General features: G+C 39.3%; 51 protein-coding genes and 1 riboswitch (1 of these 52 running past the window's edge). Of the genes, 18 read left to right on the forward strand and 33 right to left on the reverse strand.

All coding sequences use genetic code 11. The features are described from left to right. Nucleotides 1-413 precede the first annotated feature (413 nt). On the reverse strand, nt 414-1,289 hold the full coding sequence (locus tag AC3WR0_RS17390; protein WP_492553494.1) for a nucleotidyltransferase-like protein: 876 nt from the start codon (nt 1,287-1,289) through the stop codon (nt 414-416). A 196-nt stretch (nt 1,290-1,485) separates the two neighbouring features. Between AC3WR0_RS17390 and AC3WR0_RS17395 the strand changes: the two genes are divergently transcribed. After that, the gene (locus AC3WR0_RS17395) at nt 1,486-1,842 is read left to right on the forward strand and encodes a YgzB family protein (RefSeq protein ID WP_492553495.1); all 357 of its coding nucleotides are present in this window, start codon (nt 1,486-1,488) and stop codon (nt 1,840-1,842) included. Between the two features lie 126 nt (nt 1,843-1,968). Here the strand turns inward: AC3WR0_RS17395 and perR are convergent, their stop codons facing one another. The 8 genes from perR to AC3WR0_RS17435 form a co-directional block, all read right to left on the reverse strand. Continuing rightward, the gene (perR, locus tag AC3WR0_RS17400) at nt 1,969-2,406 is read right to left on the reverse strand and encodes a peroxide-responsive transcriptional repressor PerR (RefSeq protein ID WP_027321024.1); all 438 of its coding nucleotides are present in this window, start codon (nt 2,404-2,406) and stop codon (nt 1,969-1,971) included. 114 nt (nt 2,407-2,520) lie between these two features. Beyond that, complete coding sequence (locus tag AC3WR0_RS17405) at nt 2,521-3,072, reverse strand: cob(I)yrinic acid a,c-diamide adenosyltransferase (protein ID WP_492553496.1); 552 nt, start codon at nt 3,070-3,072, stop codon at nt 2,521-2,523. 3 nt (nt 3,073-3,075) lie between these two features. Next, the gene (locus AC3WR0_RS17410; protein WP_492553497.1) at nt 3,076-4,026 is read right to left on the reverse strand and encodes a D-2-hydroxyacid dehydrogenase; all 951 of its coding nucleotides are present in this window, start codon (nt 4,024-4,026) and stop codon (nt 3,076-3,078) included. 230 nt (nt 4,027-4,256) lie between these two features. Further along, the gene (bcp, locus tag AC3WR0_RS17415) at nt 4,257-4,724 is read right to left on the reverse strand and encodes a thioredoxin-dependent thiol peroxidase (RefSeq protein WP_492553498.1); all 468 of its coding nucleotides are present in this window, start codon (nt 4,722-4,724) and stop codon (nt 4,257-4,259) included. A gap of 79 nt (nt 4,725-4,803) precedes the next feature. Next, nucleotides 4,804-5,208, reverse strand: coding sequence for an ion channel (locus AC3WR0_RS17420; protein ID WP_492553499.1), 405 nt, complete (start codon nt 5,206-5,208; stop codon nt 4,804-4,806). A gap of 274 nt (nt 5,209-5,482) precedes the next feature. After that, on the reverse strand, nt 5,483-6,268 hold the full coding sequence (locus AC3WR0_RS17425; protein WP_027321018.1) for an ABC-2 family transporter protein: 786 nt from the start codon (nt 6,266-6,268) through the stop codon (nt 5,483-5,485). Nucleotides 6,269-6,271: 3 nt separating this feature from the next. Beyond that, nucleotides 6,272-7,063, reverse strand: a complete 792-nt coding sequence (locus AC3WR0_RS17430) for an ABC transporter permease (protein WP_492553500.1) — start codon at nt 7,061-7,063, stop codon at nt 6,272-6,274. A gap of 15 nt (nt 7,064-7,078) precedes the next feature. Beyond that, complete coding sequence (locus AC3WR0_RS17435) at nt 7,079-8,086, reverse strand: ABC transporter ATP-binding protein (RefSeq protein ID WP_492553558.1); 1,008 nt, start codon at nt 8,084-8,086, stop codon at nt 7,079-7,081. Between the two features lie 213 nt (nt 8,087-8,299). On the opposite strand from AC3WR0_RS17435, the gene AC3WR0_RS17440 reads away from it, so the two are divergent. The 3 genes from AC3WR0_RS17440 (at nt 8,300) to AC3WR0_RS17450 (ending at nt 15,783) form a co-directional block, all read left to right on the forward strand. Further along, entirely contained in the window at nt 8,300-9,595 is a 1,296-nt protein-coding gene (locus AC3WR0_RS17440) for a glutamate-1-semialdehyde 2,1-aminomutase (protein ID WP_492553501.1), read from the forward strand. Nucleotides 9,596-9,986: 391 nt separating this feature from the next. Beyond that, the gene (locus tag AC3WR0_RS17445) at nt 9,987-14,456 is read left to right on the forward strand and encodes a glutamate synthase-related protein (protein ID WP_492553502.1); all 4,470 of its coding nucleotides are present in this window, start codon (nt 9,987-9,989) and stop codon (nt 14,454-14,456) included. Between the two features lie 244 nt (nt 14,457-14,700). Beyond that, entirely contained in the window at nt 14,701-15,783 is a 1,083-nt protein-coding gene (locus AC3WR0_RS17450; protein ID WP_492553503.1) for an FUSC family protein, read from the forward strand. A gap of 284 nt (nt 15,784-16,067) precedes the next feature. On the opposite strand, the gene AC3WR0_RS17455 is transcribed toward AC3WR0_RS17450, so the two are convergent. The 5 genes from AC3WR0_RS17455 to fabL all read right to left on the reverse strand — a co-directional run bounded on the left by AC3WR0_RS17455 (nt 16,068) and on the right by fabL (nt 20,448). Beyond that, nucleotides 16,068-17,837 carry an ABC transporter ATP-binding protein gene (locus AC3WR0_RS17455; RefSeq protein ID WP_492553504.1) on the reverse strand — a complete coding sequence of 590 codons (1,770 nt, stop codon included), beginning with the start codon at nt 17,835-17,837 and terminating at the stop codon, nt 16,068-16,070. Between the two features lie 188 nt (nt 17,838-18,025). Then, nucleotides 18,026-18,556, reverse strand: a complete 531-nt coding sequence (ntdP, locus tag AC3WR0_RS17460; RefSeq protein ID WP_027321011.1) for a nucleoside tri-diphosphate phosphatase — start codon at nt 18,554-18,556, stop codon at nt 18,026-18,028. A gap of 188 nt (nt 18,557-18,744) precedes the next feature. Continuing rightward, complete coding sequence (locus tag AC3WR0_RS17465; RefSeq protein ID WP_027321010.1) at nt 18,745-19,002, reverse strand: YgaB family protein; 258 nt, start codon at nt 19,000-19,002, stop codon at nt 18,745-18,747. 216 nt (nt 19,003-19,218) lie between these two features. Then, a complete protein-coding gene (locus AC3WR0_RS17470) occupies nt 19,219-19,614 on the reverse strand; it encodes a gamma-type small acid-soluble spore protein (RefSeq protein WP_492553559.1) in 396 nt (131 codons plus the stop codon). An 84-nt stretch (nt 19,615-19,698) separates the two neighbouring features. Further along, nucleotides 19,699-20,448, reverse strand: a complete 750-nt coding sequence (gene fabL / locus AC3WR0_RS17475) for an enoyl-[acyl-carrier-protein] reductase FabL (protein WP_492553505.1) — start codon at nt 20,446-20,448, stop codon at nt 19,699-19,701. 146 nt (nt 20,449-20,594) lie between these two features. Here fabL and yfhS point away from each other — a divergent pair, with 146 nt between their 5' ends. Next, nucleotides 20,595-20,819, forward strand: a complete 225-nt coding sequence (gene yfhS / locus AC3WR0_RS17480) for a mother cell protein YfhS (protein ID WP_492553506.1) — start codon at nt 20,595-20,597, stop codon at nt 20,817-20,819. A 222-nt stretch (nt 20,820-21,041) separates the two neighbouring features. Here yfhS and mutY read toward each other — a convergent pair whose 3' ends face one another. Next, on the reverse strand, nt 21,042-22,151 hold the full coding sequence (mutY, locus tag AC3WR0_RS17485) for an A/G-specific adenine glycosylase (RefSeq protein WP_492553507.1): 1,110 nt from the start codon (nt 22,149-22,151) through the stop codon (nt 21,042-21,044). Between the two features lie 194 nt (nt 22,152-22,345). Here mutY and AC3WR0_RS17490 point away from each other — a divergent pair, with 194 nt between their 5' ends. Then, nucleotides 22,346-23,329, forward strand: coding sequence for a metal-dependent hydrolase (locus AC3WR0_RS17490; protein ID WP_492553508.1), 984 nt, complete (start codon nt 22,346-22,348; stop codon nt 23,327-23,329). A 35-nt stretch (nt 23,330-23,364) separates the two neighbouring features. Here AC3WR0_RS17490 and AC3WR0_RS17495 read toward each other — a convergent pair whose 3' ends face one another. Beyond that, entirely contained in the window at nt 23,365-23,634 is a 270-nt protein-coding gene (locus AC3WR0_RS17495; protein WP_492553509.1) for a YfhJ family protein, read from the reverse strand. Nucleotides 23,635-23,768: 134 nt separating this feature from the next. Here AC3WR0_RS17495 and AC3WR0_RS17500 point away from each other — a divergent pair, with 134 nt between their 5' ends. Further along, the gene (locus AC3WR0_RS17500) at nt 23,769-23,948 is read left to right on the forward strand and encodes a small, acid-soluble spore protein K (protein ID WP_027321003.1); all 180 of its coding nucleotides are present in this window, start codon (nt 23,769-23,771) and stop codon (nt 23,946-23,948) included. A 39-nt stretch (nt 23,949-23,987) separates the two neighbouring features. On the opposite strand, the gene AC3WR0_RS17505 is transcribed toward AC3WR0_RS17500, so the two are convergent. Beyond that, the gene (locus tag AC3WR0_RS17505; protein WP_492553510.1) at nt 23,988-24,311 is read right to left on the reverse strand and encodes a YfhH family protein; all 324 of its coding nucleotides are present in this window, start codon (nt 24,309-24,311) and stop codon (nt 23,988-23,990) included. 97 nt (nt 24,312-24,408) lie between these two features. Between AC3WR0_RS17505 and AC3WR0_RS17510 the strand changes: the two genes are divergently transcribed. Continuing rightward, a complete protein-coding gene (locus tag AC3WR0_RS17510; protein ID WP_492553511.1) occupies nt 24,409-25,077 on the forward strand; it encodes an SDR family NAD(P)-dependent oxidoreductase in 669 nt (222 codons plus the stop codon). A 19-nt stretch (nt 25,078-25,096) separates the two neighbouring features. Here AC3WR0_RS17510 and recX read toward each other — a convergent pair whose 3' ends face one another. Then, nucleotides 25,097-25,909, reverse strand: a complete 813-nt coding sequence (gene recX / locus AC3WR0_RS17515) for a recombination regulator RecX (RefSeq protein ID WP_492553512.1) — start codon at nt 25,907-25,909, stop codon at nt 25,097-25,099. A gap of 94 nt (nt 25,910-26,003) precedes the next feature. Here recX and AC3WR0_RS17520 point away from each other — a divergent pair, with 94 nt between their 5' ends. The 4 genes from AC3WR0_RS17520 (at nt 26,004) to AC3WR0_RS17535 (ending at nt 29,183) form a co-directional block, all read left to right on the forward strand. Then, complete coding sequence (locus tag AC3WR0_RS17520; protein WP_492553513.1) at nt 26,004-26,909, forward strand: TIGR01777 family oxidoreductase; 906 nt, start codon at nt 26,004-26,006, stop codon at nt 26,907-26,909. 73 nt (nt 26,910-26,982) lie between these two features. Then, nucleotides 26,983-27,108: a YfhE family protein gene (locus AC3WR0_RS17525; protein WP_081680014.1), complete on the forward strand. Its 126-nt coding sequence runs from the start codon at nt 26,983-26,985 to the stop codon at nt 27,106-27,108. Nucleotides 27,109-27,245: 137 nt separating this feature from the next. Next, nucleotides 27,246-27,407, forward strand: coding sequence for a YfhD family protein (locus AC3WR0_RS17530; RefSeq protein ID WP_492553514.1), 162 nt, complete (start codon nt 27,246-27,248; stop codon nt 27,405-27,407). Nucleotides 27,408-28,085: 678 nt separating this feature from the next. After that, nucleotides 28,086-29,183, forward strand: a complete 1,098-nt coding sequence (locus AC3WR0_RS17535) for a M20 family metallopeptidase (RefSeq protein ID WP_492553560.1) — start codon at nt 28,086-28,088, stop codon at nt 29,181-29,183. A gap of 21 nt (nt 29,184-29,204) precedes the next feature. On the opposite strand, the gene AC3WR0_RS17540 is transcribed toward AC3WR0_RS17535, so the two are convergent. The 3 genes from AC3WR0_RS17540 to AC3WR0_RS17550 form a co-directional block, all read right to left on the reverse strand. Next, complete coding sequence (locus tag AC3WR0_RS17540; protein WP_492553515.1) at nt 29,205-30,434, reverse strand: homoserine dehydrogenase; 1,230 nt, start codon at nt 30,432-30,434, stop codon at nt 29,205-29,207. 90 nt (nt 30,435-30,524) lie between these two features. Continuing rightward, a riboswitch (SAM riboswitch) is annotated at nt 30,525-30,633 on the reverse strand. 215 nt (nt 30,634-30,848) lie between these two features. Next, entirely contained in the window at nt 30,849-31,706 is an 858-nt protein-coding gene (locus AC3WR0_RS17545) for a carbon-nitrogen hydrolase family protein (RefSeq protein WP_492553516.1), read from the reverse strand. 328 nt (nt 31,707-32,034) lie between these two features. Then, entirely contained in the window at nt 32,035-37,581 is a 5,547-nt protein-coding gene (locus AC3WR0_RS17550; protein ID WP_492553517.1) for an OmpL47-type beta-barrel domain-containing protein, read from the reverse strand. A gap of 205 nt (nt 37,582-37,786) precedes the next feature. Here AC3WR0_RS17550 and AC3WR0_RS17555 point away from each other — a divergent pair, with 205 nt between their 5' ends. Further along, nucleotides 37,787-38,929 carry a HupE/UreJ family protein gene (locus tag AC3WR0_RS17555; protein ID WP_492553561.1) on the forward strand — a complete coding sequence of 381 codons (1,143 nt, stop codon included), beginning with the start codon at nt 37,787-37,789 and terminating at the stop codon, nt 38,927-38,929. Nucleotides 38,930-38,962: 33 nt separating this feature from the next. On the opposite strand, the gene AC3WR0_RS17560 is transcribed toward AC3WR0_RS17555, so the two are convergent. From AC3WR0_RS17560 to AC3WR0_RS17585, 6 genes are all read right to left on the reverse strand, one after another. Continuing rightward, nucleotides 38,963-40,099, reverse strand: coding sequence for an acyltransferase family protein (locus AC3WR0_RS17560; RefSeq protein ID WP_492553518.1), 1,137 nt, complete (start codon nt 40,097-40,099; stop codon nt 38,963-38,965). A 61-nt stretch (nt 40,100-40,160) separates the two neighbouring features. Continuing rightward, nucleotides 40,161-41,060, reverse strand: a complete 900-nt coding sequence (locus AC3WR0_RS17565; protein WP_492553519.1) for an ABC transporter permease — start codon at nt 41,058-41,060, stop codon at nt 40,161-40,163. Between the two features lie 19 nt (nt 41,061-41,079). Continuing rightward, a complete protein-coding gene (locus AC3WR0_RS17570; protein WP_492553520.1) occupies nt 41,080-42,087 on the reverse strand; it encodes an ABC transporter permease in 1,008 nt (335 codons plus the stop codon). A 121-nt stretch (nt 42,088-42,208) separates the two neighbouring features. After that, nucleotides 42,209-43,825, reverse strand: a complete 1,617-nt coding sequence (locus AC3WR0_RS17575) for an ABC transporter substrate-binding protein (RefSeq protein WP_492553521.1) — start codon at nt 43,823-43,825, stop codon at nt 42,209-42,211. Between the two features lie 54 nt (nt 43,826-43,879). Further along, on the reverse strand, nt 43,880-44,848 hold the full coding sequence (locus tag AC3WR0_RS17580; RefSeq protein ID WP_492553522.1) for an ABC transporter ATP-binding protein: 969 nt from the start codon (nt 44,846-44,848) through the stop codon (nt 43,880-43,882). After that, nucleotides 44,829-45,839, reverse strand: coding sequence for an ABC transporter ATP-binding protein (locus AC3WR0_RS17585; RefSeq protein WP_492553523.1), 1,011 nt, complete (start codon nt 45,837-45,839; stop codon nt 44,829-44,831). The genes AC3WR0_RS17580 and AC3WR0_RS17585 overlap by 20 nt, the downstream gene beginning before the upstream one ends. Before the next feature lie 233 nt (nt 45,840-46,072). On the opposite strand from AC3WR0_RS17585, the gene AC3WR0_RS17590 reads away from it, so the two are divergent. Then, the gene (locus AC3WR0_RS17590) at nt 46,073-47,251 is read left to right on the forward strand and encodes a trans-sulfuration enzyme family protein (RefSeq protein WP_492553524.1); all 1,179 of its coding nucleotides are present in this window, start codon (nt 46,073-46,075) and stop codon (nt 47,249-47,251) included. Between the two features lie 50 nt (nt 47,252-47,301). Here AC3WR0_RS17590 and AC3WR0_RS17595 read toward each other — a convergent pair whose 3' ends face one another. Together AC3WR0_RS17595 and AC3WR0_RS17600 are read right to left on the reverse strand one after the other, a co-directional pair. After that, nucleotides 47,302-47,871, reverse strand: a complete 570-nt coding sequence (locus tag AC3WR0_RS17595; protein WP_492553525.1) for a 3D domain-containing protein — start codon at nt 47,869-47,871, stop codon at nt 47,302-47,304. Between the two features lie 381 nt (nt 47,872-48,252). After that, nucleotides 48,253-48,852, reverse strand: a complete 600-nt coding sequence (locus AC3WR0_RS17600; RefSeq protein WP_492553526.1) for a histidine phosphatase family protein — start codon at nt 48,850-48,852, stop codon at nt 48,253-48,255. Between the two features lie 418 nt (nt 48,853-49,270). Between AC3WR0_RS17600 and AC3WR0_RS17605 the strand changes: the two genes are divergently transcribed. Then, nucleotides 49,271-49,483 (forward strand): hypothetical protein, encoded by a 213-nt coding sequence (locus tag AC3WR0_RS17605; RefSeq protein ID WP_492553527.1) that lies wholly within the window; start codon nt 49,271-49,273, stop codon nt 49,481-49,483. Nucleotides 49,484-49,531: 48 nt separating this feature from the next. Here AC3WR0_RS17605 and AC3WR0_RS17610 read toward each other — a convergent pair whose 3' ends face one another. Continuing rightward, the gene (locus AC3WR0_RS17610; RefSeq protein WP_492553528.1) at nt 49,532-50,371 is read right to left on the reverse strand and encodes an STAS domain-containing protein; all 840 of its coding nucleotides are present in this window, start codon (nt 50,369-50,371) and stop codon (nt 49,532-49,534) included. 385 nt (nt 50,372-50,756) lie between these two features. Between AC3WR0_RS17610 and AC3WR0_RS17615 the strand changes: the two genes are divergently transcribed. Next, complete coding sequence (locus AC3WR0_RS17615) at nt 50,757-52,250, forward strand: peptide MFS transporter (RefSeq protein WP_492553529.1); 1,494 nt, start codon at nt 50,757-50,759, stop codon at nt 52,248-52,250. A gap of 33 nt (nt 52,251-52,283) precedes the next feature. On the opposite strand, the gene AC3WR0_RS17620 is transcribed toward AC3WR0_RS17615, so the two are convergent. Beyond that, the gene (locus tag AC3WR0_RS17620) at nt 52,284-53,267 is read right to left on the reverse strand and encodes a glycosyltransferase family 4 protein (RefSeq protein WP_492553530.1); all 984 of its coding nucleotides are present in this window, start codon (nt 53,265-53,267) and stop codon (nt 52,284-52,286) included. Between the two features lie 418 nt (nt 53,268-53,685). Continuing rightward, on the reverse strand, nt 53,686-54,483 hold the full coding sequence (locus AC3WR0_RS17625; protein WP_492553531.1) for a LysM peptidoglycan-binding domain-containing protein: 798 nt from the start codon (nt 54,481-54,483) through the stop codon (nt 53,686-53,688). 298 nt (nt 54,484-54,781) lie between these two features. On the opposite strand from AC3WR0_RS17625, the gene AC3WR0_RS17630 reads away from it, so the two are divergent. Both AC3WR0_RS17630 and AC3WR0_RS17635 read left to right on the forward strand, forming a co-directional pair. Continuing rightward, on the forward strand, nt 54,782-55,771 hold the full coding sequence (locus tag AC3WR0_RS17630; protein WP_492553532.1) for a hypothetical protein: 990 nt from the start codon (nt 54,782-54,784) through the stop codon (nt 55,769-55,771). A 21-nt stretch (nt 55,772-55,792) separates the two neighbouring features. After that, nucleotides 55,793-56,353 carry a hypothetical protein gene (locus tag AC3WR0_RS17635; protein ID WP_492553533.1) on the forward strand — a complete coding sequence of 187 codons (561 nt, stop codon included), beginning with the start codon at nt 55,793-55,795 and terminating at the stop codon, nt 56,351-56,353. Nucleotides 56,354-56,755: 402 nt separating this feature from the next. Here AC3WR0_RS17635 and rlmD read toward each other — a convergent pair whose 3' ends face one another. Continuing rightward, a protein-coding gene (gene rlmD, locus AC3WR0_RS17640; RefSeq protein WP_492553534.1) for a 23S rRNA (uracil(1939)-C(5))-methyltransferase RlmD crosses the window boundary here: on the reverse strand, nt 56,756-57,671 show its 3' portion. It continues 467 nt past the right edge of the window; 916 of the gene's 1,383 nt are visible here — the last part of the coding sequence; its start codon lies beyond the right edge, outside the window; the stop codon is at nt 56,756-56,758.

Below are 57,671 nucleotides of genomic sequence, written 5' to 3' on the forward strand. Positions count from 1 at the left end.
CGTTCGTCCTGAGCCAGGATCAAACTCTCCGATAAAGAGAATGAGTTTTAGCTCATAAAGTTACGTTGGCTGATGAATTAAATTCATCATGTTATTGTTTGTTTGTTCACGCTTTGTTTGTTTAGTTTTCAAAGAGCAAGTCAACTTCTTCGAATCAGCCTCTTCGCAGCCTCGCCATGAGCTGAACTTATTCTTCTTGAATAAGCTCTGGTGCAGGAGCAATTATAAGGTTGCATCGTGAAGTCTATTAAGTTCATCGCTCAGAAGCGACTTTATTAATATAGCATGTTAACCACTTTCGTGTCAACACTTTTTTAACCCGCCGCTCAGAAAAGTTTTTTAAGAACTTATCGTGGCGACGGATATTAATATACCAAGTAATTTAGCATAGGTCAATAGGTTTTATTGTTTTTTTACAATAATTTTTCTCCGACACGGTAATATCTATGATATATCCCTTGTCCTTTAGTTTCCATGTTTACTACTTCGATAAAATGCTTCTCTACTAAATACTCTACAAGCACTTCCAGATCGATTGAATAGGGTAAAACATCAGATTCACTCATCATTTGATCAAACGACCAATATTCCCTGGCCTCAAGAATTTCAAGCAGATGAGCAGCACCCATATGAGTTCTCGAATGAATCAAAAATTCGCTGGCAAGAAATAAAAGCTCCAGCCTTTTCTCCAAAGATTCCTCACTATTTACCAGTTCTTCATATAACTTAAAGATTTCGGGCTCTATTTGTTTAACCTGCTGCCAAACCGTAAGTTCCGAGTGAAACCCATTTTCTATTACAGATAACCTAGCAAGATGATGAAGGGAATGGACAACGTGATTATAAGCATCAAGATATTGGCGATTTTCAAATAAAGCTCTGCCATCAACATAGCGGCGAATTAACTTCGCAAACTCAATCCCCATTTTTAATTTTCGTCCATAAAAAGGAAATTCCCGGAGTTCTGTTTTTAACCTTGATACATACTCATTTCGATCAAATAAAACCTTCGAATCATTAAGCCATTCAAATATTTTTCGATTGGAACCTAACATAAGCCATTCATTTAATTGGGCTTCAGATACAATATGCATTGCTGCCTTTTTATCATTATAAGCATAGTGTTTGATAAATAACGGCTGGTCTGCTTCCTTTACAATAAGAAGCAAAACCGCATCAAACGAATCTGTCGTATAGTAATATTTCTGCTTTTTTTCTATCAGTAATACTCCCAAGGTATTTAACTGACTGGCTCTTTCCTGATATATAGGACGAAGGATATCCTCCATTGCTCATTCCTCCATTTATTTTCCGATGGGGTGACGGATTATTTTAAAAAACAAATTATAAACTTTTTTTCATTTAATTCACAGGCTAATACTTTCGACAGTAATAAAAAAATTCCTTCAAAAATCTCTGCGAAGTTAAGCACCATCCATTTTTCAAATCGGTTAATTATGTTATAGTCTTTTTCAGGAGGGACGTTTGATGGCTAAATACTCTAATAAAATAAATAAAATCCGGACATTTGCCTTAAGCCTTATCTTTATAGGATTTATTGTTATGTATGGCGGTATCTTTTTCCGGACATCTCCCGTAATTATGACTACTTTTATGATTTTAGGTCTTCTTTTCATTATTGCGAGCACTGTAGTTTACTTTTGGATCGGCATGCTCTCCACTAAAACAATCCAGGTTGTTTGTCCGAGCTGTGGGAAGCCAACAAAAATGCTTGGCAGGGTTGATATGTGTATGCATTGCAACGAGCCTCTAACTCTTGATCCTCAACTAGAAGGAAAAGAGTTTGATGAAACTTATAACCGAAAAAGAAATCAAAAATAGCTAGCCCGGATCACGGGCTAGCTATTTTTAAATTGAAGTTTCTGATTAGAAAAAATTTTTGGCGGATGCGTTCAGAATTCAGATAAAAAGAAAAAGCCGAAATTCATCGGCTTTTATTTCTTCTTATTAATGCGCTTCTTTTGCTGCGCAATCAGGGCAGGTTCCGTAGATCTCCATTCTGTGATGACCTACTTTGAAACCAGTTACGTGAGAAGCGAGATGTTCTACTTCATCGAGTCCAGGATAACTAAAATCGACGATTTTTCCGCATTTCTCACAAATGACATGGTAGTGGTCTGTAGTAATAAAATCAAAACGGCTGGATGCGTCTCCGTATGTTAATTCCTTCACCAGGCCTACTTCGCGAAATACTCTCAAGTTATTATAAACAGTTGCCACACTCATATTAGGGAACTTACCTTCTAAGGCTTTATAAATATCGTCTGCAGTCGGGTGTGACATCGAGCTTATTAAATATTCAAGTATCGCATGACGTTGAGGAGTAATACGCACTCCAGTTTCTTTCAACGTATCCAAAGCTTCTTTTAATTGGGGTTGTGACATCGCCATGCACCTCTTTCCAAAAAGTATTCTTAAATTATAATTGTTATAATTAGTTTACTAAGAATTCGATCCTTTTGTCAATAAAATTACCACTATATACACGTTTCTTTGCTATTATTCCTCATGAAGCAGCTTATCTGTTACTCCAAGCTTTTCATTAACAAATCTTGAGGTTACAAAAAGTAAATCGGACAGTCTGTTTAAATAAGCAAGCACTAGTGGATTGACTTCATCTTCCAGTCCGACAGCACATCTCTCAGCCCTTCTCGCAATCGTCCTTGCTACATGAAAAGCTGCTCCAGCAGGGTGGCCACCAGGAAGAATAAAATTGGTCAGGGCAGGGAGTACACCATCCCATTCATCTATTTGCTTTTCCATGGTCTCTATATCCCCCTCAGAAAGATACCATTTAACTTCTTTCCCTTTTGGAGTTGCCAATTCTGCTCCCACATGAAAAAGAGTTGTCTGGATTCTGTGGAAAACCTGTTCAAGTTTTTCTTTTTCAGGAAAACTTTCTTTTTCTAAATAACTAAGAGCCAGCCCAATCATGGAATTTGCTTCATCACAGGTTCCATAGGCTTCAACCCTCGCATCATTTTTGGAAACTCTTTGTCCATAAATGAGTGAAGTAGATCCTTTATCCCCAGTCTTTGTATAGATCTTCATATCTTAGTACCCCCTTTCCAAATCAATCACATTGATAAAATCATTCCCGTTATTTATATATGTATGAAGATTATGTTTAAAAATTTCAAAACCTCTCGGCTGATATTTTTTTGTAATACTCGATAAGTGTGGAGTGACGGTTACATTTTTCATTTCCCAGAAAGGGTGTTCAGGTTTTAAAGGTTCATTTTCAAAAACATCGAGATATGCATGTGAGATAAACTCTTCCTCCAGGGCTTTTAACAGGATTTCTTCACTCACCAAATCTCCTCTGCCGATATTAATAAATACAGCAGATTTCTTCATCTGCCTGAAATGATCTTCATTTAATAAATATTTTGTCTCACTTGTGCTAGGCAATACAGATACTATAAAATCTGGTTTCGATAAATGTTCCTCCAATTTATCAAGTTTAACGGTAATATTCGCAAACTCATTTGCAGATCCGCTTCTGTTCACACCTATTACCTTCATACCGAAGGCCTGAGCCAGCCTGGCAATTTCTCCTCCAATAGCCCCAATTCCTAAAACCATAATCGTTTTTCCGGATAACTCAGCCATTGGCAATTTTCGGTCCCATTTTTTATTTAATTCATTTTCTCGCAGCTGCTGCCTTTGCTTTACATGCTCTAGCATCGTACCCAGGGTAAATTCCGCCATCGGAATTTTATGTATCCCTCTGGCATTCGTTACAAGAATTCCTTTCTCTGCACAAGCTGCAAATGGCATTCTTTCCAGACCTGCAGACAAAACCATAATCCATTTAAGATTTTTTGCCAGCTCTATATATTCTGGAGTTAAATCCTCGCCATATGTTAAAAAAACTTCAGCATCTATATAAGCTTTTTCGGCATTTTTAATTCCTTTATAATACTCAATCTCGATATTTGGAAATTCACCTTTAAAATCCTTTTGTAATTCTTCCGAAGGAACAAATGAGGCCACTATTTTCATGATATACTCTCCTCAAAAATGCTGTTTTTTCTATTATGATAACACCTGACGCAGGTTTTTTAAAAATTATAAAAACTAAATCGCTTAAGACATAAAAAAGTCGGGCCATTGCTGGCCCGCAAATTCTATCTGAGGAGGTATGCCCTAATAAAATGATATTCAAAACTTGTTTCTTTGCATGGACATCCGCCTTATTAAAGAAAAATAGGCTGGAAAATTTCAATTCTAAATTACAATTTTTCTTTAATAAAGTTCAATGCTTCTTCCACATGCCCTTTCACTTTAACCTTTCGCCATTCTTTTGCGACTTTGCCTTCCTTATCAATAACAAAGGTGCTCCGTTCAATCCCCATGTATTCTTTTCCAAAATTCTTTTTAAGCTTCCAGACATCATATTCTTCTGCCACACTGTGGTCTTCATCGGAAAGCAGCAGAAATGGCAGTCCGTATTTTTCCATAAACTTTTTATGAAGTTCAATAGGATCGGGGCTTATCCCCAAAATAACCGCTCCAATTTCCCCGAACTGCTCATGCTGGTCGCGGAAGTCACATGCCTCAGTGGTACAGCCTGGGGTCATATCTTTTGGATAAAAATAAAGAACCACATTCTTCCCTTTTAAATCTGATAATCTGATGGTTTCTCCATTCGTTGCTTTAAGAGAAAAATCAGGTGCCATCTTTCCAACTTCTATAGCCATAAATACCACTCCATTTTTTGATTTCTATATCTAGCGTATCCAATCTAACCGCCTAAGACAACTATTTTACTGCTTGCGGTTAATTCTCCATATCAGATACTGCTTTTGCCACAAATGCAGCAGGAATGGTATAACCAATTAAGGCTTCCAAAATGGCTATTGCTCTGCCAATTCCCAAAGGGACGATATCTCCATGTCCTACCGAGAATAAGGTCATCGCACTAAAATAAACACTTGATTCAAGTGTATCTATAAAATCAGAGGCAGGGCGAACCGTCCCTGTCTCACCTAACACAGGATGACCATTCAAGTGGAGAAGCGAATATAAAAGAGCAAAGCCTACCATGACCGTCATATAAATTGTTCCCAAAAATAAAAAGTTCTCGATAGAGACAACCTTCCCATTAATCTTATAAGGTTGAAAAAGAGTCCTTAAACTCATAAAAATACAGAAAATAATTAATCCAAGCAGTACATAGAACATCTAATCCCCTTCTTCCCTTTTCCCTCAGTTCATTGTATGTCCACACGATTTAATAAATACAAAAAAGCAACAGGCCAGTACCAAGAACAAAAGCTTTTCCTTCGTGCGATGCATAATGCTTTCCAAGCCGTTCCTAGTCCTGATTTCTGAAGTCCGAGGGGCCGGGCACTGGAGCTGGATTACAATAACCTAATTCAAGTTATCACAAGGTGAATATCTTCATTTCCTAAACGACAAAAAACCAGACTTACCAGCCTGGTTTCCTTTATCATTATTAATTTCCGGCGCCACGGTATTTTTTGACTCCCTGATTCCAAAGAAATATAGAAACAGTAAAAAAGACAACTCCCACAACTGGTGTCAGAAAGGAGTAGAAGGTCCATTCTCTTTTTCCAAGAAAGAAAGCAGCTGGATAAACGCCAACGAAAGCAAAAGGCAAAATCCACGTAAGAACAAAACGGATTGCCTTATTATAAATATCAACAGGATACCGTCCGTAGTTCCCGATATTATACATCATCGGCATAATAGATGTCCTTGCGTCTGCCCAGAAGCTGATGCATGCCAGCATGACAAACACCCCTCCATAAACCAGAGCCCCTCCTATTACAAAGAGAAGAAACACAAACGGATCATACCAGTGCATTTCAAGTCCAAGCTTGATGCCCGAATAAAACATAACCGCAATTCCTGTAACGGCTCCAAACAGTGATTCCAGTTCAATACGTTCCAAAATAATCTGGAACAAGCTATGAATCGGTCTCGTAAGGATACGGTCGAATTCACCCTTTACAATATATCGCTCGTTGAAATCCCATATATTAAAAAAGGACGAAAAAACAGCAAATGGAACGAGGAAAAACCCATAAATAAAAATAATTTCATTTCTGGACCAGCCCGCAAGTAAGCTGGTATGACCGAATACCACTAGAATAAAGATAAAATTGACAGCCTGTGAAAGTAAATCGGAAAAAATCTCAACGAATAAGTCCGCCCTATATTGAAGCCTCGTCTTCATATACTGGGCAAGATACTGGAAAAACATTGATCCATAAAACATCTATTACCCTCCCTGAATGACAAGCTGTTTTTTTGCTAAACTCCATAAAACCTGAATCGGCAAGACTAAAATAACCACCCAGATAACCTGCTCCAAAATGGCATGGAAAGCTGCCTGCCGGGTGAATCCATTTGAAAAAATCATACTTGGAATATAGCTGATACCCTGAAACGGCAGATACTTCATGACTCCCTGCGCCCAGCCGGGAAAAAAGCTGATAGGCAGAAGGAGACCTGAAAACAAGTCAATTACCACCCTTTTGGCCCGGATCAGGCCGGAATTATTAAATAGGAAGAACGTGGTAATACCTGTCAGCAAATTCAACTGTGTATTGATAAGAAAGCTAAGCACTATGGAAACAGCAAATAGTCCCCATACAGCCGGATTCCAGGTGAATTTTACCGGAAAGATTAACGAAACAATCAGCATGCCGGGAACTGAAAAGAACAAAAGTCTAAAAATACCCTCTCCCAGCCCCTGCATGGTTTTCATCATTAAATAGCTGTATGGCCGGATCAGTTCTACCGCAACCTTTCCTTCCATTATTTCAACTGCCATCTCTCGGTCGATATTGTTAAAATAAAAGGCCCTTGCCATCCAGGCAATGGCTACATAGGTAGTCATCTGAACAACTGACATTCCTTCAATTTGTGTCTTATGCCCGTAGATAGCTGTCCATAAAAAATAGTAAGCTCCAATGTTAATGGCGTAAATCAAAATCCCTGTATAATAGTTAGTCCTGTAAGCAAGCATCATTAAAAAGCGAATCCGGATCATCTCAATATATTTATCCATTCAGGCTCACCCCTTTCATGAGACAGAACCCTTTTCATAGATATTTCGAATAATCTCTTCTGTTGAGATTTCATTGATCTTCAAATCTCTTATTTGATAAGCTTCAGCAACCTTGGCGATAGTCTGTGAAACAAGCTCATTGTCCTCAATCATGGCAGAGAATACCATTTTCTTCTCATCCAATTCCCAGTAAACCGGCATCCCCCGGGTTAAATTTTGAACCGCATTCAATTCAGGGTCTTTTAAAAATTGAAACTGAAGTTCTTTCCCTTCACCCCATTTTTCCTTTAAGCTGTTCAATGCTCCATCATAAATGATATTTCCTTCGTCAAGCATGACAACCCTTTCGCATAACGCCTCAATATCCGAGAGGTCATGAGTTGTCAGCAAAATAGTTGTATTGTATTTCTCATTAATCTCCTTCAGGAATTCACGGATTTTCAATTTAACTAGAACATCAAGTCCTATCGTTGGTTCATCTAAAAATAATAGTGGAGGATTGTGAATTAATGCTGCAGCTAGTTCACAGCGCATCCTCTGACCTAGTGAAAGCTTTCGCACTGGCTTGTCCAAAAGCGGTTCAATATCGAGCGTTTTAATCACATGATTCATATGCTCGTTATAGTGAGCATCTGAAACCTTATATACTTTTTTCAACAGCCTGAAGGACTCCTGAACCGCTATATCCCACCACAGCTGGGAACGCTGCCCAAAAACCACTCCTATTGTCTGAACAAACCTTTCCCTTTCCTGGTGGGGATTCATTCCATTTACCATAATTTTTCCGGAAGTAGGTGTCAGGATTCCTGTCAGCATTTTAATGGTAGTGGATTTACCAGCTCCATTTTCACCGATATAGCCCACCATTTCCCCCTGCTTTACAGAAAAGCTGATGTCATTTACTGCCGGCACAATTTTATAATTTCGGGTAAAAAGATCCCGAAAGGCACCTTTCAATCCGCTCCTGCTAGAGTAACCTTTAAAATCTTTGCGTAGATTTTCAACTTCTATGGCATTTTTCATCTTCATTTGATTCCTCCTGATGATGGGTTGACCCCAAAAAATTAGTTTAGCCAATCCATTGGATTAACACAACTATCCTGTTTTTTAAAAGCTATATTCTTCAGGTGTAAGAATATAGGTAATTTTCGGATTAAAGAGACATAAGAATGGAACAGGCCAAATCGTTTTTAAAAGTGCTAGAATAGTGAAGTATCATTTATAAGGAGGAAAAACATGCAATTTATAAACTCTGAAAGAATACATAGCGAAGCATTGGAACATATTGTGGGAGGAGTAAACAGCCCTTCCCGCTCCTTTAAGGCAGTCGGCGGCGGTGCACCAGTAGTAATGGAACGTGCTCAGGGTGCATACTTCTGGGACGTCGATGGTAATCAATATATTGATTATCTTGCAGCTTATGGTCCTATTATTACCGGCCATGCACATCCTCATATCACAGAGGCAATTAAAAAAGCGGCTGAAACAGGTGTACTGTACGGAACGCCTACTCCCCACGAGGTAAAATTAGCTAAAATGCTGAAGGAAGCTATTCCCGGTATGGACAAGGTCCGTTTCGTCAATTCAGGAACAGAAGCTGTCATGACGACCATCCGGGTTGCCCGTGCCTATACAGGCAGGGATAAAATCATAAAATTTGCAGGCTGCTATCATGGTCACTCAGACCTAGTCCTTGTGGCTGCTGGTTCCGGTCCATCTACACTTGGAACACCGGATTCTGCAGGCGTGCCAAAAAGTATTGCAAAGGAAGTCATTACGGTACCCTTTAATGATATTGAGCCTTTTAAGGAAGCTCTTGAACATTGGGGGAATGAAGTTGCAGCAATATTAGTAGAACCAATCGTGGGTAACTTCGGAATCGTGGAACCGAATCCCGGATTTTTACAGCAGGTAAACGATCTAGCCCATGAGGCTGGTGCACTTGTCATTTATGATGAAGTAATTACAGCCTTCCGCTTTATGTATGGAGGTGCACAAGACCTGCTTGGTATAACACCTGACTTAACAGCTTTAGGAAAAATTATTGGAGGAGGTCTTCCAATAGGCGCTTATGGCGGTAAAAAAGAAGTCATGGAAAAAGTGGCTCCCCTCGGGCCAGCTTACCAGGCAGGAACGATGGCAGGAAATCCAGCCTCTATGCTTTCCGGAATTGCTTGTCTTGAGGTTTTAAAACAAAAAGGCGTTTATGAATACCTTGACCGCCTCGGAGCAATGCTAGAGGAAGGAATTTTAGCTGCAGCCAACGAAAACAGCATTCCAATCACCATTAACCGATTAAAAGGGGCTCTTACTGTATTTTTTACAAATGAAAAGATTGAAAACTATGAACAGGCCAAAAATACTAATGGTGAGATGTTTGCAAAGTTCTTTAAGCTGATGCTTCATCAGGGGATCAATCTTGCTCCTTCCAAATATGAAGCCTGGTTTATGACAATCGCACATACGGAGGAAGATATTGAGGCTACCCTCCACGCTGTGAACAATGCATTTTCCTCACTTAAGAACGAATAAATATTCATTTTTTATGCAAAAAGGGTGTGGCTAACATGCCCTTTTTATTTATATCATTTTTTTGAAAACGTTTACATTTATACGTTATTTTAAAGTTTTGCACCTTTTTTTAATTCTTGCATATCCAAATAAATGTATAATTATTTGATTTCTGAAAATTCATATGATAATATTAAACTATTATTGTTTAACCCTTTAAATATCAGCCTCGCTAAATAATAAGCCAATCCTTTTTTAGCTAAACAGAATTTATTCCTATAAATTCTGAACGCATAAGAAAAACTGCGGCATCCGCCAGTTTTTCTAATACCACAATATCCCATTAAGTAAACAACAAGATATCTTAGGAGGTGAAAGTGCTTTATAGGCGTCATTCCTGTAGAGCCATATCATGACAAAAAACTGGACCCCTTCTCTTTTTAAAGAATTTTACAAGCAGGAACACGATGCGTGTGGAATTGTTGCTTGCCTTGAAAAGGAAAACATCCCAACATCAAAAAATATTTTTGATTGTATAGATGCTTTGGTAACAATGAACCATCGTGCCGGCTTTATCAATGGTGAGGGTGATGGCGTAGGAATCCATATCGATATTCCGCGTGAACTCTGGCAAGCAAAGCTTGCAGATGCAGGACTTAACCCTGTTCTTGCTTTATCTGAAGGTTTTATTGTTGGGCATATCTTTATCAGCAGCAAAACTGACACAAATGTGGTTAAAGAAGAACTTAAACGTAAGCTTAAAGCATATGGCCTTCAGCTCCATTTTGAAACAGACAGGGTAACCGATCCCTCGGCGCTTGGCCCAATTGCCATACAGGAAAATCCTTTATTCTGGCAAATAGCCTGCCTTTCGCCTCTAACCGAAAAAGAACTATCAAAAGTTTTATTTGATGTATTAGTAGATTTAGAGCAAAATGAGGCTGTTCATGTTGCTTCCTTAAGCCAGCACCATGCTGTGTATAAGGTTATGGGAGCCGGAGATATTCTGCCGAAGTATTACAGTGATCTAGCCAATCCATTGGCAGCTTCTACTATGACTCTTGGTCATAACCGTTATTCAACAAACACGTTATCAAGCTTTTTCCGGGTACAGCCTTTCAGTGTGCTTGGCCACAATGGAGAAATTAATACTATTGCAAAGCTTAGGGATGAAGCAAAAATGATTGGAGTTCCTCTGGTGAATGGAGGAAGTGACTCTCAAGATCTTAGCCGTACAATAGAGACTTTAATTTGTCGGGATGGCTATACCCTGTTTGAAGCTTTGGATCTTATGTTCCCTCCTATTATTAATGAAATAAAATCTTATCCTAAGCATCTTCAGGATTTATATACTTATTTGCGTGAAGGCTGGGGGCACTTTGCCCAGGGTCCTGCAGGTATCATATCCAGATTTGGAGACGAGGCAGTATTCAGCGTTGATTCGCTTGGCTTACGTCCTTTATGGATGCTAGAAACAGAGACTTCTTTTCTGTTTTCTTCTGAACCTGGAATCATATCTTCCAGTGAGTATGTTAACGAACCAAAACCTCTTGCACCCGGCGAAAAGGTCGGTTTTAAATGGAATGGAAATAAACTTGCTGTATATGCCCATCCTTCCTATCAAGAGGAAGTTTACAAGAGGTATTCATTGCGTGTCGATCTGAACAATGCAGGTAAGAGGCTTACTCCTCCTGTCTTGGAGAAGAAAGTGACAATGACTTACCCGGATAAAATTCATAATGGACAATATAAGGCTTTCGGATGGGAAAGAGACCATATCCAGTTGATTGAGCAAATGGCCGAAAAGGGCGTTGAACCTATCCGTTCGCTTGGCCACGATGCTCCGCTAGCTGCCCTTAATCCTGAAAGAAAAAATATTCCGGATTACATTAAGGAAAGTGTTGCAGTAGTTACAAACCCTGCTATTGACCGTGACCGGGAAATGGAACACTTCTCCACGAGGGTAATTATCGGTAAACGCCCTAATCTTTTTGCCAGGGAAGCAGAGAGTGGCGTACTTGAATTGACCACTCCTCTTCTTCTTGAAGGCAGGGCAGGATTTGACTGTTCTGAAGTATTAGGACAGCCAAGTTTCGACCAGCTGGCAGAGCATTTTATGATTAAGAAGGCTTCCGCATATCTGTCGATAACTTTTGATGCCAATGAAGATATTCCGGCAGCACTCGAAAGACTTTCCCAGGAAGCTGTTACGGCTGTTAAAGCAGGAAAAAGCTTCTTGATCCTGGATGATGCTAAAGCACATCAGGACAATAATTTATGGATCGACCCGCATCTTGCAACAGCAGCCATTAGCCAGGCTTTGGTTAACGCTGAAGTAAGACGTGATTGTTCCTTGCTACTGCGCTCTGCATCCCTCCGTTCTCTACATGATATTGTTACTGCATACGGATTAGGTGCAGACTTAATTAACCCTTACTATATGTTCTTAACGATACTTGATGAGTCGTTAAAACCACTAACCAATCTGTATTCAGCCCTGACTAAGGGATTAGAAAAAGTCATCTCTACGATTGGTATTCATGAATTAAGAGGATATGGCCGTCTGTTTTCGGCGATCGGTTTAAATGAGGAGCTGGCAGAAGCCCTTGGAATCGTCAATTTCTTTGGCTCAAGCGAACTCGAGTCTAATTTCACCAGTATGAAAGAAGATGCTATTGCCAGAGCAGCAGATTTCCAAAATGAAAAGGAGCGGATCGGTAAGACCTTCCACCTGTTCCCACGAATCTGGAAAGCGATTAGCGAGGTTGCTTCAACTGGTGATTATACAGCTTATGGCGAAAAAATCACCGAACAGGAAACTGAGAATCCAACAACTATTCGCCATTTAACAGCTCTGAAAAGAAGCGGAGCCCCTGTTTCTCCTGAAGATGTAGAAATTGGCGTTGGAGAGCACAGCCTTCCGTTCCTTATTTCTTCCATGTCATTTGGCTCGCAGAATGAAACAGCATTCCGTGCCTATGCTGAAGGTGCTAACCGATTAAATATGGTCAGCCTGAACGGAGAAGGCGGAGAAATTAAGGATATGCTCGGAAAGTATCCAAGGACCAGAGGACAGCAGGTTGCTTCCGGACGTTTTGGAGTAAACGCCGAGTTATTAAATTCGTCTAACTTATTGGAAATCAAAATTGGCCAGGGAGCAAAGCCTGGTGAAGGCGGACACCTTCCAGGTTCAAAGGTAACAGCCAAAATTGCTGAAGCCCGTAATGCAACAATCGGCTCTGATTTGATTTCTCCTTCAAATAACCATGATATTTATTCAATTGAAGATTTAGCTCAAATGATTCTTGAATTGAAAACAGCCAATGACCAGGCTAAAGTAGCCGTTAAAGTACCTGTTGTTCCAAATATCGGTACAATTGCTGTTGGTATCGCCAAGGCTGGAGCTGATATTATTACCCTCAGTGGTTTTGATGGCGGTACTGGGGCTGCGAGAATCCATGCCCTTCAGCATGTAGGACTTCCAGTTGAAATTGGCGTTAAAGCTGCTCACAATGCCCTTCTAGAAAGCGGACTCCGCAATCAGGTTGAGCTTTGGGCAGACGGAGGAATCAAAAGTGCAAGTGATGTATTAAAAGTGATGCTCCTTGGAGCTAACCGTGTTGGTTTTGGCACCCTGTCCATGCTTGCTATCGGATGTACTACCTGCCGCGGCTGTCACTTGGATACATGCCATGTTGGTATTGCTACTCAAATTGAGTCTGAAGCACAGGCCAAAGATCATGGATTGCGCAGATTTGTTCCGCGCCAGCTAGATTTAGCCGTTCAGGGTATTATGAATCTATTTACTGCTTTTGGTAACGAGCTAAAGTCTCTTGCTGCCTCAGCAGGAATTAAGAATCTCCAGGATGCAGTCGGCCGGTCCGATTTGCTTGAGCAAGTTAGCGGAAGTGAAAAGCTTGATTTAACTTATTTGTTAAAGCCTCTTGAAATAACAGAGATCAGCAAATTTGAAGAAGCACTTTCTATGTCTGGTGTGACCGAACAAATTGCTGTTGGAGCAGAATACCTGGATTCAAGTGTAGAGCAATTAAATAACTCAAGGGAATTTTACAGCATCACATCTGAACAGCGTGTTCTCGGAAGCAGAGTTTCCTGTCACCGTGTAAGAGGCAGATTGGACGGTGCTTATCGTCAGCTTCCAGCCGTAAATCTTGCTTACCGTAAAGGTTCAATTCCTGGAAACGGACTTGGAGCTTATAACAGTGAGGGAATTAATATCCTCATTAATGGAGGCGCTCAGGATGGAATCGGAAAAACCTCTCTTGGCGGAAGTATTGTAGTCCTCAAATCCAAAGGCAAAAATGGCCGTTATTATAATGGTTCTGTTGGAAAAGGGTTTGGCTACGGAGCCCAAAAAGGACTTCTTATTGCACAGGGCAATGCAGATGCCAGAGCGGGGATTCGCCTTTCCGGTGCTGATATGGTTTTTGGTGGACGTATTCTCACCCCTCTATCTGAAACAGAAAACGGCAATATCGGTGCTAACGCCAATATTAAAGGGTTTGCTTTTGAATATATGACGAATGGCCGTGCTATCGTACTGGGTGACCCAGGACCATGGATGTGTGCCGGAATGACTGGCGGAGTCGTTTATGTCCGGATTCAGCCGGAGATGGGATTAACGAAAGAAGCACTTCAAAGAAGAATCGCTAAAGGCGCTAAGGTATCCCTTTCACCTTTAGGTGATAAAGGCAAAACTGACGTTCAGGAGCTCCTCCAAAAGTACACTCAATTACTTTCAGAGGATGGCCAAAACAACGAAGCAAATGAAATTCTGTCCCAGCTAGAGAGTCCGCAGGAACACTTCCTGCAGATTCTTCCAGTTAAGGAACAAGCAGATCCATCCGTATCAACAGAATGAAGCAATCAACTTAAACCCGGGCAAAATGGTGCCCGGGTTTTTCCTTTGAAAAAGTTCTATTAAACGGCCTGTTAATTAAACGGGATTCTGCGACACTTGAAAAAGTTAACTGAACACAAAAAATCACCAATATCGGTTATTGCTTGAAACTGATCTGCATTCAATGTATAGTACAATATTGTTTAATCTTTAGGAAAAGAGTTTATAGTAACAGTAAAAGTTTCAGGAAAGGAATTATTTTAGAATGAAATTAGGCGCCCGCATCCTTAAAACGGGAATAGCAATTGTATTATCATTGTACTTAGGGCAGCTGCTCCATTCCCCGTCACCAATTATGGCAGGGATTGCAGCCATCTTTGCCGTGCAGCCTACTATTTATCGTTCGTACCTGTCTATTATCGAGCAAATACAGGGGAATGTAATTGGAGCTTTACTGGCTATGTTTTTTGTACTTACCTTAAGCAATCATCTTATAGTTATCGGACTTGCAGTCATCATTGCGATTACACTCCATTTAAAATTGAAACTCGAAGGGACAATCGGTTTGTCTCTCGTAACACTTGTCGGTATTATGGAAACACCGGGCGATAACTTTATCCAGTTTGCCGTGATTCGTTTTTCAACTATTATGCTGGGAGTCATCGCAGCATTTGTTGTAAATCTCGTTTTTCTTCCTCCCAAGTATGAAAATAAGCTTTATTATAAAATATCCAATACAACGGAAGAAATATTGCGCTGGATTCGTTTAACCACGCGAAATGCTTCTGACCACAACCTTTTACGAAATGATATTGATAAATTAAAAGACAATATCATTAAAATTGGGCAGCTATATTTGATGTACAAGGAAGAAAAAAATTATTTTAAGCGAACTGATCCTGTAAAATCCCGAAAACTGGTTCTTTACAGACAAATGACCTATACAACAAAAAAAGCATTGGATGTCTTGAAACGGCTTCATCGCTTTGAAAATGAACTTCATGCGCTCCCTGAGGAATTTCAGCAGTCGATACAGACCCAGCTTGACTGTATAGTGAATCATCATGAACAGCTTATGCTGCGGTTTATCGGAAAAATCCGCCAGCAAACTGTATTCGAAGAAGGGGCTTTTTGCCTTAATAGGAAGGAACTTTTCGACCTATTTATTTCACGCCAGGAGGCTGCTGACGAAAGTGGAGAAATGCATTTTTACCACACTATGCAAATTGTTGCATCCATTATTGATTACGGAGAACAGGTAGAGCATCTGGAAAAACTCATTACAACTTTCCAATCCTACCACCAGGGTGTGAATGAAATTTCCATCGAGGAAGAATCATTACAATAAGAAAAATGCGATTCGCGTTGTAACTATTACTGCTTCTACGAATAGACGACATGCAGCTTAGCGAAGAGCTGAACATAAGCTTCTTTGAAAAAGGCTATGGCGCACGAGCAATTGAATTAGATATTCTCTTATCGCAGAGAGAAGCGGAATCTAGTTCAGCAAGTGTCGTCTACAATACACAGAAGCACCGTCAAGGCTGAAAACTCGCCGGGGCTGGAGCTAGACAATTATAAGGGTTAAAAATTATACTTTCTATCTTTTGAATGCAAAAACCGCAGCAGAAATTATTCTGCTGCGGTTTCTTCTTTTTGTTCGAGCTGTTGAACCTGGAATAGCCTATAATAGCTTCCCTGCTTTTTCATTAGCTCGTCATGTCTTCCTATTTCAACAATTTGACCATGTTCAATTAATACGATTCTGTCAGCATGTGTTATGGTCGACAAGCGGTGAGCGACGATAAATGTTGTCCGGTCCTTAGCAAGTTCCTCTAAAGATTCCTGTATAGAGTGCTCACTCTCTAAATCAAGTGCGGAAGTGGCTTCATCCAAAATGAGAATCGGAGGATTTTTAAGAAAAACCCTGGCTATTGCAATCCGCTGCTTTTGTCCTCCGGAAAGCTTAACCCCTCTTTCACCTACCCTGGTATCATACCCTTCTGTCAGACCAACAATAAATTCTTGGGCATTGGCCGCTCGGGCTGCTTCGAAAACTTCTTCTTCCGAAGCTTCGGGCTTTCCGAGGAGGATATTTTCTTTTACAGACTCACTGAAAAGTATATTATCCTGAAAAACAACACCAATCTTATCCCTCAAGGATTGAACCTGGAATTCTCGAATATCGATCCCATCCAGCAATATCCTTCCCTCTGTAACATCATAGAATCGCGGTATAAGGCTTACAAAGGTTGACTTTCCTCCGCCACTCATTCCCACAAGTGCAATTGTTTCTCCACTTTTGATATCAAGGGAAATGTTTTTAAGAACCATTTCATCATTTTCATTATAAGAAAAGCTTACATTATCGAATGTAATGTCCCCTCTTACATTTTTACATTCCAAAGCATTAGGGGGATCGACGATATCATATTTTTCATCCATCAATTCGAATACCCTGTCCATACTTGCAAACGACTGGGTCAAGGTTGTAGAGGAATTCACCAATCTACGCAGCGGACTATAAAGTTTGTCAATATAGGCAAAAAAGGCAACCATCGTTCCCAGAGTCAGGTGATGCATAATAACTAAGTAAGCAGAATAGCCAATGACCACCAATGGTGCAACATCCGTTATGGTGTTGACCACTGCAAAAGACTTCGCATTCCAGCTTGTGTGCTGAAGTGCTTTTGTGAGGAAATTCCGGTTTTGCTTGTCAAACTGCTTCTGCTCATATTTTTCAATAGCAAAGCTTTTGATAACCGACATACCCTGGACACGCTCATGCAAATAGCTTTGTACCTCAGCAAGAGCCTGAGAACGAATTCTGGTTAGACTCCGTAGGTTTCCAAAAAAGTAGTTGACGGTAAAACCATAAAGCGGGAAAAGAACAATTGAGATAACCGTTAATTTCGTATTCAAGGAAAACATGATTCCAATTGCAATAACAATTGTAGCTATATCGAGCCATAAATTCATCAAACCTGAAATGACAAATGTTTTGGTTTGCTCAACATCATTAATCATTCTTGAAATAATTTCCCCTGACCGTGTGTTTGAATAATATTTAAAGCTCAGCTTTTGAATATGTGTATAGAGCCGGTCTCTTATTTCATATAAAATTTTACTGGCAGTCCACTGGGCATAATACTGACGATAATACTCAATTGGCGGACGAAGAACAACGAAAATCACAATCATAACTACCATCAGGTACATTAATTTGGAGATTTTAACATCCTGGGACAAAGAATGATTGCCAATAATATCATCCACCACATATTTAATTAACATGGGTATAATCAGAGGAATAGCAAATTTAATCAGTCCAATAATAATTGTGCCTATTATCTGGAAACGGTAGGGCTTTACAAATTCAAGATACCTAAGAATATTCCTCAAGCTTATTTCTCCTTCCCTGAAAAAAAGCGCTTTAGCGCCGAAGGCAAATTTATTTAATAAAATTAAAAATTTTATACATTTTATACCCAAGATAGGCTGCTATATCCGCCTATAGAAGTATATTTTCATAAACATCATACAAAAGCCTGTTGATTACCGACATCAACAGGCTTAAAAACGAAAGATATTTAACCCCTATAGGTCAAATAACGTTCATACCAGGTATCAATAAAATCAGGGGCAAACGGACCTTTCCGCTGGCGGATCCAGCGAATTAATTTTTCAACATTCGCTTTTAGAATCTGGTCGATTACTTCGGGATAATTCATTTCACGGCGGTGGCGCTCATATTCGTCCTCATCAAGAAGATTAAAGGTCATATCCGGAAAAACTTTAATATCCAAATCATAATCAATATATTTAAGAGCTTCTCCATCAAAAATAAATGGAGAACTAATATTGCAGTAATAGTAAATTCCGTCTTCCCGAATCATTCCAATCACATTAAACCAATATTGGGAATGGAAATAACAAATAGCCGGTTCCCTTGTAACCCAGGTTCTTCCGTCAGATTCAGTCACAACAGTCCGGTCATTTCCGCCAATCACCAAATTCTGCGATCCTTTCAGAACAGTTGTTTCTTCCCACACCCTATGGATGTGCCCATTGTGTTTATAGCTATGTATTTGCATTGGCTCACCTTCGATGGGTACGCCCATGATTTCTCCCCTACCTTCATTTCTCGAACGCTTTGCAACCTATCCTATTCCGCTCAAACCGACAAAAGGCAACAAAGTCCAATTCCTTTTTTTATTATTATAACGGTTAGGCAGGGAATTTAAAACAAAAGAGCCATTGAAAATCAATGACTCTTTAAAAAACATGATATTTTCTTATTAAAAAGGACCTATCCAACGATCATTTCATCTGTCTGATGATAGGAGGAAATAACTTCTTCTGTTTGTTTTTCAAACGTTTTCTGTATTTCCTTTAATTCCTCTTTCATGCGTTTTACTTCTAATTGGACACTCTCCAGTTCAGTCCCGTTCTGGATTTGAAGGAGTTCCTCTTCGATTTCCTGGCAGCGTTCAAGTTCTGATTGAAGGAAAAGTAACTTTTCCATAGTCCTCATCTGTTCTGAAACCAAACGGTTAAAGTTTTCCATGCTCCACCCCGGCCATTTATTTGTTCCTTAAGTAATTCTCCGATAGGAACTTTTTTCCTTTGACTATTTATGGCGATAAGATGGAAGTTTTGTCGAAAAGAGATTTCATGTCCCTTATAATATGTAAAAAATCTTTTTAGAATGATTAAGGGGAAGTGAGGAAATTAAAAATTAAAGAAAGCACCCCCTGAGGAGTGCTTTCAAATCTAAAGATGATTATTGTTGGCCGAATTGGCTGCCGCTTTGGCTTTTACGAGACTCAGCTTGCTGATTTTGACGTCTAACTTCAGCAGCATTTGTTTCGCTGCCAAACTCAGTACCAAATTGGCCTTGGCTTGATTGGCTTTGGCTTGATTGGCCTTGAGAAGCTTGTTGGTTTTGGCGTCTAACTTCAGCAGCGTTTGTTTCGCTAGCGAACTCAGTACCAAATTGGCCTTGGCTTGATTGGCCTTGAGAAGCTTGTTGGTTTTGGCGTCTAACTTCAGCAGCATTTGTTTCGCTAGCGAACTCAGTTCCGAATTGGCCCTGACCAGCTTGAGCATTTTGCTGTCTTACCTCTTGAATGTTAGTACCTGATTGAGATTTGTTAGGCTGTTGGTTGAATTTAGCCATTGTAATCACCTCCACGCTCATTAATTTAACCAGGTGAGCGGAAGGTTATCCTCGAATTTATTGGTAAAAAACACCAGAGATTCCCTATACCAATAGAGAAATTCCGCCATCAACAATGATGGTTTGCCCTCTAATCATACTAGCCTGATCAGATAGGAGAAACATTACGCTATTAACAATATCAGGAATTTCCACCATTTTTCCTGCGGGTGTTTTTTTTCGCGCTTCCTCAAGAAGTTCCTCCCGATTTGGAAAATGCTTAAGAGCCTCTGTATCTACTGCTCCTCCAGAAACAGCATTTACCACTATATTTTTAGGTGAAAGCTCCACTGCGAGGTATCTCGTTAACGCTTCAAGTGCGGCTTTTGATACACCTACAGTTGTGTAGTTTTCAAGATAACGAATAGAACCGAGTGAACTTATGCTGACGATTTTACCGCCCTCGTTTCTTTCCATTAGTCTTGCTGCCTCTTGAGCACAGAACAATAATGCTTTACTGTTAATATTCATTGTCCAGTCCCAATGAGACTCTTCCAATTCCATTGCAGGCCGCAGAACCCCTGATGCTGCGTTATTTACAAAAATATCAAGACGCCCGAATTCCTGTTCAATTTGAGCAAACATATCTTTAATCTTGGCTACATCTCCAACATTGGCCTTTACAACTAAAACCTTGCGTCCAAGTGCTTCTATTTTTTCTGCTGTTTCCAGCGCCGATTTTTTGCTTCGGGCATAATTAATTACCATGTCATAACCGGCTTCAGCAAGCCTAATAGCAGTTGCCTGTCCAATCCCTCTGCTGCTTCCGGTAACTAGTGCTACTTTTTGTGTCATATGCTTACCCCTTTAGTATTTTTAGTTTGTTTACATTTTATCTTTTTGAGGTATAGAAGACAATTCAAACCTAATAATAAAAAGAAGTATGTGCCTTTCATAGGATAAAACTGAAAGGTGATTACTCTATGATAGGAGGAGCTAAAATGTACGTAGGCAGGGATATGACCGAATTATCAATGATGTCGATTAAGGATTGGAAAGACAGTGAACTCGCCTTTTTTCATCATTCACTTCAACAAATGACTCCCTATCTTAATAGCGAGGGGCAAACCATTCACCGTGAAATTATAGAAGAAATAGAAAATAGAGGCGGCATGAAACGAAACGAAGCGGATTGGGAGCACGGAACCGAAGTTACTTATGACTAAAATAAACCAACTTTAAAGCAAAGAAGAACGCTGAATTTAGTCAGCGTTCTTCTTTTTGTTTGGTGCTTTAAACTTTACTGTTGGTTTCGCTCCAAAAAGGAATGCTTCTAAGAAGAACCATCGCAGGGACAGCCTGCCTTTTTCCTGTCACGAAGCTACCCGCTTTCCTCGGGCTGCTTTCGGAAGTCTGTCAAAACTTCAGCGCTAGCCCTCAAGGTCGCTTCATATTTCATTTTCATTGTATTCCTTATACAGTTTTCTCATTTTCTGATGAGAAACCGGAAAGGCATATTGTTCCATTTCTTCAGAAGTGACGAAACGCCATTCCGGTGAGTTTTCAAAGCTTCCCGATAATTTTCCCGTATAAACCGTTATCTTCCAAATAAGATGAGAAAAAACATGTTCTATAAGTCCGATATTTTTACCGGGGGATACAATTAAATCAAACGTTTGATTAAAAAATTCCGTTAGCTGTTCCTTTCCACTTTCAAATGGATGATGGATTTCAAGATTGGGGAATTCCCATAAATTTGCAAGGAGGCCCTTATCCGGACGCTTATGAATAAGGAACCTGCCATTATCATCGGTCAATACCATTGCAGCAAGCCTTACTTCACGCTGTTTGCTTTTTTTTCTCTTAACCGGCAATTCATCCTGTACTCCCTCATGAAAAGCAATACAATGCTCGCGGACAGGACATAATAAGCAGGATGGTGATGTAGGTGTACAAATAAGCGCCCCTAATTCCATTAAAGCCTGATTAAAAAAAGATGGTTCCTTATGAGAAATTAGGGCTCTTACCGCTTCTTCAAAGATTTTTCTTGAAGAAGGCTTGGCTATATCCTCCCAAACCGAAAGGATTCTTGATAACACCCTCATTACATTTCCATCAACAGCCGGTTCAGGAACACCGTAGGCAATACTCAAAATTGCTCCGGCTGTATAGGGTCCAACTCCCTTAAGCTTGGAAATTTCCTGAGGAGTATTCGGAACTACACTTTCGTAATTCTCTTTTACTTCTTTTACAGCAGATTGAAGGTTTCTGGCCCGTGAGTAATAACCAAGCCCCTCCCATGCCTTTAAGACCTTCTCTTCATCCGCTTCTGCAAGATCATTTAAGGACGGGAAAAGCTCTATGAAGCGATTGAAATAGGGAATGACTGTATCAACTCTTGTTTGCTGAAGCATAATTTCCGAAACCCAAACTTTATATGGATCCTGGTCTTTTCTCCAAGGCAGGTTTCTCTGTTCTTGTTTAAACCAGGAAATTAAATCATCCTGAAATCCTTTAATATCAAATTGTTCCAAATTTTTCAAAGGCAGATCTTTCACTTTTGTTCCTCCAGAGTGTTAAACATTTCATAAATAGGGAATATAATAATATCGTTTTGGTACTAACTAATTTAAAAAACCATTTTTAATACACTATCTAAGTTAGACATACAATTAAAAATTCGCAAGAAAGAATTTTTGCCATTTAAAAAAGGGAATGTAATTTTTAGTTTTTTAGAAAGGAGGCAGTCCTTTTGGATACAGGAACTCACGTTGTTATGGGACTTGCTTTAGGAGGGCTTGCTACATTGGATCCGGCCGTTACAGCAAATCATGCAACTGCAAGCAGTGTACTGATTGGAACCATTGTCGGATCTCAGATTCCGGACATTGATACCATTCTTAAACTTAAGAATAATGCAGTATATATTCGAAACCACAGAGGAGTCACCCATTCTATTCCAGCTGTTCTACTATGGCCTCTTGCTATATTGGCGGTTGTATATCCTTTTTTTCCCGATGCAAATCTTCTCCACCTTTGGATGTGGACCTTTTTAGCCGTATTTATCCACGTTTTTGTTGATATTTTTAATGCTTATGGTACTCAAGCCTTAAGGCCCTTTAGCAGAAAATGGGTTGCTCTAGGGGTCATCAATACCTTTGACCCATTTATTTTTGGAATTCATGTTCTAGGTCTTTTTATTTGGGCCGGAGGAAACCACCCGGGACCTATCTTCCTGAGCATTTATGCCATCCTCCTCTTATATTATATTTCACGCTTTATTGCCAAGCGAAAAGTGATGGCAGAGTTAAAGAAAATAGTACCGGATGCTACAGAGGTAATCATTGCTCCTACAATGAAGTTTCATCAATGGCGAATTGCTGCGATGAATAATGATCAATTTTTTGTAGGAGTCGCTAAAAATAATCAGGTAACCATTCTTGATCGCTTTAAGAGAATCCCAGTACCTGAAACTCCTGTTATCGCAGCAGCTAAGAAAGATAAAAACCTTTCTGCCTTTTTATCTTTTTCTCCTGTTTATCGTTGGGAAGTTGATGAATTTGATGATTCATCTTATGAAGTAAGATTTATCGATTTGCGATACCGCAGTAATGGTTACTATCCTTTTGTAGCTGTTGTCCAGTTAGATAAGAATTTAAACATTATTACGTCTTACACCGGATGGATATTTAGTGAAGAAAAGCTCCGAAAAAAACTCGATATTCTTCCTGGTTAATAAAACAAGCGATGGCAGCGTCATCGCTTGTTTTATTAATTTATTGTATTTTTATTCTGGTCCAAATATTTTTTGTATTTAGGATTCTGACCTGCAAATTCATGAAGCTTACTGCCGTATTGTTCTATCCACTGACGGACAATTTTTTCAGTCATTTCGCTGCCCTTGTACTCTCTGCCTGCCCGGGCGTATGTTGTTTCAAAATCATCCCAAAGGAGTTCAACCCAGGTTCTTGCCTGTCCATAAGATAAAGATTCATTCTTCTCGAGGAGAATAGTTGTCAGTCTTTCCTGATAGTCATTCATAACAGCACACCACTCCTTTACCAATTATTTTTAACATAACCCTGCTTTAACGGACAAATACTAAACACACGTGGTCAGCATTGGAACTCCTTTGCTCTTCACGGTTTCCCATTTCTTTTGCTGGAGGTAATCTGATGAGAAATAAAGCATCCAATTTTCCAAATCAGAGTCATAATAAGTTTGAGGGCGAACCCAGAGCCAAGGCTGAATATGCATCAAAGCGGGCTGATGGTACCATTAATACACACCCTCAGGAACGTATGCGTGCTTCCAATCAGCGGGAAAATGATACAAGTAACGAATTATTTTCGTAAGAAGGTTTACCCATCAGTGGAGCCTGGCTCCACTGATATTTATTTTAGAGCTTTTAGCATAGAAATCGGAAGAGCCTCTTCTTCGCTTGTACCGCCCAGACGAAACCCCCAAGCAAAAACTCCATTTAAATAATCAATTTTAAAATAGACGCCAGGATCTCCTTCAATTTCATAAATATCCCCGGCATTAAAATTATTTGGATCCAACAAATAGGACTGAGCCATTAGAACTTTTCTTTCAAGCACGGCAAATTCATTTACCATTCCAAGCTGCTCTGCCTTTCTTGCCTTTTCCTTTAGGCTGGCAATTTCTTGCTTTAATTCATAATCGGACATTTGACTATATCTTTTTTCCTGCTGCATCCTCATTCCACCTGTCGTTATCTCATCTATTTATTTTAGTATAGTTAATTTTGTATCATAGATAAAGAAAATCACTTTCATAAGGAGTTTATTTTAAATGAAATCAATGATTGTAACCGGAGCCGGTTCAGGATTGGGAAAAGAGCTATCTCTCCTCCTTGCTAAAAAGAGTTTCCATTTAATTTTAACAGGAAGAAAAAGCGTTAAATTAATGGCGGTGAAAAAAGAAATTGAAGCGTCAGGCGGAAATGCGGATATTCTAGAATTAGATGTTTCAAACGAAGATAATGCAACTAGACAAATAAATATTCTTTGCAAACAATTTGACGTCTATGGACTGGTAAATAATGCAGGTATCGGCCACTTTGGCCCGATTGTAGAATTAAACAGTATGGAAATTAAAGAAATGATAGAAACCAATGTTTTAGGAACCATATATTTAACCCGGGCCCTTCTCCCCCACCTAAATAAAGGGCATATTATTAATATTATTTCTACAGCCGGGCTCCGTGGAAAGGTAAATGAATCAGTTTATGCAGCAAGCAAATTTGCCGTTAGAGGGTTTACGGAAAGTCTTCAAAAGGAATATCAAGGCTCAGGCATCAAGTTTACTGCCGTTTATATGGGGGGTATGGACACTCCCTTCTGGGAAAATACCGACCATATAAAAGATCCATCCCGACTGCGACCAGCCAGCGAGATAGCAGAAGAAATTATAGACAAAATGGATGATGATTCAATTATTATTGAAAGCAAAAAATCATGACAGTATTATGTCATGATTTTTAATCTTCCTCTGATACCGAGTCTAAATAGCGGTCTATCAATTCAAAAGAAAAGCCTTTTCTAAAAAGAGCCTGTTTAACCTTTTGCTTATATTCATAACCGCTAAATTTAGCGTATTTACGGCTGGCTTTTTCCCCTTGGTGTCGAACAGCCTCCATCTCGCCATCAAGAGAATCGTCCTGTTCCAATTCTCTTACAGCAATTTGGATTACTTCATTGGTATATCCTTTTCTCATTAGCATGCTTCTTAATTTTTCGTTAAGCATACGTTTTGATTCATTCGTGTACTTCTTGCTATATTTTTCGCAAAGCTTCACTGCTTTTTCTATTTGAAGCTCTAAAGTATATTCATTAAGTGAAGTTTCAATAAAACCATTCTTAATGCCTTTTTCCCGCAACTCTGTTTGGATTACCTTTACTCCTTTATCAGTAGTATTCATTTGCGTCCTGACATAGGCTATCGCGAAATCAAGATCATTGATATATTTTTGTTCAGTTAATTTATGAAGCACTTCATTAATAACCGGATCTTCTATATCTTTTTTGTTTAAATAATCCCGAATTTCTTTTTCGGACCGGATCCTAGCTGCCAGGTACCCGACCGCTAGGTTATATGCTTTTCTAATATCATCCTGATAATTGATCTCTATTAATGAAAGCTCATCCATTTCCATCCCTTTTTTGAGACGGTGTTTAATCAGGACCTCTTCATCAACACTGAATGCATATTGTTCACCCTTGCCATAATCCATAAAAATATTGTATCTGTCTTTATTTTTCTGTTGTGCAGTAATCTTTGTAATGACTGCCATCCAGCTCACCTCATCTTCAATGTAGCACATCGTATGAAGTTTTTTTAGCACTTTGCCTGTAAAATTAAATTATATTATTGCTGGGAGGTCTGTTATGAGAATAGCGATTGCGGGTGGTACCGGATTTGTGGGTAAAGCCCTAACTGACGAATTGATTGATAATGGACATAAGGTTTTTATTTTAACCAGAAGAAAAGGAACAGTTTCACCTAAAAAGAACCTCCAGTTTGTTCATTGGCTTGAAGATGACGCCAGGCCGTGGGAAGAACTCGAACAAATAGATGTACTCATTAATCTTGCAGGCGAATCCATTAACAGTGGCAGATGGTCCGAGGAAAGAAAAAGGAGAATTTTGCAAAGCAGGCTGAATGCAACAGAAGAGCTTCTTAGAATTATTAAAAACCTGCATTCAAAGCCCCGCGTTTTCATTAACGCCAGTGCGATTGGCTTTTATGGAACCTCCACCCAAAAAACTTTTACTGAAGAAGAGAAAGACCCTGGTAACGATTTCCTGGCTTATACAGTTAAAGAATGGGAACATAAGGCGAATGAGGCAGCAGGCATTGGTATAAGAACTGCATTTTGCCGCTTCGGTATTATACTGGATAAATCAGAAGGTGCTTTGCCAAAAATAGTTTTCCCCTATAAATTTCTTGCTGGCGGGAAAATTGGATCGGGCAAACAATGGATGTCCTGGATTCATATTAAGGATGTCATAAGAGGAATTTTATTTATCATTAATAATGAACAGCTATCTGGCCCAGTTAATTTTACAGCCCCCAACCCCGTTACGATGAATGAGTTTGGGAAAACGGTGGGCAATGTACTGCATCGGCCGCACTGGCTGCCTGCACCTTCGTTTGCCCTGAAAGTCTTATTGGGAGAAATGAGTTTACTGGTCCTAGAAGGGCAAAGAGTTCTACCTGAAAAACTGCTGGATGCAGGTTTTCATTTCGAGTTTACTGAGCTTTCCTCTGCTTTAAAGAATATTTTTTCATAAACATTTTGTATCAATCCCTCTCTCTTGGGCAAAAATTGTAAGGTTGAAACTAAGCTGAAGGGAAGGATTCAAAATGGAAAAAAGGAAAAAAGAAAAATCCAAGTTCACCTTAACCAGCATGCAGGAGGTTACTTACCAAAGAGCCTTTAAAATGGCAGACCGTGCAGGTGGCTTCGAAGAAAAAAGGTCTAAACACTAAAATTTGACCTTTTGTGGATATTACTTATCTCAGAAATTTCCACTTATCCCTGGCTTGATATTGGCAAAAAATAAGGTACGGAACATTGCTTCCTTACCTTTTGCTTTTGAGAAATAAAACTCGAAAGGGGTTATATAATGAATAACAATTCCAGAAGTAAATCAAAGCTTCCTCAAGTCCCTAAAGACATGAAGTCTGACGGCAGAGATGTAGAGTTTTCAAGAGAACTTGCAGACCAGGCTGATATGGAAGCACAAGCGCGTGCAAATGCAGCTAACCAGCGGGTACGCAAACAATAAGTAAAAAAAGAGAAGCAGGAATCCCTGCTTCTTTAAATATTTTATAAGGGGGTAAAGAAAGTTATTCAATCGAATTCTGAAGAGAGGTTGTGCAATTACTGCTCAGAATCCGTTTAAATCGTTACAAAGACTTAATTGTTCTAGAGGTAATGTGGCAGAAAACTTAGCCACTTTCGTAAAAAGGTTTTTCAAAATTCCTCTGCATGAAAATTACCGATCTTTTCCCCGGCCTTCTCCAAGAAACCTTTTTACTACCCTTCTTGATTTTCAATATACGCCGATCGATCCCTAGAAACAAGGGCTTTCACAGTTTGTTAACATATTAATATTGGAAATTTGAAAAGACTGTGAACACAGTACTAATAGTGGCATTAATTAAATAGTACTTTTTGCTTAGTTGTGGATAATGTTGATATTGTGGATATCTATTAAAAAGCCAATTATATCAGCGTTTAATTTAATCGGAGAATGTTAATAACAAAATGTGGATAACTAAAAGAAAACCTGTGGATAATGTGGGTAAATATGTAGAGTGCTGAATTAACAACGGTGGATAGTGTGGATAAAACTGTGGATAACATAAAAAAAAGGCTTATCTTCACCATTTTGCAGGATAATCACGCTATAATAGGGTATAAAACTATAGTTCTAACTATTAAACTGGAGGTTTTAAGAACGATGGTCATTGATTTATTAAAAGATCTAATATCCATCGACAGCTCTACAAAAGAAGGTGCAAATAAAGCTGTTGATTTTTGTGGAGTGTGGCTCGAAGGCCAGCAGCTTCCTGTTCAAAAAATCGAAAACAACGGTTATAAAATGCTGGTTTCTGAAATTGGAAAAGGAGATCAGACTCTTATTTTCAACGGACATGTAGACGTTGTAACCGGTAAGCCTAACCAATTTATACCCGTTGAAATGGATGGCAAACTTTTTGGTCGAGGCTCCGCTGATATGAAGGCTGGGGTAGCGGCGATGATGTGCGCAATGAGAGAATTAAAAGATAAGAATTTAAACTTTAAAATTCAGCTTCAAATTGTATCCGATGAGGAAATTGGCGGTATGAACTGCTCTGGATATCTGGCTGAAAACGATTATCTAGGCGATTTTGTCATATGTTCTGAGCCTACCCAGCTGGGGATTGCCCACCAGGCTAAGGGAGTATTACGCCTGGATATAGAGGTCAAAGGAAAATCAGCACATGGAAGCCGGCCTTGGGAAGGAATCAATGCAATTGAAAAGGCATATCACATATATGAACAAATTCTAAACCTTTCCTTCGCACAAGAAAGTACCGCCTATTACAAGTGCCCTTCCATCAATTTGGCTAAGATTCAGGCTGGGGATGCCTACAATAAGGTGCCAGAAGAATGTATGATGAGTTTCGATATTCGTTTCCTCCCTTCTCAAACAAAAGAAGAAATCCTAGCCCAGATTGAAAGTGTCACAGAAGGAAGGGTTTTTGTAAATATGTTTGCTGAGCCAATAAATACTCCTTCTAATCATCCTGTTATTGAGCTGCTTGGCCCTATTGTTGAAAAGTTCAGTAATACTCCCGCCGTTTATTTTGGACAGCACGGGACAGCTGATACGGTGTTTTTTGCAAAACACGGGATTCCTGCTATTGAGTTTGGTCCAAGTGGTGCGAATTGGCACGGAGATGAAGAATATGTTATTTGTGAATCGGTTTATTCCTATCAAAAAATGCTGACAGAGCTAGCTCTGTCAATCGACTTGAAAGCCCTAAAAAATCCTAAAAAAATGACAAAAAAATAGCACGCAGTCGCGTGCTATTTTTTATAAAGAAGCTGTAAATAAATCACTTGATTCTTTTTCAACGATTCCCGCTAATACAGGAAAAGCTTCTGTTCCCGGGTTTTGATCCAAAATTTGATTTAAGCCTTTTACGCTGGATTTAATAATCCATTTGTTATTCGGGTGTTGCTTAAGCCATTCGATAGATGGATCTACAACCTTCTTTTTCACCCCATCTAGTAGCCAATAATTGGCTTCCTTTTGGTTGTCCTGTGCCGAAGAGTCTCTTATAGGAATTCCCGCTTCTCTATCGGTTTGATGTCGTGATTGGGCCAGGTCTTCAATTACTGCGCTTGCCGTAGGGAACATCCCTGCACCAGGACCTCTTAAGGTGAGGCTGCCAACAAGGTCCGCTTCTATGTTTACTGCATTTTCTACACCTTCTACATCATAAAACGGGCTGCTTTTTCCCACTAAAACAGGCTGTACTGATGCAATGACTTTACCATCCTTCCATTCAATAGAAGCAATATGTTTAAATTTCAAATGAAGCCGGTCAGCTTCCTCAATCCATTCACGAGTAATGGAGGTTATTCCTTCCACATGGACATCCTTCCATTCTGGCTGGATTCCAAAAGCTAGCTTACTTAATACCATTAATTTATAAAAAGCATCTGTTCCTTCTACATCATTTCCGGGATCTGCTTCAGCATAGCCTTTTTCCTGCGCTGTTTTTAACACGCTGGCAAACGGCTCCCTTTTTTCGCGCATTTCAGTAAGAATGAAATTGGATGTACCATTTAAAATACCTTTTATTTGTTTTATATTATTTACTTTTAATAATTGACGGAGAGTCTGGATAATAGGTATTCCACCCCCGACAGTCGCCTCATAACCTAAAGAAACACCCTTATCAGCTGCAAGAAGAGATAATTCCTCGCCATGATAAGCAAACATTTCTTTATTTGCCGTAATGATATTACTTCCCTTTTCAACCGCTCGCTTCAGGTAAGTAAAGGCGGGCTCTTTTCCGACAATTGCCTCGATTATATAATCAATATGCGGGAGGTTTATAATTTCTTCAAAATTATCCGTAACTAAGATATTTCCTGAAATTCTTCTTTGCTTTTGTTTATTTCTAACCAGAATAGCCACAATTTCTACTTTTTTTCCTAATACTTTTTCAAGGCGTTCTCCGTGTGACTGAATGCTTCTGTAAACTCCTTCACCCACAGTACCAAAACCAAGCAAGGCTATTTTTAAAACGCTCATCTTCCCACATCCTTTTTGAAATTTTCATTTTTAAAAATTGCAGGGGAAAATGAAAAAACCCCCTTCGCGTAAGAAGAGGGTATTGTCCTCCTCTTATCTGTCAGGCGAATGCCTGCAGGAATTAGCACCTTTTCAGGAATAATTCCTGAAGGTTGCCGGGCTTCATAGGGCCTAGTCCCTCCGCCTCTCTGGATAAGAGTACTATTAAGTTTCGTTAGTCTTATAAAAGAATATTAAGTCAGTAAGAAATTATTGTCAATAATTTTAAAATTTTTTAAATTAAAGTTCTTTTAAACTTTCCTGCTGATTTCCACTCCACAAAGGAAAGCTTTTTTGAAGAATCAACGCAGGTACAGGCCGCCTTTTGCCTGTCACGAGGCACTCTCTTTCCACAAGCAGACATCAGGGTTATTTTTATTTCCAGTCGGTATATAAATCTGTTCGGCGGTCACGCCATGTTGTAACGGATCCCCGTTCCCGGACTTGATATAGAAGTTCAAGATCTAAATCAGCCGTTACAATCATATCGTCGTTCATTTCACCTTCCACTAAGATTCCCTTTGGTGGAAAGGGGATATCGTTTGGTGTAATAATAGCAGCCTGTCCGAAGTTGGCACGCATAAAGTCAACTGTTGGAAGCTGTCCTACTGTACCTGTTACAACAACGTAAACCTGGTTTTCTACTGCACGGGCATGGCTTGTGTAGCGTACACGGTGGAAGCCATGACGGTCATCAGTACAGGATGGACAGAAGATAATATCTGCTCCTTTTGCTTTTGCCATGCGAACAATTTCAGGAAACTCAATATCATAGCAAGTAAGGATCGCAATTTTTCCTTTTTCAGTATCGAAAATCTGAAAAGAGTCGCCAGTTTCCATATTCCATTCATGTACTTCTGTTGGAGTAATATGAAGTTTGGCCTGTTCAGCAATCCTCCCATCCGGATAAAATAGATGAGCCGTATTGTACAGCTTCCCTGCTCTCTCAACCACATGGGTTCCTCCAATAATATGCATTCCTGTCTCTTTAGCAAAGTTGGAAAATAAGGTACGGTATTGCTCTGTATAGGAAGGTAGGTCATTTATTGTTAGGCTTTCGCCATGCCCGTTTCCAATTGATAAAAGCTGAGTAGTAAAGAGCTCAGGAAATAAAACAAATTCAGCGCCAAATTCCTGCGCGGTTTTTATATAATGCTCGCTTTGACGAGCGAAATCTTCAAAGGATTTAATAGTATGCAAATGGTATTGAACTGCAGAAACACGAATTTTCATTTCTTCCCCCTAAACTTTTTATTAGATATATATTATTCATCATTTTTATAACTTTAACAAATAAATGGAATCGAGAAAATAGAAAAATAATGGTGTAACTTTTGGATAGGAAAATGCTAGCAATTAGCTAGGGCGTAGGTGGTTAGCTTTGATAGTGGGCTTATTTGGAAGTACTTGAAAAAATAGTGTGCTAGATTCACAGTCCTCTTCCCCAGTAATAGAAAAAGCAGTATATTTCTTTATTCCAGTAAAAAATGAAATTACCCTCATAAGTATTATAACTCAAAAAAAGTGCCCCCCTGAATCTGGGAGCACTTCCTTTTTTTACTTAATTGCCTAAACCTCTTGGAACAGTAACTGTTGCTGAGGCTTTATACGTATTTCCAGCTTTGTCAGTAACAAGATAAGTGATCGTATAAACTCGACCATTTCCTGTACCATTACGCTCAGAACGCAGGCTGAAGTTCACATCATTTTTGCCGTAGTCTGCACCTTGAATATCAGAAGGATCTGCAGAAGCTTCATTGACCTTAATAGATTCAAGGACAACAGAGTCGACACCTGAAAGATTATCATCTGAAACCAGCGATGCCTTAATATCAATCAACTTGTGGTTAGGCACCTGAAGAACTGGCTTATCTACAGACACTTTCAGGGTAGGAGCAGTTTTATCAATTTTAACTACAAAGGAGTTGCTGTTTTCGATATTACCTGCATTATCATAGCTCTTATACTCAATTGTATATTCGCCATCTGTTCTCAGTTCAATTGGATTTTTGTACTCCTGCCAACCTTGTCCATTAATACTATACAATGTAGTTTGAATATCAGATGTTTCATCCGAAGCATTGAGGCTGAAAGTTACATTTGAGTTATACCAGCCATTATTTCCAGTTGGTGCTTCAGGATTCAACTTTTGTACAGTAACAGGGGCTGTTTTATCAATTTTCACTTCATAAGACTTAACAGCTTCTGCATTCTCTTCTACATCTGTACTGCGGTATTCAATATTGTTAGTACCGTCAGAGGTTAATTCAACAGGTGAAGTATAATCCGTCCAATCACCGCCATTTATGCGATATTGAGTAGATTGAACTCCTGATTGATTATCTGTTGCTGATAGACTGAAGGAAACATCCGAATTGTACCAGCCATCGCTGCCATTAGCTTCGGCAGGATCAACCTGTATTTCAGTAACAGGCGCTGCTTCGTCTACAATTCGAACTAACTCTTTCGTATCCCTAACACGAATCCGGTTTCCTTTTGCATATTTACCAGTCAGTCCTACAGCCTGAAGGGTTTGACCAACCTTCAAATCAGGTACAGATCCTGTTTGAGTGGCAATATATCCATCGGTAAAGACTAGAATATCTCCAGATCCATCATTGATTACGTAAGAATTCTCATCATACTTTGATACAACCTTACCTGTTACCTTTACGAGTAAACCTTGATTTTCATCATTGTTTGCTGCACCTGTTGTCACTTCCTGAGGCTGAAGAGGATCCACATGCCCCAGCTTAATAACATCTTTTGCAAAATCGGTATACTCAAGTTCTCGGTTGTTTTCAAAAGTTTTTAGCTGACCATAAACACGTACTTTGTCCCCTGGCTTTAAAGATCCTTCAGGAACATCATGGAATGCCATAATACCGCCTGTTTCATCCTGAAGATAGAAGGCATCATAGAACGTTCCCGCACCAGTTGTAACTGTTCCTTCTACTACCACGGGCTGACCGTCTGTTCCTATTCTAGCCTCACTCAAGTCTGAAACAACTGTTCCACGTCCTGCAAGCCAGTTTACTGCGTTTAACGCTGCTTCATCGTTTCCTTTTGGACTAAAGGATTCATCAAGCTGCTTATCGTTCATGAAGTTCATACCGGATACAACGATTCGGCCCTTGCCAATGGTTTCTGAAGCAATAGCAGGAATAGCAGAACCACCAGTTGCATCAGAAACAGTGTCATATGGGGTATATCCAGACTTTACGCTTCCCTGGTAGGTAGTTTCATTACCGCTTGCCAAAATAGTGACCGTATCACTATCTGTAAGTGCTTCGTGACCTGCCTTCTCCAAACTCGAGCCACTGTAGTACTCAATTGTATCTGCCCTGTCCGTAATATAATTGGCTACAGGGTGCAAATGAAGACGCACTGCAAATTTCGATTTTAGCGGATCTGACCAGAAGTTGCCTTCCTTCGTATCATCGTTGATTCCATCATTGTTAATTCGAATGCTTGAGCCAATATCAAACAGCAAGTCATTGTTAATATCAGTGTTATTGTTAAAGTTACTCTTATCTGTCAGGAATAATGAGCCGCCATTTTTAACAAATTCGGCTACGGCTTTATTTTCATCTTCAGTCAAATCAATCTGAGGATGAGTTAAAACCAATACTTTAACATCTTTCAAACTATCAGTTGTAAGAGGATTTTTATTTTCAAAAACAGTATAACCTTCACGCTGAACCAGTGATGTAAAGCTATTAAAGTTATTCTTATAGGTTCCAGGATCAGTTGATGTATTCTCATTTTTATGGGCTGCATCAATCATAACCTTGATACCGAGAGCCTGTTTAATATTTATGTCTTTAGAGAAAGTATTGTCTTCAGGGTTATCATCGGTTGGAGTATCGACAACCGCCAGCAGTTGATGCTGACCCGCAACAGGATTATTCCAGACAACACTCGCTTTTGCTACCCCTTTAGCAGCAATTTGAGCTATTGGGCTTTGCCCGATTAAGTTATTTTCGTTTACTTGATCGTAATAAAACTTAACATTTAGATTGGATAATGCAGTTTTACCAAGGTTGCTCACTCCGGCTTCAAGTGTAGCTGGATTTCCAGAGATGATAGCATCGCCGGCAACTTCAAGACCGCTTACGCGTACATCGACTGGCTGTTCTTTCGTCCAGATCGGAGAAGAGTAAATGCGCTCTCCGTCATTTTGGGTAACTTTTACCACGAACCATTGCTGTCCGCCTGTTACTGTTACCTTTGGATTCCATGTGAAATCTTTAGTGCCAGGTTCGATTGAATCAACAACCTTGGAACCATTTGTAATAAGTTCTACCTTTTTAATATTGTCATCTGATTTATAGGTTGATGGCAGATATTCAAATCCCTGCATTGATTTTGATTCTGCAACAGGGTCTGATCCTTTGATATCAAAAGTCAGGGACTTACTGTCAACAACTGAACCCATGTACTGTCCATTAGCTAAAACATCCAGTTTAAAGTTCGGATCCTCTTCCATGTAAACCCGCATGTTTTCCATCGAGTGCAGCAAGGAAGCTTGTGACAGATCTTCAGAAACGATTACTGTTCTGTTTAATGTTTGTCCCCATGTACCATCATGGTTATCCTCACCATACGTTGGAGCTATATGCCATCCAAGATCAAGAGCACTGTAGAATTTCTTTTCAGCATTGGCATAGGCATAGTTACCAGAACCATTACCTACTTCAAGCATGGTAAAGAGCTTATCCACTCTTTGGTCATATGGCATAAAGTTATTAAAAGCATTTGCCGACATATCAGGATGGTTAAACTGAGCAGCAATATTATCGTAGGTTAGAACCCAGGCATAATACTGATTTAAATCCTGATATTTACCGCTGTTCATCTTACGGTCAATAAAATTATCAGTTCCAAACACATTGGAATGGCCCCAAGTTGTTGAAGTCATTTCAAATGCCGGGAAGACTACATAATCACCATTCTTTGTATATTTTTGGGCGAGATCTTTGGTAAGCTGCCAGTTATCGCCACCTTTACGTTCAGGCATGCCATTATGATCAACCGTATCCTTATCGGCAAGGGTTGAATCTATATCATGGGAGTGGTCAGAGAATGCAAACCAGTCATAGCCATGAGCCTGCCCTGCCTTAAGAGCATCTTCAGGTGTACCTGCTCCGTCATGAGAAATATTCGTATGGTTATGTGTTGTTCCTCTGTAGTGGTTACCGCCGGTAAACGGCTGGGCTACACTAAAGGACCAAGTAGCGTTGGATGAATTTCCTTTATTATCTGCCGCTCCTACTGCAACTGAATGAGTTCCCACAGATAGTGGATTTGTAAGCTCAAGTGTAGCCTGTCCATCCACAACCTTCACTGAGGAAGCCATCTCCTGACCATCAACCTTAACTGATAGTTTGGAAGAATCAATTCCACTAGGATCACTAATTTGGAAGCTGATATCTGGTGTAGTAGTTTCTACAATTGAATTATTTACCGGCTGGACACCTGTTATTGCAGGTCCTTCTACATCATTTTCCACTGAAACTGCATATGGCACTCCTGCTGTTCCTGCAGTTTTTACATCAGAGGGATTTTTTGCTTCGATATAGTAAGAAAATCCTTCTAATGGCAGAGATGCTGCCGGAAGAATTGCTTTATACACTCCGTTGCTGTCTATTGCCATCGGAAGAGCAGTGTAGTCAGATGCGTTATTACCTTTATAGTAAACTGTTACACTATCAGCACCCGATGCATTAGCAGTGAATTGTACGTCTGTTCCTCTATAGGCCTTTGTAATAGGATCATGAGCCAAAGACAAGACGAAATATTCATTTACATCTGAAATACTTCTTGGGTATACCTGATAACCGGTTGTATAAGGGTTACTAGAATCGTATTGTCCAACAATACCAGTAACTGTATAATAACTATCCTTCTTAAAGGTACTAGTTAAGTCAATGCCCGTTCCTGATGATACCCTTACAAGAATAGTTTTCCCTGCATCGTCTGTTAATGTAACGTTTCCTGTTGAAGTTACGGGTACATCGGTTGCTTTTGCTCTTATTTGAACAAGAGTTCCTTCAAGAGGCTCAGCAGTATTAAAGTTTCCGAAGACTGCGAGCTTATTAACTACAGTTGGCGATATTTCGCTGCCTTTTCCTGTCACTTCTATAGAAGTAGGAGAAATCTCTGTCAAACCATTATATTGAACTACCTGTCCAGTGACTTTTACTTTGTCACCAGCTTTTACATCCTGAGTACTGCCGAATATGTTAACTCCGCCAGTGGCATCTTGAATATAAAAAGACTTGGCTCCTACCACATTATTAGAAACAGTTGCCGTTCCCTCGACAGTTACAGTTTGGCCTAATAATTTTGATTGCCCCGTTGTTAAGTCACTGTCACGAACATCTTTTAGGAAAGTTACGCCATCAGATGGAGTTCCGGGGTTAGTGAGTTCTGGTTCCAAAGCTGAACTTGAATTTTGCGGATTGGGAGCTGCAACAACAAAATCATTTGTATTGTCATTTGTATCCCAGCCATTGCCTTTTCCGGCTCCTTCTCCAGTTGGATCAGAACTGTCATTTGCTCTTCTTTCAACACTCGTAGTATTGGAAGGAGCAGGTGCTGTGCCGTTCCCTTCTTTTTCACTAGCTGTACTTCCAAAACCAACAAAGTCTACGACACTTCCGTCCGCTATCCCACCGATAAGTGCGGTATTCTTATTTGAAAGAGCAACCTTACCTGCAGTCCCTGACATATTTATACTACCTGTAACATCTGGTTTGGGAAGGGCCGCTGCATTCCCAGACCCCGGTGCCTCCTGGACTAAATAATAACCATGTGCTTTTATAGAACCAGTCAACTTAGTTAATTGATAACTCGTCCCTGCTGCTGATGCATATTGTACAGACCATCCTTCAATACTTATTGCTGTATCAGTAGGATTGTATAATTCTATGAAGTCATTCTTATAAATCGCACCACTATTACCGCCACCACCATAAACTTCACTGATGATAACGCTTCCAAACTGTGCTTTTGCGTGACCTGCTAGGTTTGGTAAAAACGACCCACCAAGCAACAAAGCAGAAAGACCCAGACTCCCCCACTTTTTAAAGTGCTTTTTGCCCATCAAACTCCCCCTAAAGATATAGTAGTTTTCCTACAGATTAAAACTACCATCTCAATGTAAAGATTGTATGAGATTTTTGTATGATTTTCTGTAATAAATTATGGGAATATTAGCCCATTTTCAACAATTTATTACACAAACTTTCTGTACATCCTTATATAATAGAAATTATCTATGGTTCTTTCAGAGAGGATGCTAATTTTTGATGACCCAACACTTTAGAAAAATAGCGGTATGTGTTCTTCTAGCATGCTTGCTTTTCCCTAAGGCTGGTTTTGCCCATGCCTTTAGTGCAGCGTTTACAACGTTAAATTTGTCGAAGAATAATACTGAAATGATTTACTCCATTGATGCTTTATCGGTAATTGAAGGGATCGGTGGAGATAAGAATGATGACGGTAAATTAAGTGAGGAAGAATTAAAGGCAAATAAAATCCGATTCCAAGAATGGGTTGAGGATAGTGTGGTTCTTGAGGTTAATGGCAAACAGCAACCGGGGAAAATTACGAGCTTAAAATTAGAAAAAACAAAGGATAAGGATCTTGTTACCCTTACGTTTAAATACCCTGCCTATTCTGTTGGAGACACGGTCAAGCTTCTGGACGGAATTTTCTATGAAGGCAGCAGAAACTTTGATACCTATACAGACTTTTTAAAGGTTAATAGTGACGGCCAGGTAAGTGAAGCTGTACTTCAGGGGAAAAATCGGGAGTGGACGATGCAGATAGCTGAAAATCAACAGGAGCAGCAGCCTGGACAAGCCACAACTCAAAAAGCAGACACTCATGCCCCAACAAATAGTACAACATCCTGGAGTTCTTTTTTAACTCTAGGAGCCAAGCATATTCTGACCGGATATGACCATTTGTTATTCCTGTTTGCACTTCTTCTGCGCAGGCAGACATTGAAGCAATACATTACTACTATAACTGCTTTTACAATCGCCCATAGTATAACTCTTACTTTGGCGGTATTAGGAATTGCCGATCTTCCTTCAAGGATAGTAGAATCATTGATTGCTTTGAGTATTTGCTATGTTGCGCTGGAAAACATTTTCCGAAAGCAAATTACGTACCGCTGGGCTGTTACCTTCTTTTTTGGACTAATTCACGGACTTGGTTTTGCAACCATTCTAAGGGAAATGTCGCTGCCAAAGTCACATCTAGCTGTTGCCCTGGTCAATTTTAACGTAGGAATTGAACTTATTCAGCTTCTCCTTGTCATTATCATAGTACCTATTCTCATGAAATTCCAGGGTAGAATGAATTACCGTAAAGTGATTAACGGCGGTTCCGTAATAATTTTTCTACTTGGTTTCGTTTGGCTTATCCAAAGACTATTCTTTTAAATGAGAAAGCAGGACATCCTTTGTCCTGCTTTTTTACATCTGTTGGTTTGTATTAAAATGAGTAGTTAACTCTTTCTTTCTGTCTTTTATCCCGAATAAAACTACTAATCTTCCGCTCTTTTGAATTATAAACTGATAGATAAGCATAATGGTTATAAACGCAGTTATGATTAAAAAGATTAATTTCGCAGCAACCGGCCAGTCCAGCCTATAAATGAAATAACCAATAAACACAATGACAGGCTGATGAACAACATAAAGTGGCATAGAGGCTTTTCTTCCATACTTTAAAAATGAGTTAGAAGAGGTAAGGAACTTATCACCCAGGTAAAAGATAAAGAGAATAGAGTTCCAGCAGCTTAATACCCGCAAAGCGGTATACCCTAATGATATAGGCCCTTCTAACGGAAAACCTATCATAAACCAGGATACAAATAGAGTCGTCATTCCTAAGGACAAAACCCCAAACAGCGTTCCTTTACCCCTTACAAATTCTCTAAATGACTCCCTTGAAAAATACATAAACCCATAGATATATAAAACTAAATAATTGACGATTCCCCAGCTACCCAGGTTTAGAAAGTTCAAAAAGCCTGCTGTAACAAAGAATATCAATGGGAGAAAAAAGTAGTGTTTAAAACTAAATCCCTTTTCCTCGCTGCCCGCCATTCTTTTAAAATAAGGAAGAGTAAAAATAGAGAAAACGAGAAGTACAAGCAGGTACCAAAGATGCAGGCCAACAAATGCAAAATTTCCTGTTCCCCCAATATCCAGGTAGACTCCATCAAAATAGTGGGGGAAAAAGCTCCAAAAAGACCCCTCAAACTGATGGTGGGTAATTCTTTCAATATATACCTGGGGAGGAGAAAGAATGAATACTCCAAATAATAAAGGGATTCCAAGTCTGGAAAACCGCTCCTTCAAGTATTTGCGCCCGCTTCTGCTTCTTAGGGAAAATACGGTGCCGTTGCCTGAAATTACGAAAAAAACAGGCATAATCCAGGCACTTACCGCAAGAGTAAAGGCTAATATGTAAGTATGGTTAACTATATTGTTTTTAACATGCCAAGCAAACTGGTTAAAGAACATTGAGCAATGATACAGAAAAACCACAAGCGTCGCTAAAACCTTAATCCAGTCCAAATCTGCATGTCTTTTGACTTCTTTCATTTAACACCTCTTTTCTTAGATATCCACTACCATAAAAAGGGAGACTCCTATGAGTCCCCTTTTATTGTTTCATTTTCGGATCCAATACGTCCCTCAGGCCGTCACCCATTAAATTAAAGCCTAATACTGTCAGCATAATCGCAATACCAGGAAAGAACAGCGTCCACGGTGCCTGAACCAGGTACTGCTTGGAATCAGAGAGCATTTTCCCCCATTCAGGTGTAGGTGCCTGGGCACCAAGGCCAAGAAAGCCCAATGCGGCTGCTTCAATAATAGCTGTTGCAATGGCTAGTGTAGCCTGAACAATAACGGGTGTCACACTGTTTGGAAGGATATGATGCAGAAGGATTCTTGTATCCTTCATCCCTACCGCCCGGGCAGACATAATATATTCCTCTTGTTTTACACTTAGCACTTTAGAACGGACTAGCCTTCCAAAGTTAGGTATATTAATAACAGCAATGGCAACTAGGGCATTTTGCAGTGAAGGGCCAAGGATTGCTACAACTGCAATGGCCAGCAGAATGCTTGGAAATGCCAGCATAATATCAAACATTCTCGATATTATTGAATCAGCCCATCTACCGTAATACCCTGCTACAATTCCGAGAAGAGTTCCTGCTACAGCAGATGCTAATACTGAAAATAATCCAACCCATAATGAAATCCGTGCTCCGTAAACGATTCTCGAAAAGATATCTCGTCCAAAATCATCTGTTCCAAACCAATGCTTGCCAGATGGCGCCGTCAGTCTCTCCGTAAGCTGCTGTTCTTTAAATCCAAAAGGAGCAATGATCGGCGCAATAATTGCAATAATTATAAAAAAGATTACTATGCCCAATCCCACCAGGGCCAGTCTATTTTTACGAAATGCCTGCCATGCCTCTTTCCAGGGAGAGACTGTTTCTTCCTGAGGCTTTACCGCGGGGATTTCAGCGGTGCTTTTCGCCAATTCAGCCACTATTTTACCCTCCTTGTTTTTAGTTGGTGTATTTAATTCTCGGATCTACAAATGCATATAGAAGGTCAACAATCAGGTTAATCAAAACGAAAATTCCGGCAATGATTAAAATTCCTGACTGAATTACTGGATAATCACGGTAGCCGATGGCATCGTATAAATACCGGCCAATTCCTGGCCATCCAAATATGGTTTCAGTCAGAATGGCGCCTCCTAAAAGAAGTCCAGTCTGCAATCCAATTATAGTAAGAACAGGAATAATGGCGTTTTTCAAAGAGTGTTTATAAACCACCCAAAACATTTTAAGACCCTTTGCTCTCGCTGTACGGATATAGTCTGACTTCATAACCTCGAGCATAGTCGAGCGGGTCATTCTTGCAATAATGGCCATAGGGATAGTAGCAAGCGCCATGCTTGGAAGAATAAGATGTTTAAATACCACCCCGAATTGATCAAACCTTCCGGCCAGCAATGTATCTATCAAATATAAATTGGTTACCGCTGTTACTGGATCCCGGACATCTTCCCTGCCTGTTGTTGGAAGCCAGCCAAGTTCAATAGAAAAGACCCACTGCCCCATCAAGCCCAGCCAGAAGATTGGAAGCGAAACCCCTACAAGAGCCAGAATCATTGCTGCATAATCAAACCAGGAGTTAGAAAACCAGGCACTTATAATGCCTGCATTTACACCAATAATGACTGCAATAATCATAGCAAACACTGTTAGTTCAAGCGTTGCGGCAAGGTAGGGCCAAATTTCCTCATTGATTGGACCTCTCGTTCTCATTGATATTCCCAAATCTCCATGAAGCAGAGCCTTCAGGTAATCAAAATACTGTATGTACCAAGGATTATTTAATCCCAGTTCTCTTGTCAGTGTGGCAATGGCCTCTTTTGTTGCCCTTTGTCCAAGTATAACCTGGGCGGGATTTCCCGGTATGGCATGAATAATGGCAAAAACAACAAGGGTCATCCCGATTAAAACCGGTACAAGTGAAAAAATGCGTTTCACCGTGTAATTAACCAAACCCCTCACCTCTTTCAAAAGTTTAAGCACTCGTTTGGGTGCCGGAACTAGAGCTATTTATTCTAATTTATAAAAGCTAAGAGTAACAAAAGGGGAGACAGAGCTCCCCTTCCGGCTGAAATTATTTGAACTCAACGTTTGTCAATGCTTCAGATCCAGTTGGATGAGGAAGATATCCAGACAGGTCTTTTACTGCTGCTAATAGAGGTCTGGAGTGTACAAGCGGTACCCATGGAGCGTCATCGTGAATGATAACCTGTGCTTGCTTGTAAAGTTCATTACGTTTTGCCTGATCTGTTTCTGTTTGCGCCTTAATTAGAATGTCGTGAAGCTGATCGTTCTTGTAATAAGAGTAGTTATTTGCACCAATGCTGTCTTTGTCAAGAAGGGTGTACAGGAAGTTGTCAGCATCTCCATTGTCCCCTGTCCAGCCAAGCATATATGCATCAAATTCACCCTTGGCTGCCTTATCTAAGTAAGTAGCCCAGTCAACCGATTTAATATTAGCTTTAACACCAATTTTGCTGAAGCTTTCCTGAATTACCTCAGCTACCTTTTGAGCCTCAGGCATATACAGACGTGCTACAGGCATTGCCCATAGGTCCATTGTAAATCCTTTTTCATATCCAGCTTCTTTCAATAATGCTTTAGCTTTATCAAGGTCGTATTCATAATCTTTAATATCATCGTTATATCCTTCAACGGAAGGCGGCATTGCATTTTTCGCAGGCTCTGCCTTGCCATTATAGAATGATTTAATAATAGATTCTTTATCAATAGCATGGTTTAATGCCTGGCGAACCAGTTTGTTGTCAAATGGCTTGCGGTTTGTTGTGAAACCAAGGTATCCGACGTTCATGGACGGACGTTCAATTACCTGAAGTTTGTTATTGGCTTTTACTGAATCCTCATCAGAGTTGTTCAGACCATCCATCAGGTCCACTTCTCCGTTTGCAAGTGCGTTTAAACGTGCTGTGTTTTCCGGAATAACACGGAAAATGACTTTATTTAGCTTAGGAAGTCCTTTTTGCCAGTAGTCAGGATTCTTTTCAAGGACGATACGGTCGTTTTGTTTCCATTCAACAAATTTAAATGGTCCAGTTCCAACCGGCTTTTCTCTGAATTTATCTCCCTCATCCTTAACTGCTTTCGGACTTGCGATTCCGAAAGGAGACATTGCAAGGTTTTTAAGGAATGGAGCCTGTGGTCTTGTCAGTACAAATTGAACTGTATTCGCATCGAGTGCTTTTACTTCTTTAATCACGTGTCCTGGCTCACCCTTATATCCGCCAAACATTGTATAGTAAGGGAATTTGTCGGCATTGCCGGTCATCCAGCGGTCAAAGTTAAACACCACTGCATCTGCGTTAAAGTCTGTTCCATCGTGGAATTTTACTCCCTGTCTTAGATGGAATGTATAAGTAAGTCCATCTGGAGTTACTTCCCACTTTTCAGCAAGACCAGGCTGAACAGTTGTATCCTGTGGTCCATAAGAAAGAAGGTTTTCAAAAATATTATCTGTTACCTTAAAGGTTTCACCTTCAGTTGTTGTGATTGGATCTAGTGAAGTGGAATCTCCACCACGGGCAAATACTAAAGTATCCTTTTTAGGACCGGCACTAGTACCGTTATTTGTTTTCCCGCCTGCACTTTCATTCGTTTTGCTGCTGTTACATCCAACCAGGAATAAACTCATGGCTAAGAATGAAATCAACAGCACTTTTAAAGTCTTTTTCATATGCTTTGTTTTCCCCCCATATTCTTTATAAAAATTTTTATCAAACGCGGCATACTATTCATTGTATAAATGGCAAGCCACATAATGACCGTTTAAATACCTTTCTGCTGGCCTCTCGGTTTTGCAGATATCCATGCACTGCGAACATCTTGTGTGAAACGCGCACCCTGAAGGCGGATTAGCAGGACTCGGAAGTTCACCCTGAATTAAAATGGTTTCCCTTCTGATATCCGGATCCGGAATGGGAACTGCAGATAGAAGTGCCTGAGTGTAGGGATGCTTTGGATCTTCATATAATTCTTCACTATCTGCGAGCTCTATTAATCTCCCTAAATACATAACTCCCACCCGGTCACTGATATGCCGGACAACACCAAGGTCATGGGCGATAAAAATGTAGGTAAGGCCAAATTCTTTTTGTATATCCTTCATCAAATTAAGGACCTGTGCCTGGATGGATACATCTAATGCCGAAACAGGTTCATCGGCAATAATCAGTTTGGGCTTTGTCATTAGTGCTTTGGCAATACCAATCCTTTGCCGCTGCCCCCCGCTGAACTGATGCGGGTATCTTTTAGCATGATAGCTGCTAAGACCCACAACCTCGAGCATTTCCCTTACTCTTTTCTTTCTTTCCTCTTTAGTTCCAATACCATGAACAATCAAAGGTTCTTCGAGAATTTGCTCTATTGAATGCCGTGGATTTAAGGATGCATAAGGGTCCTGAAATACCATTTGGATATCCCGGCGAACCTTTCTTAATTCATTTTTTGACATACTGGTAATCTCTTTATCTTCAAAAATTACCTTTCCATCACTTGCTTCAATCAGCCTCATCAACAGGCGGCCTGTTGTAGATTTTCCACAGCCGCTTTCTCCTACGATCCCTAATGTTTCTCCCTTTTTGACAAAGAAAGAAACATCATCAACAGCCTTTACTTCTCCTTGTTTTCTTCCTAAGAATCCGCCTGTAATAGGAAAGTATTTTTTAAGTCCTGATACCTCAAGAAGTAACTCTGACATCCTTGTCACTCCTTTCCTTCACTGTATGTAGGAAGCACCTTACTTCATGTCCTATTTTTTCAGTTTGGTATAACTCTGGTGCGGATTGACGGCATTCTCCAAATACTTCCGCACATCTGTCTGCAAACCTGCAGCCAGTTTGCACTGTGCCGGGAGCTGGTACACTGCCAGGAATACTGTACAATCGATCCTTTTTCCCTCTCAGATCCGGCACTGATTTTAATAGACCTTTTGTGTAGGGATGCTGGGGATCTTTTAATATTGTCCTGACATCACCCTGCTCCACAATTTGTCCCGAGTACATAACAATAACCCGGTCACAAATTTCTGCGACCACACCTAGGTCATGTGTGATGAAGATGATAGAGGTATTTGTTTTTTTATTAAGATCCTTCATTAAAGCAAGTATCTGCGCCTGAATAGTAACATCGAGAGCTGTCGTAGGCTCATCCGCAATCAACACTTTGGGGTTGCAAGCCATAGCCATTGCAATCATGACCCTCTGTCTCATCCCACCTGAAAGCTGATGGGGGTATTCCTTCAGGATTCCTTCCGCTCTTGCAATACCAACAAGCTTTAGAAGTTCAATACTTCGAATCTTTGCCTCGTTTTTAGAAAGTTTAGTATGTAAACGAATCGCTTCAAATAGCTGATTTCCAATCGTGAAAAGCGGATTTAAAGATGTCATTGGTTCCTGGAATATCATAGATATCTGATTTCCCCGAATCCTTCTCCATTCTTTTTCAGTAAAATGAGTCAAATCCTTCCCGTTAAAGATTATTTCACCCTCATCAATATTACCCGGTGGTGAAGGAATCAGCCCCATGGCAGCCAGGGAAGTTACACTTTTTCCACTTCCTGACTCTCCAACGATTCCAAGGACTTCTCCATCTTTTAATTCAAAAGAAATTCCATCTACAGCCGCAACCCTTTTTTTTCCGGATTGAAAGGAAACCTTTAAATTGTTTATTTTTAAGATTGAATCATTCATTTATTTTCCACCTGCCTCAAAAACTTTTCTAATAATAATTAATATTGCAATAATAAGAATTTATTGATTATTATGACACAAATATTTCGGCAGGTACAGACAAAACATGGTAAAAAAAATATTTTTTTACTAAAAACCCACCAAAACGCCAAAAATAAAAAACGGTTTAGCACGGTAAAGAATTATTTCGGAATACTTAATTTTCACTATGAAGGTTTTTAAGGAGGGTTTATGTGGATAAGGTAAGCCAGTTTGAAAAAGACAGGAAAATATGTATGTATTATGAGGGCGAACCCGAGCGGTTTTTGGGTGCCATTATTCCTCCTACATTTGGGAACTCCCTTTTTCTATTTTCTTCACTTGAAGAGCTTGGAAATGCTGTAAAGGATGAAACGGAGCATTATGTTTATTGGCGGGGTACAAACCCGACAGTGGAAATAGTGGAAAAAAAACTCGCTGCCTTGGAACATGGGGAGCAATGTAAATGCTTTGCATCTGGAATGGCTGCTATAACCGCTGCCCTCTTTTATTGTGTTAATAAAGGCGATCATGTTGTATGCGTCAGCCATATATACAAATCCACAGTTGACATCTTAAAATATCTGCAAAAATTTGGAGTAGAGTATACGGTTACACAATCAACCTCTCCAGAAGAAATAGAAAATGAAATAAGGCCAAACACAAAAGCGATTTATATCGAGAGTCCAACCGACATGACCTTCAAGATGGTTGACCTTGAAAAAATTGCAGCTCTTGCGAAAGAGCGGAAACTTAAAACTATTGCAGATAATACATGGGCCACGCCCCTATTTCAAAAACCATTGTCTTTTGGAATTGATATGGTCGTGCACTCAGCTTCGAAATATTTGGGGGGACATAGCGATTTGGTTGGAGGAGCTTTAATAACGAGCACCCATATTATGAAAAAGCTTTTTAAAAAGGAATTTTTACTTTTCGGAGGCATTATGGGACCCTATGAAGCCTCCCTCCTCCTCCGCGGTTTAAGAACACTGCCGATGAGAATGAAAGCTCATGAGGAAAACGCAAATCAGGTTGCAAAATTTTTAGAGGGGCATCCAAAAATAACAAGGGTGTACTATCCTGGACTTTCTTCTAGTGATGACCAAGAAATTATAAAGAAACAGCTGTTGGGCTGCTCAGGGTTATTGGCATTCGAATTAAAAGACGCAAGCTTTAAAGCGGTCAAAACAGTCATTAATAATCTTAAAATATTTAAAATCGGTGTTTCTTGGGGCTCATTTGAAAGTCTTGTCATGTCCCCGAATTACGGCTATAACACCGCAGATCTGAAAAAGGAACAACTCAGCGAGGGGCTTATTCGCCTTTCTATTGGATTGGAGTCTACAGACGATCTGATAAGGGATTTGGAAGAGAGCTTGGAGAGAATTTAATGGCATTAAAAAGGGTGTCCCGGAGATACCGGAACACCCTTTTGTTTATATTATTTTAAAATTGTTACCTTAACTGTTTTTCTTCCCCAGTTAATGGCATCCTTTTTAGAGGAAACAAAAATATCAATCTTATTACCTTTGATGCTGCTGCCTTTATCTCCCGCTACAGCATATCCGTATCCTTCTACATATACCTTGCTTCCCAGAGGGATCACTTTAGGATCTACTGAAATAACCTTTGCATGAGGGTTTTTCTTCAAGTTTATTCCAGTTGCTGTGATGCCGCTGCATTTTGTGCAGTTAAGAGTGTAGGCACTGGCTGAAACAGTAATCACTTTTCCTGCTGGTTTGACAGCTGCTGTTGTTTTAGCAGCAGGTTTACTTACTTTTGCGGCTGGCTGAGCCGATTCAAGCTTTAAAACCTGGTTAATAGAAATTCTATCTGATGTAAGATGGTTCCATGTTTTTAAGTTTTGAACACTAACCTTATATGTACGAGAAATTTTGTAGAGTGAGTCGCCTTTTTTAACCTTATATGTACCGGATGCTGCAAATGCTCCACTTTGACTGCTAAATAATAATATTAGGATAGAACAGATACTTACTATATATTTTTTCAAGTTGAAAACTCCTTTGTCTAGTTCTCTATTAAAAAAATAACATAGAAGTATTACAGTAATGTTTCAGTGGCTTTCTATTTACATTACAAAAGAACGAAATATTCTAAAAATTCACTAGCTATTCACATTATAAAACAAAAAAACCTTGATTTAACGAGGAATACTCAAATCTATTCTTTTGAAAATTTTGCGCTTTACTATCCAATGGTCAGTAACAAGTATAAGCATAAGTACTAAATATGTACCTTTTGATACGTTATTTTGTAAATCATTTATTAACCGCTCTAGTTACCTTATTTACATTTCACTAGACATAGGGAGTTTCTGCACGAACGTATAAAAAGACGTCCCAAATAAAAGGGACGTTCGTAGATATGAATATTAGAGCAGATGCGCGGTACTATTCATGAACTTTATAACTCTCCTATTTTCTCTTATTTCCACTAAATGTATCCCAGTGTCTCCTGTTGAAAATACCGATTTATCCGTTGAAGAAAGTCCAAGGAATATCTTCAAAAAGTTCGATATAAATCCTCCATGTGAAACAATAGCTATTCTATTTAGATTCCCATATTCATGGATTATTCTATGGAAGACCGATTCAACCCGATGGAAGAACTCTAGATCGGATTCACCCTCCTGAATAGGAATATGTATAGGTCTGCCTCCCTTTGGAAGAGGGTACTTTCGAGACGCTTCCTCCCTCGACATTCCGGCCAATATTCCGTTATTATATTCCATCAACTCCTTTACGAATATTAATTCGCAACCCGTTGCGGACTGAAGAATTTCTGCTGCCTTGGAAGCCCTGATTAGAGGACTGGATAAAATAAGATCAGGCTGATAATTCCTTTTAATATAACTTGCCATTCTTTCTGCCTGAGAAACGCCCAAGTGAGTTAACGGAAAATCAGCTCTTCCCTCGTGCACTTCCAACAGATCTGCTTCAGACTCACCATGCCTGATTACTAATATTTCCATAAAGATCTCTCCTGTTCTTGGAAGCCTTTTCCGGGGTTTAAATTATAAATTAATTACTATTTCTTCCTTTTAGGCCTATATCCTGTTTATAAGTAAAAAAATAAAAAACGTCTAGCCATCCAGACGTTTGTCAATTATATGAGTTAAGTGCACATTCCAATAATTTAATATCATTATATATCTCTTGTTTTAGACTAAGGTCATGGCAACGCTGATAGTCCCTTTGCAGTCGCCTAAGCTCTTGGGTGAATAAAAGATACTCATAGTTAGTTTCCATAATCGACCTCTTCTGTTGGATTATCAATCTTCCATACCCTTTTCTAAGAGCATAAAACAGCTATTTCTTAATCCTTTTTAGAGGAAAACTCTTTATTCTCTAGAATTATACTTTAAACCGTTAAATCTTAGGAGGTTTTATATGAGCTATTTTGACTACAAAACTAAAATAAAGAAAGATGGAAGCAGCCTCATTACAATTAGAGATATAGGTGAAAATGCATTACTGGAATTAGAGAAAAAAGGCAGCGACATAAGCAATATTATCCGGTGGCAAAATGAAAAGACTGCCGGTTTTAAATTTCCAAAGGAGCTCTTTTTAAAAGCTTATAAAGATATTAATGAACAATCATAAGCTGACAAAAGAAAAAGGCTCTGTCAGCCTTTTAAAATGTTCATATACTTAATTTTTAGTAAAAGACTGTATTGCTTTTGCGAGAGTTGATGTAATTGATATATTTTTAAAAGATATTCCTAATTGTACAGCTGTTGCAGCAATTTCAGGGCGAATGCCGGACAGAGTTGTCTTAATTCCTATTAAGCGTAAGGACTCAATCAATTGAAAAATCTTTTGTGCTATCAATGTATCTATTATAAAAACTCCCGATAAATCAATAAACAAATGCTGTATCCTTTTTTGCGAGCATTGGTTAAGAGTATTTTCGAGCAAATACTTGGCCCTATGGGTATCTATCTTTCCGACAATCGGCAAAAGCCCCATATTATTATTGATTAAGATAACTGGAGAGCCCAGTTCATTAATTAACTCCTGCTGTGATTGAAGCCTCTGCTGCGAATATTTATGGCTTTCCTCTACGAACCAGATCATTACTTCCCCAAAAATGTTGATAATTTTTCGGTTCCATCTATTTATCATCTCTTCATCGTAAATGTCTGAAGTGGATTCAACAAATTCTCTAATATAATCCAAGTATTGTTCCTGAACCCGAAAGAATTCTTTTAAAACAATATGTATGGGCGTTTTTTGATGATATTCATCTGTAGCAACCATTAAGACCCATTCTTTAAATTGGTGCAAAGCGGTATTATTTTCAAGGAGAAAGGCCTGGCAAAAATGAAGATGAAATTCATAGTTTTGCTGTTTCAATTTTTGAATAACATCTGGATTGTTATTGGCATAAACACCTGCTGTTTGTTTTTTATCAATAGAGTTGTACCATTCCTCTGTTAAGCTTAAAGCTTTACCTAAGAGAAACTCACTAACAGCTTCAATACTATTCATATCCTCCGTCTCCCTTCTAGCTAGCAGCTTCTTATAATGTTTGATATTCAATTCCTGTCAATATTCCGCTTTATTTATCATATTTCAATTAAAAATTGGTGTCTATTTAAATCAAAGCTCATTTTTCTACAAAAGTTGCGTTCCATTGAAATCTTTTCATAATAAATCAGCTAATCATCCCATTATTTTTTTCTATCATTTAAGAATAGACATTCTAATCTGAATAGAATTACTATTTTAAAAAAACTTATTTTTTTAATATAAAACCCCTTTTTTCTTAGTTTTTTTGGATAATAGAACGGATTATTCCCTGTTTTCCAAAAATAGCTTTTGACAGGCAATAGGCCCAGAAAGTATTATAGTAGTATATAAAGGAGGTTGTAAGATGTCAGACTTTAATAGACAGAAAATTGTGGACAGTGTTCCGCAAACAGGCTTTTTCGGACATCCTAAAGGATTATTTACCTTATTCTTTACGGAATTCTGGGAGAGATTTTCCTACTATGGAATGAAAGCAATTCTTGTTTACTATATGTATTATTCCGTTTCAAAAGGCGGATTAGGAATTGACCAAAATACTGCGCTTGCGATTGCCTCAGTATACGGGTCGTTAGTGTATATGTCAGGAATCATTGGCGGATGGATATCAGACAGAATAACTGGATCTTCTAAAGCCGTATTTTATGGTGGAATCCTGATCATGTTTGGTCATTTTGCCTTAGCGATTCCGGGAAGTATGACAATGTTCTTTGTATCTATGGTTCTTATTGTTCTAGGTACTGGTTTGCTAAAACCTAATATTTCAACAGTTTTAGGTGAAATGTACAATATTAAAGACGCCCGCCGTGATGCAGCGTTCAGTATTTTCTACATGGGTGTTAACCTTGGTGCATTCGTTGCGCCGCTAATTGTCGGAACTGTCGGAATGAAATATAACTTCCACTTAGGTTTTGGTATTGCAGCTATCGGTATGTTCCTAGCATTAGTAGTTTATATGGCTACAAAGAAAAAAAACCTTGGACTTGCAGGTACTTTTGTAGCAAATCCATTGCCACAAGCCGAAAAGAGAAAAGCTTTTACTCAAATTGGTGTAGTTGCAGTTATTATTGCTGTTTTAATCGCAGTTGCTGTTTCAACAGGAACTTTAACGATTGAATCATTTATTACCTTAGTTGGTATTTTAGGATTTGTTATTCCTATTCTTTATTTCTTATTTATGTATCGCAGCCCGAAAACAACTAAAGAAGAGCGTTCTCGTCTGATTGCCTATATTCCGCTCTTTATTGCATCTGTAATGTTCTGGTCAATTGAAGAACAAGGTTCAACTATTTTGGCAAACTATGCAGATAAGCGTACACAACTAGACTTTGCAGGAATGCATATTTCACCTGCTTGGTTCCAATCACTGAATCCATTATTTATTATTGTTTTGGCTCCGGTAATTGGTGCAATTTGGGTTAAGTTAGGTGACAGGCAGCCTAACTACGCACAAAAATTTTCATTTGGACTATTATTTGCAGGATTATCATTCCTTGTCATTCTTTTACCAGCTTGGATGGGTGGCAACAATACCCTTGTTAATCCATTATGGCTTGTATTAAGTTATCTTGTTGTTGTTATCGGTGAGCTTTGTTTATCACCAGTTGGTCTTTCTGCTACAACAAAATTAGCTCCATCTGCTTTCTCTGCACAAATGATGAGCTTATGGTTCTTATCCAACGCAGCAGCTCAAGCCCTTAATGCACAGGTTGTTAAATTCTACACACCAGAAAACGAAATGGCCTACTTCGGTACAATCGGCGGGGTATCCATCATTTTAGGTTTTATCCTTTATGCTCTGGCTCCAAAAATCCAGACATTTATGAAGGGTATACGCTAATATTAAAAGGGTTCCTGCTGAGGAACCCTTTTTTTAATGCATCAAGCTGTCATAGAGATTTATATAAGCATCGGTTTCTTTATATGGAGAATGATTTTCAGTAATCCAATTCTTTGCCTCATCCATAACCTTTATCCGTTCCGATTTATCATTCAAAACGAATTTTACCGCCTCGATAAATTCAGTCATCGTTTCATACAGCCATCCTGTTTTTCTGTGATGAATAAGGTCTTTATTAGCTTCATTGTTTCGAGCAATTACAGGCCTTCCCATAGCCATTGCTTCCATGACCGCCAGCGATTGGCCTTCTGCAATAGATGTATTAATCACAATTTCAGCCTGTTCATACCAAACCTTCATCACTTCGTAAGGAACCACTCCTGCATAGTCCATCCATTCCCGCTTCAACATTGCCTTCTCTACCAACTTGTATATTGAATTATCCAAGTTTGCTCCCAAAATAGTAAAACGGAGGTTGGGATACTCTTTTACTAGGATGTCTAAAGCCGGAAGTACATGAAGGACATCCTTTACAGACCTCAGACCGGCTGGAAGAAGAATATTTGGCTGCATTTCTCCAGTTAACTCAGTGATCCCCCATGGCAGCCAAATGCCCTGCTGAATAACTTTTGTTTTATCTGCCCAATTTGGGTTTAACTTTTCTACCTTCTCCCTGGCATCCTGGTTAAAAACAGTTATATATTTTGCTTCATTTAAAAAGGCAAACAAATCTTGATCCATTTCTTTCTGCAGATCGACATTAATATCTGTTCCGCCCATTGTGACAAGATAGGGTTTATTTAAAATAAAATCATGATCCTTAGCCCATTTTAAAAATCTGGTAGCATGCAGTATGTGAAAGATCTCCGCTTTAGGATAATGCCAATTGTCATTCTCCAAGTATGGAATGACAGAAGCATTTATATTTTGCAGCTGAAGAAAATGAATAACCCGCTTAACCGTGGTAGAATTTCCTCGCGGCTGATTAAAATAAGGGGAAAAGAACAAGATATGCATTAAAATGACCTTTCCAGAATGAATCTTAAATTAAAAGGCAGATGGCGCGCGCCACCTGCCCAATTTTTATTAACAGCATTGACCTGTCTCGCCTAATAGAACCAAACCTTTTTTATCTCCGCTGAGATCCAGCAAAAGATCTTCCGTGTTAGGCTCAATAATAGGGTCAATCGCAACTTGAATTCCATTGATGGTGAATATTAAATCATCTTCTTCCGGCTCATCCAGAGCCAGTCCTATCCTTGGCTGTCCTCAGCCAAAGCCGTCAAAATAGACACGTATGTTTTTAACATTCTTATCTTCAAACATTTGCAATAGAATATCGCGAGCACCATCGGTGATTTTCATGTTCAGTCTCCTTTCTATGAATATTTTAATCGCTTTATTAAAATAGTGCAAAAGTATTGCAGGACATGTTTTAAAAGGCCGAAATGACTGATCCATTTTTATGAATAACAGTTAGAATCTGGCCTGACTTTTTCTCGTAATCCTGGGCAGCACCATAAGGAACTTTCAGAACCATTGGCTGACCTTTTACCTCAAACTCAACTGTGAAGCTATCAGCGGCCCCCACCACCTTTGCCTCCATGAATTCATTTTTTCCAGGGATACTTAACTTTTGGCCGATTAATACCATTTCTCTATTTAGTCCATTTTCTTTGGCCAATTCTTTAACTGTTACTTCAAAACGTGCAGCAACTCCCCATAATGTATCTCCAGGATAAACGGTATATAGCTCGTCTTTTTCATGGATATAAGTTTCAAGCGGAACAGCAATCTTTTGGCCAATCTTTACTTGGTCATTTTGCAGGCTGTTTTCTTTTTTCAAGACATCTACAGAAATATTGTACCTCCGTGCTATCGAAAAAAGAGTATCTCCTTTTTGGATGGTATACTCATTATCACTTAATTCTTGATCATCGTAGTTTTCCGGGACTAAAAGCATTTGGCCATCAAAAATCCCCTCACCTTGTAAACCATTTACTTCCTTTAATTGAGCAACACTAACCTGATACTTTTGAGCGAGGCTGAATAATGTATCATTCTTTTTAACCATGTACTCCGTACTGCAGGCACCTGCTTTGCTATTCATTAAAGTAAAAATAGTAATTGTTCCAGCAAAGGCTGCAGCTGCAATCTTTTTCTGGTGTGCTCTAACATTTTCCTTACGCACTTTTGCTAATCTTTGTTTTCTCTTTAATAAAATTGTCGTCAATGCTAAATCCCCCAAAAACTCTCTATGTATCTGGACAGAGTCCAATAAAGTATTCGTCGGAAAAGGGGGATTTTTGACTTAAGCGGGAAAATTATCCTGTATTTGTGATAGTTTGACTAGAAAGTTAAATTGAAGGCAATGTGATAGGCACCACCTTTTTGAAAAGTATTCCATTATTACGGGACTTTACATCGTAATTAACCTATTAAAATACCTACTATTATACCTCGTTGAAACCTTTTTTCTTTGATAGCCTGATAAAAGGAATAAAAAATTTCAGGGAAAAAGGAGAAATGAAATGAATTTCGGAAATAGTCGTCGGAAAAATTTTGGGAAAGGGATTTTCTTTTTAGGGGCCCTTTTAGTAGCTTCTTCATTGTTCACTTCGCCTAAAAGCGCAAGTGCTGCAACACCACCACCCGCGAGTACCAGTTATTATATGGATACAATAGATACTCAAACTCTTTATGACATGGGGTATCAAAAAGGACGGGAAGACTATAATAAAGCTGGCACACAAAAGAGTATTGTTATTCTTGACTTTGGCGGACAGCCTACAAGTAATAGTTTATCACTTCGGGGAATGCCCGATGCCACTTTAGACCAGGTAGCAAAAGCAGTTGAGGAATATTCCCATGGTTACTGGAAAGGTACAGGCACTGACACCGGCTCACTGGTACATGTAATAGTCGGTACAAATAATTCGTATAATGTAACTTATGAAGGCGGACAGAACTTCGCAAAAATGATTAATAACCTTAATAGCTATAACAATACAAATTCTTATTCGGATCAAGTAGAAGTAGATGGCGGAAATGATATGGAGCCTAATTATGCGGATCCTGTTAGTACGAAAGATTGGGTAAAAGGCTACGATACTGTTAATAGCTATTCACTTTATAATTACGGCAGTGCCGATGGCTGTTATCATACGAATGCATCTACAGGCTCCATAAATTATTCATGTAATAACGGCTGGAAATATGAGGACATGTACTACGTTTCCTGGGGGGCTCCTCCTGCAGTACCTCTCCCTCAAATCTATGATAATAACGGAATTATGGCAGAGCAGTGGCAAAATATTAATAAATATGCCGTTGTTTCACATAATGCCTATATTGATTTTACAGGCTCGTTAACCCAATACGGTGCATGCCAGCAAAATGGCTGCAGCTCATCCTTGGATAATACTCCATCACAGGGATGGACCCAATTCTATAATGAATTGAATAGTGATCCAAAAACAGCTGAATCTACCCTTGATTCAACTGATATTAAATGGCATTAATTTTAGAAAGGATGAAACTAGATGAAAATGATTGTGAAGACAGTTTTAACGGCATCAATTCTATTCGGAACAGGATTTACCTACTATCACGTTTCTGCATCTGACTCTAAATATGATCAACTACCGCCAGAGAAAAAGGATATCCAGGAACGAAAAGAACTTAATAAAATAAAGGCTAAGGATGATAAAATTACTAAAAAGGACAGTAAAGACGGTCCTGCTATCGTTCAGCATGACCGCGAAGTAATGGCTCAATTGCTGGACCGAATTGAAGATCCTATAAATGACTCAACGATTAAATTCACGAATGGATGGATAAGTTCTATTAAAAACCAGGAAATGAATGGACGAATCGTTACTGTGGAGGCAGGCTCTTTGTTAGCAGATCCTGCACAGGGTGTTATTCTTGTCAGAATCGATGGAGCCAACAGAAAATTCCAGGGAGAAAAACAATATAAAACACCAGAGAAACGTGGCGAAGTTAAAGTTATTAGTTCCAATGGTTTTAACTTAAAGCTTCAAGCTAAAGATGGCAAGAAGTGGACGTTTAACGTTCCATCCGGTAAATTTCTAAACAATTAATACTAGAAAGGCAGCTTACCTCTTTGGTGAGCTGCCTTTTTGCTTTAAAACAAGCTTTTGTTACGACTCCAACATGCCCCCAGCATTAGCCCACAACAAACTGAAAGCAGCAGGCCACCGCCAGCTACTTTAATAAATCCTAACATATAAAAACAGCTATAGAAAAAGAACGATTTTTTTAAAAAAATTGGGAAATGAGGTCTATTAATCACCCTTATAAGAAAATTGCGATGTACACTTTCTTAAAATCGAATAAAGTCTTTCGATTCCTTATAAAGAAAAAAAGGCTTATCCGATAAGGGATAGCCCTGTTTTTCTCACTCTTTTTTACGAAATCTTATTTTCTCACTTGGAAAAGAAATCGAAAAGTTAACTTTGACTTCAATTGGAATTGATAGTTAGTTACACTTTTAATACCAATTTCACGACAGCTTCCACATGTGAAGTTTGCGGAAACATATCTACCGGCTGAATATAATCGACTTCAAAACTTTTGCTTAAATCCTGGATGTCTTTTGCGAGAGTGGATGGATTACAGGAAACATAAATCATCGTTTTGGGCTTTACCTGGAGGATTGTCTGCTTTAATTGACTATCCAATCCTGTTCGTGGCGGGTCTACCACAATCACATCCGGTTTCCAGCCTTTTTTCACCCATTTTGGGAGTACTTCTTCTGCTTTCCCTGGTACATATTTTGTATTGGTTAAAGCATGGCGTTTGGCATTCTTTTTGGCATCTTCGATCGATTCAGGAATTACATCCATACCTCGAACCTCAGCCGCCTGATCAGCAAGCCATAGACCAATCGTACCCACACCGCAATAGGCATCGACTACTTTTTCTGTACCGGTTAAGGCAGCAGCTTTTTTTACCTCATTATATAGATTAACCGTTTGCGCAGGATTCAATTGAAAGAACGTTCTAGCCGAGAGTTCAAACTGAAGATCACCCAGTGTTTCCTGAATAAACTCCTTCCCTGCCATCAGTTCAGTTACTTCTCCAAAAATTAAGGAAGTTTTTTCTCCATTAATGTTTTGTACGATTGATTGGAGGTCCGGAAGCTGCTTTTGGATCTCCCGAATTAAGCGATCTTTATTAGGGATTTCTTTTTGGGCAGTAATCAGTACAATTTGCAGCTCATTTGTCTGGACTCCAACACGGGCAACAATTGTCCTTACAATTCCTTTTTGCGTTTTTTCATTGTAAATAGGAATTTGTAATTCCTCCAAAATACGTTTTACCACTACAGTTGCCTTATTCGTTTGCGAATGCTGGACAGGACAATGATCGATATTGATTAATTGATGCGAGTTAAGC

This window comes from Neobacillus sp. FW104-15D2, from assembly GCF_058790155.1.

Coding starts and splice junctions, on each gene's coding strand:
- AC3WR0_RS17390 (WP_492553494.1), bottom strand. CDS start 1,289: ATGGAGGATATCCTTCGTCCTATATATCAGGAAAGAGCCAGTCAGTTA.
- perR (WP_027321024.1), bottom strand. CDS start 2,406: ATGTCACAACCCCAATTAAAAGAAGCTTTGGATACGTTGAAAGAAACT.
- AC3WR0_RS17405 (WP_492553496.1), bottom strand. CDS start 3,072: ATGAAGATCTATACAAAGACTGGGGATAAAGGATCTACTTCACTCATT.
- AC3WR0_RS17410 (WP_492553497.1), bottom strand. CDS start 4,026: ATGAAAATAGTGGCCTCATTTGTTCCTTCGGAAGAATTACAAAAGGAT.
- bcp (WP_492553498.1), bottom strand. CDS start 4,724: ATGGCTATAGAAGTTGGAAAGATGGCACCTGATTTTTCTCTTAAAGCA.
- AC3WR0_RS17420 (WP_492553499.1), bottom strand. CDS start 5,208: ATGTTCTATGTACTGCTTGGATTAATTATTTTCTGTATTTTTATGAGT.
- AC3WR0_RS17425 (WP_027321018.1), bottom strand. CDS start 6,268: ATGTTTTATGGATCAATGTTTTTCCAGTATCTTGCCCAGTATATGAAG.
- AC3WR0_RS17430 (WP_492553500.1), bottom strand. CDS start 7,063: ATGGATAAATATATTGAGATGATCCGGATTCGCTTTTTAATGATGCTT.
- AC3WR0_RS17435 (WP_492553558.1), bottom strand. CDS start 8,086: ATGAAAAATGCCATAGAAGTTGAAAATCTACGCAAAGATTTTAAAGGT.
- AC3WR0_RS17440 (WP_492553501.1), top strand. CDS start 8,300: ATGCAATTTATAAACTCTGAAAGAATACATAGCGAAGCATTGGAACAT.
- AC3WR0_RS17445 (WP_492553502.1), top strand. CDS start 9,987: ATGACAAAAAACTGGACCCCTTCTCTTTTTAAAGAATTTTACAAGCAG.
- AC3WR0_RS17450 (WP_492553503.1), top strand. CDS start 14,701: ATGAAATTAGGCGCCCGCATCCTTAAAACGGGAATAGCAATTGTATTA.
- ntdP (WP_027321011.1), bottom strand. CDS start 18,556: ATGGGCGTACCCATCGAAGGTGAGCCAATGCAAATACATAGCTATAAA.
- AC3WR0_RS17465 (WP_027321010.1), bottom strand. CDS start 19,002: ATGGAAAACTTTAACCGTTTGGTTTCAGAACAGATGAGGACTATGGAA.
- AC3WR0_RS17470 (WP_492553559.1), bottom strand. CDS start 19,614: ATGGCTAAATTCAACCAACAGCCTAACAAATCTCAATCAGGTACTAAC.
- fabL (WP_492553505.1), bottom strand. CDS start 20,448: ATGACACAAAAAGTAGCACTAGTTACCGGAAGCAGCAGAGGGATTGGA.
- yfhS (WP_492553506.1), top strand. CDS start 20,595: ATGTACGTAGGCAGGGATATGACCGAATTATCAATGATGTCGATTAAG.
- AC3WR0_RS17495 (WP_492553509.1), bottom strand. CDS start 23,634: ATGAATGACTATCAGGAAAGACTGACAACTATTCTCCTCGAGAAGAAT.
- AC3WR0_RS17500 (WP_027321003.1), top strand. CDS start 23,769: ATGAGAAATAAAGCATCCAATTTTCCAAATCAGAGTCATAATAAGTTT.
- AC3WR0_RS17505 (WP_492553510.1), bottom strand. CDS start 24,311: ATGCAGCAGGAAAAAAGATATAGTCAAATGTCCGATTATGAATTAAAG.
- AC3WR0_RS17510 (WP_492553511.1), top strand. CDS start 24,409: ATGAAATCAATGATTGTAACCGGAGCCGGTTCAGGATTGGGAAAAGAG.
- recX (WP_492553512.1), bottom strand. CDS start 25,909: ATGGCAGTCATTACAAAGATTACTGCACAACAGAAAAATAAAGACAGA.
- AC3WR0_RS17520 (WP_492553513.1), top strand. CDS start 26,004: ATGAGAATAGCGATTGCGGGTGGTACCGGATTTGTGGGTAAAGCCCTA.
- AC3WR0_RS17525 (WP_081680014.1), top strand. CDS start 26,983: ATGGAAAAAAGGAAAAAAGAAAAATCCAAGTTCACCTTAACCAGCATG.
- AC3WR0_RS17530 (WP_492553514.1), top strand. CDS start 27,246: ATGAATAACAATTCCAGAAGTAAATCAAAGCTTCCTCAAGTCCCTAAA.
- AC3WR0_RS17535 (WP_492553560.1), top strand. CDS start 28,086: ATGGTCATTGATTTATTAAAAGATCTAATATCCATCGACAGCTCTACA.
- AC3WR0_RS17540 (WP_492553515.1), bottom strand. CDS start 30,434: ATGAGCGTTTTAAAAATAGCCTTGCTTGGTTTTGGTACTGTGGGTGAA.
- AC3WR0_RS17545 (WP_492553516.1), bottom strand. CDS start 31,706: ATGAAAATTCGTGTTTCTGCAGTTCAATACCATTTGCATACTATTAAA.
- AC3WR0_RS17550 (WP_492553517.1), bottom strand. CDS start 37,581: ATGGGCAAAAAGCACTTTAAAAAGTGGGGGAGTCTGGGTCTTTCTGCT.
- AC3WR0_RS17555 (WP_492553561.1), top strand. CDS start 37,787: ATGACCCAACACTTTAGAAAAATAGCGGTATGTGTTCTTCTAGCATGC.
- AC3WR0_RS17560 (WP_492553518.1), bottom strand. CDS start 40,099: ATGAAAGAAGTCAAAAGACATGCAGATTTGGACTGGATTAAGGTTTTA.
- AC3WR0_RS17575 (WP_492553521.1), bottom strand. CDS start 43,825: ATGAAAAAGACTTTAAAAGTGCTGTTGATTTCATTCTTAGCCATGAGT.
- AC3WR0_RS17580 (WP_492553522.1), bottom strand. CDS start 44,848: ATGTCAGAGTTACTTCTTGAGGTATCAGGACTTAAAAAATACTTTCCT.
- AC3WR0_RS17585 (WP_492553523.1), bottom strand. CDS start 45,839: ATGAATGATTCAATCTTAAAAATAAACAATTTAAAGGTTTCCTTTCAA.
- AC3WR0_RS17600 (WP_492553526.1), bottom strand. CDS start 48,852: ATGGAAATATTAGTAATCAGGCATGGTGAGTCTGAAGCAGATCTGTTG.
- AC3WR0_RS17605 (WP_492553527.1), top strand. CDS start 49,271: ATGAGCTATTTTGACTACAAAACTAAAATAAAGAAAGATGGAAGCAGC.
- AC3WR0_RS17610 (WP_492553528.1), bottom strand. CDS start 50,371: ATGAATAGTATTGAAGCTGTTAGTGAGTTTCTCTTAGGTAAAGCTTTA.
- AC3WR0_RS17615 (WP_492553529.1), top strand. CDS start 50,757: ATGTCAGACTTTAATAGACAGAAAATTGTGGACAGTGTTCCGCAAACA.
- AC3WR0_RS17620 (WP_492553530.1), bottom strand. CDS start 53,267: ATGCATATCTTGTTCTTTTCCCCTTATTTTAATCAGCCGCGAGGAAAT.
- AC3WR0_RS17630 (WP_492553532.1), top strand. CDS start 54,782: ATGAATTTCGGAAATAGTCGTCGGAAAAATTTTGGGAAAGGGATTTTC.
- AC3WR0_RS17635 (WP_492553533.1), top strand. CDS start 55,793: ATGAAAATGATTGTGAAGACAGTTTTAACGGCATCAATTCTATTCGGA.